Source organism: Cryptosporangium sp. NPDC051539, assembly GCF_044454545.1.
Lineage (GTDB): Bacteria > Actinomycetota > Actinomycetes > Mycobacteriales > Cryptosporangiaceae > Cryptosporangium.
This window is the reverse complement of sequence record NZ_JBITDV010000003.1, coordinates 303,738-360,213: the sequence shown is the minus strand read 5'-3', so window position 1 is coordinate 360,213 and position 56,476 is coordinate 303,738. Positions and strand designations below refer to the sequence as shown.

At 71.7% G+C, this 56,476-nt stretch carries 49 protein-coding genes (1 of these 49 running past the window's edge); 13 read left to right on the top strand and 36 right to left on the bottom strand.

All coding sequences use genetic code 11. From position 1 onward, the window contains the following. Positions 1-472, bottom strand: partial view of an agmatinase gene (gene speB / locus ACIBZJ_RS11915; protein WP_395928402.1) — the beginning only. Its footprint begins 566 nt before the window's first position; only the first 472 of its 1,038 coding nucleotides appear in the window; it begins with the start codon at positions 470-472; the stop codon falls past the left edge of the window. A 134-nt stretch (positions 473-606) separates the two neighbouring features. On the opposite strand from speB, the gene ACIBZJ_RS11910 reads away from it, so the two are divergent. Next, positions 607-1,302, top strand: coding sequence for a TetR/AcrR family transcriptional regulator (locus ACIBZJ_RS11910; RefSeq protein WP_395928399.1), 696 nt, complete (start codon positions 607-609; stop codon positions 1,300-1,302). A gap of 267 nt (positions 1,303-1,569) precedes the next feature. Next, entirely contained in the window at positions 1,570-1,923 is a 354-nt protein-coding gene (locus ACIBZJ_RS11905) for a DUF1304 domain-containing protein (protein WP_395929097.1), read from the top strand. Between the two features lie 11 nt (positions 1,924-1,934). Here ACIBZJ_RS11905 and ACIBZJ_RS11900 read toward each other — a convergent pair whose 3' ends face one another. Together ACIBZJ_RS11900 and ACIBZJ_RS11895 are read right to left on the bottom strand one after the other, a co-directional pair. After that, positions 1,935-3,503 (bottom strand): acyl-CoA synthetase, encoded by a 1,569-nt coding sequence (locus tag ACIBZJ_RS11900; protein WP_395928397.1) that lies wholly within the window; start codon positions 3,501-3,503, stop codon positions 1,935-1,937. 76 nt (positions 3,504-3,579) lie between these two features. After that, positions 3,580-4,008 carry a DUF1810 domain-containing protein gene (locus ACIBZJ_RS11895; RefSeq protein WP_395928395.1) on the bottom strand — a complete coding sequence of 143 codons (429 nt, stop codon included), beginning with the start codon at positions 4,006-4,008 and terminating at the stop codon, positions 3,580-3,582. Between the two features lie 35 nt (positions 4,009-4,043). Here ACIBZJ_RS11895 and ACIBZJ_RS11890 point away from each other — a divergent pair, with 35 nt between their 5' ends. After that, positions 4,044-4,835: a GNAT family N-acetyltransferase gene (locus ACIBZJ_RS11890; protein ID WP_395928393.1), complete on the top strand. Its 792-nt coding sequence runs from the start codon at positions 4,044-4,046 to the stop codon at positions 4,833-4,835. Here the strand turns inward: ACIBZJ_RS11890 and ACIBZJ_RS11885 are convergent. Continuing rightward, the gene (locus ACIBZJ_RS11885) at positions 4,832-5,323 is read right to left on the bottom strand and encodes a hypothetical protein (protein WP_395928391.1); all 492 of its coding nucleotides are present in this window, start codon (positions 5,321-5,323) and stop codon (positions 4,832-4,834) included. The genes ACIBZJ_RS11890 and ACIBZJ_RS11885 overlap by 4 nt on opposite strands. A 99-nt stretch (positions 5,324-5,422) precedes the next feature. On the opposite strand from ACIBZJ_RS11885, the gene ACIBZJ_RS11880 reads away from it, so the two are divergent. Then, positions 5,423-6,505 carry an MBL fold metallo-hydrolase gene (locus ACIBZJ_RS11880; RefSeq protein ID WP_395928389.1) on the top strand — a complete coding sequence of 361 codons (1,083 nt, stop codon included), beginning with the start codon at positions 5,423-5,425 and terminating at the stop codon, positions 6,503-6,505. On the opposite strand, the gene ACIBZJ_RS11875 is transcribed toward ACIBZJ_RS11880, so the two are convergent. From ACIBZJ_RS11875 to ACIBZJ_RS11860, 4 genes are read right to left on the bottom strand one after another with little or no spacing between them, the layout of a single operon-like run. Beyond that, a complete protein-coding gene (locus tag ACIBZJ_RS11875; protein ID WP_395928387.1) occupies positions 6,502-7,629 on the bottom strand; it encodes a hypothetical protein in 1,128 nt (375 codons plus the stop codon). The genes ACIBZJ_RS11880 and ACIBZJ_RS11875 overlap by 4 nt on opposite strands. Before the next feature lie 39 nt (positions 7,630-7,668). Beyond that, a complete protein-coding gene (locus ACIBZJ_RS11870; protein WP_395928385.1) occupies positions 7,669-8,328 on the bottom strand; it encodes a transcriptional regulator in 660 nt (219 codons plus the stop codon). Further along, positions 8,321-9,295, bottom strand: coding sequence for a threonine/serine dehydratase (locus ACIBZJ_RS11865; protein WP_395928383.1), 975 nt, complete (start codon positions 9,293-9,295; stop codon positions 8,321-8,323). The genes ACIBZJ_RS11870 and ACIBZJ_RS11865 overlap by 8 nt, the downstream gene beginning before the upstream one ends. A gap of 48 nt (positions 9,296-9,343) precedes the next feature. Then, a complete protein-coding gene (locus ACIBZJ_RS11860; RefSeq protein ID WP_395928381.1) occupies positions 9,344-10,411 on the bottom strand; it encodes a GGDEF domain-containing protein in 1,068 nt (355 codons plus the stop codon). Between the two features lie 229 nt (positions 10,412-10,640). Between ACIBZJ_RS11860 and ACIBZJ_RS11855 the strand changes: the two genes are divergently transcribed. Further along, a complete protein-coding gene (locus ACIBZJ_RS11855) occupies positions 10,641-11,558 on the top strand; it encodes a hypothetical protein (protein WP_395928379.1) in 918 nt (305 codons plus the stop codon). Positions 11,559-11,562: 4 nt separating this feature from the next. Here ACIBZJ_RS11855 and ACIBZJ_RS11850 read toward each other — a convergent pair whose 3' ends face one another. After that, complete coding sequence (locus tag ACIBZJ_RS11850; protein WP_395928377.1) at positions 11,563-12,078, bottom strand: DoxX family protein; 516 nt, start codon at positions 12,076-12,078, stop codon at positions 11,563-11,565. 268 nt (positions 12,079-12,346) lie between these two features. On the opposite strand from ACIBZJ_RS11850, the gene ACIBZJ_RS11845 reads away from it, so the two are divergent. Further along, the gene (locus ACIBZJ_RS11845) at positions 12,347-12,970 is read left to right on the top strand and encodes a TetR/AcrR family transcriptional regulator (RefSeq protein ID WP_395928375.1); all 624 of its coding nucleotides are present in this window, start codon (positions 12,347-12,349) and stop codon (positions 12,968-12,970) included. Between the two features lie 18 nt (positions 12,971-12,988). Here ACIBZJ_RS11845 and ACIBZJ_RS11840 read toward each other — a convergent pair whose 3' ends face one another. From ACIBZJ_RS11840 to ACIBZJ_RS11825, 4 genes are all read right to left on the bottom strand, one after another. Then, the gene (locus ACIBZJ_RS11840) at positions 12,989-18,127 is read right to left on the bottom strand and encodes a caspase family protein (RefSeq protein ID WP_395928374.1); all 5,139 of its coding nucleotides are present in this window, start codon (positions 18,125-18,127) and stop codon (positions 12,989-12,991) included. After that, positions 18,117-18,467 (bottom strand): hypothetical protein, encoded by a 351-nt coding sequence (locus ACIBZJ_RS11835; protein ID WP_395928372.1) that lies wholly within the window; start codon positions 18,465-18,467, stop codon positions 18,117-18,119. Before ACIBZJ_RS11835 ends, ACIBZJ_RS11840 begins: the two co-directional genes overlap by 11 nt. 191 nt (positions 18,468-18,658) lie before the next feature. Beyond that, entirely contained in the window at positions 18,659-18,877 is a 219-nt protein-coding gene (locus ACIBZJ_RS11830) for a DUF397 domain-containing protein (RefSeq protein ID WP_395928370.1), read from the bottom strand. Next, positions 18,858-19,886, bottom strand: a complete 1,029-nt coding sequence (locus tag ACIBZJ_RS11825; protein ID WP_395928367.1) for a DUF5753 domain-containing protein — start codon at positions 19,884-19,886, stop codon at positions 18,858-18,860. The genes ACIBZJ_RS11830 and ACIBZJ_RS11825 overlap by 20 nt, the downstream gene beginning before the upstream one ends. Before the next feature lie 249 nt (positions 19,887-20,135). Between ACIBZJ_RS11825 and ACIBZJ_RS11820 the strand changes: the two genes are divergently transcribed. Continuing rightward, on the top strand, positions 20,136-20,348 hold the full coding sequence (locus tag ACIBZJ_RS11820; protein ID WP_395928365.1) for a hypothetical protein: 213 nt from the start codon (positions 20,136-20,138) through the stop codon (positions 20,346-20,348). Between the two features lie 10 nt (positions 20,349-20,358). Here the strand turns inward: ACIBZJ_RS11820 and ACIBZJ_RS11815 are convergent, their stop codons facing one another. The 12 genes from ACIBZJ_RS11815 to ACIBZJ_RS11760 all read right to left on the bottom strand — a co-directional run bounded on the left by ACIBZJ_RS11815 (position 20,359) and on the right by ACIBZJ_RS11760 (position 31,621). After that, the gene (locus tag ACIBZJ_RS11815) at positions 20,359-21,201 is read right to left on the bottom strand and encodes a hypothetical protein (protein WP_395928363.1); all 843 of its coding nucleotides are present in this window, start codon (positions 21,199-21,201) and stop codon (positions 20,359-20,361) included. 61 nt (positions 21,202-21,262) lie between these two features. Then, positions 21,263-21,826: a hypothetical protein gene (locus tag ACIBZJ_RS11810; protein ID WP_395928360.1), complete on the bottom strand. Its 564-nt coding sequence runs from the start codon at positions 21,824-21,826 to the stop codon at positions 21,263-21,265. Positions 21,827-21,839: 13 nt separating this feature from the next. Next, positions 21,840-23,750 carry a ferrous iron transporter B gene (locus ACIBZJ_RS11805; RefSeq protein WP_395928357.1) on the bottom strand — a complete coding sequence of 637 codons (1,911 nt, stop codon included), beginning with the start codon at positions 23,748-23,750 and terminating at the stop codon, positions 21,840-21,842. Beyond that, entirely contained in the window at positions 23,747-23,971 is a 225-nt protein-coding gene (locus ACIBZJ_RS11800; protein ID WP_395928355.1) for a ferrous iron transport protein A, read from the bottom strand. The genes ACIBZJ_RS11805 and ACIBZJ_RS11800 overlap by 4 nt, the downstream gene beginning before the upstream one ends. Continuing rightward, positions 23,968-24,621: a metal-dependent transcriptional regulator gene (locus tag ACIBZJ_RS11795; protein WP_395928353.1), complete on the bottom strand. Its 654-nt coding sequence runs from the start codon at positions 24,619-24,621 to the stop codon at positions 23,968-23,970. The genes ACIBZJ_RS11800 and ACIBZJ_RS11795 overlap by 4 nt, the downstream gene beginning before the upstream one ends. 88 nt (positions 24,622-24,709) lie before the next feature. Beyond that, positions 24,710-24,919: a hypothetical protein gene (locus ACIBZJ_RS11790; protein WP_395928351.1), complete on the bottom strand. Its 210-nt coding sequence runs from the start codon at positions 24,917-24,919 to the stop codon at positions 24,710-24,712. Between the two features lies 1 nt (position 24,920). Then, positions 24,921-26,570 carry a chaperonin GroEL gene (gene groL / locus ACIBZJ_RS11785; RefSeq protein ID WP_395928349.1) on the bottom strand — a complete coding sequence of 550 codons (1,650 nt, stop codon included), beginning with the start codon at positions 26,568-26,570 and terminating at the stop codon, positions 24,921-24,923. Positions 26,571-26,681: 111 nt separating this feature from the next. Next, entirely contained in the window at positions 26,682-27,368 is a 687-nt protein-coding gene (locus ACIBZJ_RS11780) for an iron-sulfur cluster assembly protein (protein WP_395928347.1), read from the bottom strand. 71 nt (positions 27,369-27,439) lie between these two features. Beyond that, on the bottom strand, positions 27,440-27,775 hold the full coding sequence (gene mimD, locus ACIBZJ_RS11775) for a propane 2-monooxygenase effector subunit MimD (RefSeq protein WP_395929095.1): 336 nt from the start codon (positions 27,773-27,775) through the stop codon (positions 27,440-27,442). A gap of 5 nt (positions 27,776-27,780) precedes the next feature. Next, positions 27,781-28,884, bottom strand: a complete 1,104-nt coding sequence (locus ACIBZJ_RS11770; protein WP_395928345.1) for an aromatic/alkene monooxygenase hydroxylase subunit beta — start codon at positions 28,882-28,884, stop codon at positions 27,781-27,783. Positions 28,885-28,896: 12 nt separating this feature from the next. Further along, on the bottom strand, positions 28,897-29,931 hold the full coding sequence (locus ACIBZJ_RS11765) for a 2Fe-2S iron-sulfur cluster-binding protein (protein ID WP_395928343.1): 1,035 nt from the start codon (positions 29,929-29,931) through the stop codon (positions 28,897-28,899). A 55-nt stretch (positions 29,932-29,986) separates the two neighbouring features. Further along, the gene (locus ACIBZJ_RS11760) at positions 29,987-31,621 is read right to left on the bottom strand and encodes a methane monooxygenase (protein ID WP_395928341.1); all 1,635 of its coding nucleotides are present in this window, start codon (positions 31,619-31,621) and stop codon (positions 29,987-29,989) included. Positions 31,622-31,804: 183 nt separating this feature from the next. On the opposite strand from ACIBZJ_RS11760, the gene ACIBZJ_RS11755 reads away from it, so the two are divergent. From ACIBZJ_RS11755 to ACIBZJ_RS11745, 3 genes are read left to right on the top strand one after another with little or no spacing between them, the layout of a single operon-like run. Then, complete coding sequence (locus ACIBZJ_RS11755) at positions 31,805-33,547, top strand: sigma-54-dependent Fis family transcriptional regulator (protein ID WP_395928339.1); 1,743 nt, start codon at positions 31,805-31,807, stop codon at positions 33,545-33,547. 4 nt (positions 33,548-33,551) lie between these two features. Beyond that, positions 33,552-33,695, top strand: coding sequence for a hypothetical protein (locus ACIBZJ_RS11750; RefSeq protein ID WP_395928337.1), 144 nt, complete (start codon positions 33,552-33,554; stop codon positions 33,693-33,695). Positions 33,696-33,718: 23 nt separating this feature from the next. Further along, positions 33,719-36,979: an AfsR/SARP family transcriptional regulator gene (locus ACIBZJ_RS11745; protein ID WP_395928335.1), complete on the top strand. Its 3,261-nt coding sequence runs from the start codon at positions 33,719-33,721 to the stop codon at positions 36,977-36,979. On the opposite strand, the gene ACIBZJ_RS11740 is transcribed toward ACIBZJ_RS11745, so the two are convergent. Both ACIBZJ_RS11740 and ACIBZJ_RS11735 read right to left on the bottom strand, forming a co-directional pair. Continuing rightward, positions 36,921-37,706 carry an ABC transporter permease gene (locus tag ACIBZJ_RS11740; protein ID WP_395928333.1) on the bottom strand — a complete coding sequence of 262 codons (786 nt, stop codon included), beginning with the start codon at positions 37,704-37,706 and terminating at the stop codon, positions 36,921-36,923. The two genes, ACIBZJ_RS11745 and ACIBZJ_RS11740, sit on opposite strands and share 59 nt — an antisense overlap. Next, on the bottom strand, positions 37,703-38,653 hold the full coding sequence (locus ACIBZJ_RS11735) for an ATP-binding cassette domain-containing protein (RefSeq protein WP_395928331.1): 951 nt from the start codon (positions 38,651-38,653) through the stop codon (positions 37,703-37,705). Before ACIBZJ_RS11735 ends, ACIBZJ_RS11740 begins: the two co-directional genes overlap by 4 nt. Before the next feature lie 262 nt (positions 38,654-38,915). Between ACIBZJ_RS11735 and ACIBZJ_RS11730 the strand changes: the two genes are divergently transcribed. Next, positions 38,916-40,214, top strand: a complete 1,299-nt coding sequence (locus ACIBZJ_RS11730; RefSeq protein ID WP_395928329.1) for a hypothetical protein — start codon at positions 38,916-38,918, stop codon at positions 40,212-40,214. Here ACIBZJ_RS11730 and ACIBZJ_RS11725 read toward each other — a convergent pair whose 3' ends face one another. The 5 genes from ACIBZJ_RS11725 to ACIBZJ_RS11705 are packed head-to-tail and all read right to left on the bottom strand — an operon-like array spanning position 40,215 to position 47,355. Continuing rightward, positions 40,215-43,022, bottom strand: a complete 2,808-nt coding sequence (locus tag ACIBZJ_RS11725; RefSeq protein WP_395928327.1) for a DUF5682 family protein — start codon at positions 43,020-43,022, stop codon at positions 40,215-40,217. Then, positions 43,019-44,128, bottom strand: a complete 1,110-nt coding sequence (locus ACIBZJ_RS11720) for an AAA family ATPase (RefSeq protein WP_395928325.1) — start codon at positions 44,126-44,128, stop codon at positions 43,019-43,021. The genes ACIBZJ_RS11725 and ACIBZJ_RS11720 overlap by 4 nt, the downstream gene beginning before the upstream one ends. Before the next feature lie 13 nt (positions 44,129-44,141). Continuing rightward, complete coding sequence (locus ACIBZJ_RS11715; protein WP_395928323.1) at positions 44,142-45,464, bottom strand: VWA domain-containing protein; 1,323 nt, start codon at positions 45,462-45,464, stop codon at positions 44,142-44,144. Beyond that, the gene (locus tag ACIBZJ_RS11710) at positions 45,461-46,864 is read right to left on the bottom strand and encodes a hypothetical protein (RefSeq protein WP_395928321.1); all 1,404 of its coding nucleotides are present in this window, start codon (positions 46,862-46,864) and stop codon (positions 45,461-45,463) included. Before ACIBZJ_RS11710 ends, ACIBZJ_RS11715 begins: the two co-directional genes overlap by 4 nt. Next, positions 46,864-47,355: a hypothetical protein gene (locus ACIBZJ_RS11705; protein WP_395928319.1), complete on the bottom strand. Its 492-nt coding sequence runs from the start codon at positions 47,353-47,355 to the stop codon at positions 46,864-46,866. Before ACIBZJ_RS11705 ends, ACIBZJ_RS11710 begins: the two co-directional genes overlap by 1 nt. A gap of 107 nt (positions 47,356-47,462) precedes the next feature. Here ACIBZJ_RS11705 and ACIBZJ_RS11700 point away from each other — a divergent pair, with 107 nt between their 5' ends. Next, on the top strand, positions 47,463-48,008 hold the full coding sequence (locus ACIBZJ_RS11700) for a winged helix-turn-helix domain-containing protein (protein ID WP_395928317.1): 546 nt from the start codon (positions 47,463-47,465) through the stop codon (positions 48,006-48,008). After that, positions 48,001-48,963 carry an MBL fold metallo-hydrolase gene (locus ACIBZJ_RS11695; RefSeq protein WP_395928315.1) on the top strand — a complete coding sequence of 321 codons (963 nt, stop codon included), beginning with the start codon at positions 48,001-48,003 and terminating at the stop codon, positions 48,961-48,963. The genes ACIBZJ_RS11700 and ACIBZJ_RS11695 overlap by 8 nt, the downstream gene beginning before the upstream one ends. Here the strand turns inward: ACIBZJ_RS11695 and ACIBZJ_RS11690 are convergent. From ACIBZJ_RS11690 to ACIBZJ_RS11675, 4 genes are all read right to left on the bottom strand, one after another. Then, positions 48,891-49,955 carry an FAD-dependent oxidoreductase gene (locus ACIBZJ_RS11690; protein WP_395928313.1) on the bottom strand — a complete coding sequence of 355 codons (1,065 nt, stop codon included), beginning with the start codon at positions 49,953-49,955 and terminating at the stop codon, positions 48,891-48,893. The genes ACIBZJ_RS11695 and ACIBZJ_RS11690 overlap by 73 nt on opposite strands. Beyond that, positions 49,952-53,149 carry a LodA/GoxA family CTQ-dependent oxidase gene (locus tag ACIBZJ_RS11685; protein WP_395928311.1) on the bottom strand — a complete coding sequence of 1,066 codons (3,198 nt, stop codon included), beginning with the start codon at positions 53,147-53,149 and terminating at the stop codon, positions 49,952-49,954. Before ACIBZJ_RS11685 ends, ACIBZJ_RS11690 begins: the two co-directional genes overlap by 4 nt. A 52-nt stretch (positions 53,150-53,201) precedes the next feature. Next, the gene (locus tag ACIBZJ_RS11680) at positions 53,202-54,779 is read right to left on the bottom strand and encodes a High-affinity nickel-transporter (RefSeq protein WP_395928309.1); all 1,578 of its coding nucleotides are present in this window, start codon (positions 54,777-54,779) and stop codon (positions 53,202-53,204) included. Between the two features lie 9 nt (positions 54,780-54,788). After that, positions 54,789-56,476: tetratricopeptide repeat protein (locus ACIBZJ_RS11675; protein WP_395928307.1), on the bottom strand; the 1,688-nt coding region annotated here is incomplete at its 5' end.

Here is a 56,476-nt window from a genome sequence, read left to right as displayed (position 1 = left end):
CGTCACCGGTGTCGGCGTGGGCGTCGAAGTGCAGTACGGCGACCTTCCCGAACCCGTGGTGATGGGCCACCCCGGTGACGTCCGGCAGCGCGATCGTGTGGTCGCCGCCGAGGACGACCGGTACCGCGCCGCTGGTCGCGATCGTCGCCACGGCGTTCTCGATCGCTTTCAGGCTGCCGTCGATGTCACCGGCGTACGTCTCGACGTCTCCGGCGTCCAGAACCCGGAGATCGCGGAGCGGATCGACCCGGAGGGCCAGCGACGGGCGGGAACCGTCGTGGGGGTTGTAGTCGGTCGTGCGGATGGCCTGCGGTCCGAAGCGGGCGCCGGGGCGGTGGCTGACACCACCGTCGAACGGCGCGCCGAGCACGACGACGTCGGCGTCCGCATAGGTCTCGGGGTCGTCGAGCGTGCATTTCTCGATCCCGAGGAACGTGACGTCGGGTCCGAACATCGATCCGTAGCGGGGCACTGGCGTTTCCTTCCGCAAGTAACGCGGCGGGGTTCTGACTTTAAAATCAGTACGACTCGACCGAGACTACGACGCGGAGGCCGCCGGAGGGAAGAGGGGAAACCGCAGGTTTACGTGCGTGAGAAGCTCGACTCGTGAGCACGAGTGACGCGCGGGAGCGGATTCTCCAGTCTTCGCTGGAGCTCATCGCCCGTGACGGGTTCGACGGCGTACGGCTGGCCGACATCGCGAAACACGCGGGCGTCTCGACCGCGTTGCTGCACTACCACTTCGCGTCCCGCGCGCTGCTCCTCACCGAGGCGCTGGCCCACTCGCTGAGCGCCGCGGAACGCCGTCTGGAGCACCGCACCGCCGATGCCCGCCGGACCGGCGCCGATCAGCGGTTCGCCGACCTGATCGACTTCGGACTGCCGCTGAGAACCGAGGACGTGCTCGAGTGGCGCCTCTGGGCGGAACTCGAGCACCGGGCGTCCGGCTCGCCGGAACTGGCCCGGAGCCTCGCCACGCTCAACGACCGTCTACTGCGGCCGCTCGTCGCCGTCGTCGTCGCGGGTCTCGAGGACGGCACGTTCACCGACGGCGATCCGGACGACGTGGCGACGGTCGCGCTCGCGCTGCTGGGCGGGCTCGCGACCAGGCTGTCGGCGGGCGATCCGGGGCTCACCGTCGTCCGGGCCCGTGAGCTCGCCGGGCGCCAGCTCGCGCTGGCCGTGGGGTACCGCGGCGAACTCCCGTTCCAGCCGCTGCCCCCGGCCGGGCCCGCGCTGCCCCCGGCCGCGGCGCCGATCGTCCGCCGCCGCCGGGCGCCCAAGCCGTCCGCCCGGCCGTAAGCAGCCCGGCCCCAGCAACCCGGCCGCGAACACGGCCGGCCCCGTGCCGAACGGCGCCCGGCGGCGCCACACCGGCGGCACCACGGTCCCGGCGTTCAGCCCGCACCGGAGCCTCGCTCCCGCGGGGGATCCCCGCTCCTCACCCCCGCGAGCGAGAACCGTACGCTCCCCCGCTATGAGCGATATTCCGGACCGAGCGTGCCGTTCGTTCTCCTCGACGGCCGGTCACGTGCCGTCCGCCCGGCGAACCGCTCCGGAATAAGCGTCATGGGGCTGGTCGCGAAGATCCTGGTCGGCGTGGTCGCCGCCGTCCACGTCTACATCGTGGTGCTCGAGATGTTCCTCTGGCGCGGACCACGCGGGCAGCGCACGTTCGGCACGACGCCGGAGTTCGCGGCCGAGAGCGCGACGCTGGCCGCGAACCAGGGCCTCTACAACGGCTTCCTGGCCGCCGGGCTGGTCTGGAGCCTGATCGCCGACGACTTCTCGTTCGCGGTGTTCTTCCTGCTCTGCGTCATCGTCGCCGGAATCTACGGCGCGGCCACCGTGAGCCGCCGCATCCTCTACGTGCAGGCGCTCCCGGCGGCCGCGGCCCTGATCGTCACGCTCCTGGCGCGGTAGCCGGCGTCAGGCTAGGGCCGGCCCAGGTGGCCGTAGCGGCTGCGGAGCTCCCGCTTCAGGATCTTGCCGCTCGGGTTCTTCGGCAGCGCGTCGACCACCACGACGTACTTCGGGGTCTTGAACCCGGCCAGCACGGTCCGGCCGAACGCGATGATCTCGTCCGGGTCGAGGCCCGGTTCCTTCGGAACCACCACCGCGGTCACCGCCTCCACCCAGTACGGGTGGTCGATCCCGAACACCGCGACCTCGGCGATCGCCGCGTGCTGGTACAGCGCTTCCTCGACCTCACGACTGGCGACGTTCTCGCCGCCGGTCTTGATCATGTCCTTCTTCCGGTCGACGACGCTCAGGTAGCCGTTCTCGTCGAACACCCCGAGGTCGCCGGAGTGGAACCAGCCGTTGCGGAACGCGTCGGCGGTCTTCTCCTCGTCCCGGTAGTAACCGAGCGTGGCGTGCGGGCTGCGGTGCACGATCTCGCCGACCGTGCCCGCCGGTACGGGCTGATCCAGGTCGTCCACCACGATCGTCTCGACGTTGATCGCCGGACGCCCGGCCGAACCGGCGTGCGGGAGCTGCTCGTCCGGCCGGAGGATCGTCGCCAGCGGGGCCATCTCGGTCTGGCCGTAGAAGTTCCAGAACCGGACGTCCGGCAGCCTCCGGGACAGCTCCTGCAGGATCTCGACCGGCATCGGCGAGGCGCCGTAGTAGCCCTTGCGCAGCGTCGACAGGTCGGTCGAGTCGAATTCGGGGCAGCGCAGCAGCGCGATCCACACCGTCGGCGGTGCGAAGAACTTGGTCGCGCCGTGCTCCTCGATCGCCCGCAGGATCGCGGCCGGCGCGGGCGCGGGCAGGAGGACGCTCGTCGCGCCGGTGTAGACGTCGACGTTGAGGAAGCAGTCGAGCTGGGCGCAGTGGTAGAGCGGCAGCGAGTGCACCTCGACGTCGTCGAACGTCATCTCGCCGTCGATCGCGCAGGACGCGTACTGCCAGAGCAGCGCGCGGCTGGTGAGGATCGCACCCTTGGGGCGGGACTCGGTGCCGCTGGTGTACATCAGCCGGGTCGGGTCGTCGTCCGCGACCAGCACGTCAGCCGGTAGGGGCCCGTCGAACGACGTCAGCTCGGTGAAATCGCGCCAGCCCGGCTGGGCCTCGCCGGTACCGAGCGGGATGGAGAAGCGCAGGAGGTCGGCTCCGGCGATGGCCTTGTGCGCCGTCACGGTCAGGCCGTCTTCGGCGACGAACGCGGTCGCGCCGCTGTGGTCGAGCACGTACGCGATCTCGTCCGGATTGAGCATGAAGTTGATCGGCACCAGGACGACGCCCCGCCGGGCGGTCGCGTACTGCAGCACGGCGAACTGCCAGCAGTTGTGGGAGAGCAGCGCCACCCGGTCGCCCTTCGTCAGCCCGGCGGCGTCGAGAGCGGCGGCGGTGCGGTCGACGACGGCGTCGAGCTCGGCGAACGTCAGGCGGGTGTCGCCGTCGATGATCGCGGTCTTGCTCCCGAACCGGCGCGCGGAGCGGCGGGGGAGATCGCCGAGCGTGTGCTGACGAGCCTGGGCGACGATGTGCGGCGTACTCATCGGTGAGCGTCCTCCCCTGGGCGGTGCGGTGCCTGGCGATTCTCACCCGCCGGCAGGACCGCTGACCAGCGCGGTCTCAGCCGAGGAGGGCGACGGTCCGCTCGTCGGGCCGGCCGCCGAAGTATCTGTCCAGAATCGTCGGGAATGCGGGATCGGTCGGAGCGGCGCTCGCGAACAGCGTCATCGACGAGCGGAGCTTCATCGCGTCGATCGGGCCGAGGATCGTCGTGATGCTGCGGCCTTCGACGCCGAGCAGGGCATCGATCGCGGCGTCGAGCCGCTCCCGCAGCACGGGATGGGCGAGGTAGGCGCGGGCCTCGTCGAGCGAGCCGATCGCGTACTGGCGGGCCATCGCGCTGCTGCCCAGGCCGTCGATCTGCGGGAACACGAACCACATCCAGTGGCCCACCTTCTGGCCCGCGCGCAACTCGCGCAACACCGGCGCGTAGCCGTCGCCGCTGTCCTGGGCGCTGACGAATCGCGCGAGCCGGTAGGGATCGTCCATGCCCGCTAGCGTACGTAGCCGTGCAGGTACGCGCGGTGAGGCCGGAGGACCTGCCGGGGATCCGGGCGATCTCCCTCGCCACCGACCAGCCGGAGACCGAGTCCGGCGCGGAAGCGGCGTACGTCGAGTTGGTCCGGGAGACCGGCCGGGCGGTCGTGGCCGTCGACGGCGCCGAGGTACTGGGGTGGGCCGGTGAGGTGCCGACGCCGTCCGGCACGCTGCTCAGCGACCTGTTCGTCGACCCGGCCGTGCACGCCCGCGGAGTGGGCACCGCACTCCTGAAGGGGCTCTGGCCCCACGCCGCGGGTGGCCGGTACACGTTCAGCTCGAAGCATCCCGCCGCGCTGCCGCTCTACGCCCGCGCCGGACTCGTCCCATCCTGGCCACTGCTGTACCTGAGCGGCCCGATCGGACGGCTACCGCTCGGCGTCCTGCGCGTCGAGAAGGTGGACGCCCGCACCGCGGCCGCGGCGGCGGCCCGCCTCACCGGGTGGAGCCGGCCGCGGACCGCGCTCTTCGACTACTGGGCCCGCGATGCCTCGGCGCTGATCGTCCGGGACGGGACCCGGCTGGTGGCGGCCGGAGCCGGGTCGCCCACCGTGCTAACGCACCTGACCTGCCCCGACCGCGGCTTCGCGGCCGGCGCGCTGTTCGCGGCCGTCGCCGCGCTCGGCGGCGACTGGCTCGCGTGCTGCCTCCCGGGCCCGCATCCCGCCGTGCGCACGCTGCTCGCCGCCGGCTTCCGCATCGACGACTTCGACCTGCACGTGCGGACGCCGGACGTGACGGTCCCGGTGAGCTGGGCCTACGCCCCGGGCCTGGGCTAGAGCTTCTCGGGGGTCGGGTCGCCGTCGGAGGATCCGGCCGGCACCGCGGCGGGCTCGTCGGCCACGGCCTTCTCCGGCGCCGCCGTGGTCGCCGGTACGGGTTCGACCGCGGTGGCCGGTGCCGTGGTGGCTGCTGGTGCCGCGGGCGTGGCTGCTGGTGCCGCGGGGTCGTCCGCGGTGGCCTTGCGGTCGCGGTCCAGGCGCTCGACCTCGTCCACCGCCTCCTTGAGGCCGGCTCCGGTCTGTTCGCGGTAGGCCTTGATCGCGGCGACCTTCTCACCCCGGTCGAGCTTGGCTTCGACCTCCGGGTACTCCGGATCCGGTACTTCGAGCCCGAGATGGTCGATCAGCGCGTCGAGCTTGCGTTCCACGACCGCGATCTGCCGCGCGATGCGGAGTTCACGACGGTCTCGTCCGGCCGAGGACACGGTGATCAAGCCGATGCCGACGACCGCGATGCCTAAAGCGACGAGCAGGGCGTAGTCCATGGTGTCATTCAACCCGGTCGAGGCGAACAACGAACCAGGTCAGCCCCCGGTGACCGAGATCTCGTTGCCGTAAGACATACAGTATGTTCCGGTGGATCAGTGACGGACACAACCACTTCGGCCACCGACACGTTCACGGTGACCGGAACCGTGCAGAAACAGGCCTGGGCCGACCGGGTGCTACCGCCGGTCGAACAGGTACGCCCCGGTCTCTGGTCGGTGCCGACGCCGTTCCCCGACAACCCGCTGCGGTACGTCCTCGCGTACCTGATCGAGACGAACGCCGGCCTGGCGCTGATCGACACCGGCTGGCACAGCGACCAGGCCTGGAACGGCCTGGTCGAGGGCATCCGGCAGACCGGTCACGAGCTCGCCGACATCGACGCGGTCCTGATCACGCACTTCCACGGTGACCACTTCGGGCTCGCGTCCCGCGTCCGGGAGGCTTCCGGCGCCCGGGTGGCGATGCACACGCTGGACGCCAAGGCGATCCAGGAGTTCGGCTCGATCCGTTCGTTCCTGAGCCAGGACCGCGAGTGGCTGCTCCGCCGCGGGGTCCCGGACGACCAGCTCGCCGAGATGTTGCTGCCGCCCTCCGACGGCGGCGACGAACCCGGCTGGGACTTCGGCTCGGTCGACGTGCTGCTCGAGGACGGCGACCTGCCGCTGGGCCCCGGCTCCCCGCTCCGCGTTCTCTGGACGCCCGGCCACACGCCGGGACACATCTGTTTCGTCCACACCGACCACGACGTGCTGCTCACCGGCGACCACGTGCTGCCCCGGATCAGCCCGAACATCAGCCCGTCCCCGCTGAGCGACGCCGACACGCTCGGCGAGTTCCTCGGCTCGCTGGAGAGGGTCGGAAAGCTCGACGTCGCCGAGGTGCTGCCCGCGCACGAGTACCGGTTCGCCGGGCTGCCGGCCCGGGTGCGTCAGCTGCTGCGCCACCACGAGCTGCGGCTGGCCGAGATCCTGGACGCGCTGGCCGCGGCCGACGGGCTCTCCACCGCGCAGGTCGCCGAGCAGTTGACCTGGTCCCGGCCGTGGGAGCAGAACCGCGGGTTCATCCGCCGCTCGGCGGTCGGCGAGACCTACGCCCACCTGCTGCACCTCGAGCGACGTGGGGCCCTCACCCGGGGCACCGGCACGACCGACTCCTGGCGTTCGGTCGCGACCCGCTAGGACGGCAGTTGGATGGGCGTCCACGTCTCGCCGTCGAGGCTGTAGTAGAAGCGCCCGTCCTGCATCCCGGTGCCGATCAGGCGGTTACCGGCGGCCTCGAGCTTCCAGAGCGCCGGTGCCTCCTCGACGGCGTACGGCGCGACCGGCTCCCGGCCGCGGGTCGCGGCCGCGTCGAACACCCGGACACCACCGTTGGAGTCGACGATCACCAGCCGGTTGCCGATCGCGGCGGCGTCCCGGCTGCCGCGCAGCGTCGAGCCGCGCAGCGACACCAGCCGCCAGGACGTGCCGCCGTCGGTGGTCAGCGAGATCGCGGTCGGGCGCAGCAGGCTGTCGTCGTCGACGCCGAACACCAGCAGGTACGCGGTGCGCCGGTCGACGGCGGCGACCTGGATGAACGTCCGTGGCGGCGGGGGCATCGCCGGCCGCAGCGTCCGCCAGCCGCCGTCCTCCCAGACCCGTAGCTGCGCGTTGCCGCCGACCACCCAGACCGAGCCGTCGCGCGCCGGAGACCACGAGATCGGCTGCCAGTCGAGCTGCTTCGCGAACGCGGTGGGCTGACCGGTCCGCGGGGCGTACCAGCCCATCGTGCGGGGCGTCGCCGCCGCGGTCTGACCCGACACCCGGGTGCCCGCGGTGATCCGGAGCGGGACGCCGACCGGCGGCTCCGCCGGCTCGGCCAGCACGTCCACGGCGAGCCCGCGGTGCCAGCTGCGGCCGCCGTCGGTGCTCAGCCAGCGCTGCCGCCCGGCCTCGACGACGACCGTTTCCGGCCCGGCCGGGATCAGCTGGACGCCGGTGCCGCGCCCGAGCTGCTCGTCCGGCACCGGCCCTTCCTGCCAGGTCTGCCCGCCGTCGGTCGTCCGCCAGAATTTGGGGTGGCAGTCGGCACCCTCGCACCGCGGGGTGAGGGCCCAGCCGTTGCGGTCGTCGGCGAACGTGACCAGGTTGGACGTCGAGCTCCACGGGATCGCCTGCGGCCGGGGATCGTCCGGGGGACGTTCCCGCTCCGGGCCGAACAGCGCGGCCGCGGCCGTCACGGCCGCCGCGGCGACGGCGATCCCGGCCACCAGCGCCCAGCGACGGCGGGGCGGGGGCGGCGGTTCCGGCGCGGCGGGCTCCACGTATCGATTGTCACCCGCCCGGCCGGACGTGGTCCGTCGTCAGTCGTTCAAGTAGTTGTAGATCGTGTAACGGCTCACTCCGAGGGCGCGGGCCGCGATCTCGACGGATTCCTTGATCAGGAAGAACCCACGGCTCTCCAGGTCCTTGACGACCCGGGTCTTGTCCGCCTTGGACATCTGTGCGACGTCGGCCCCGGCGATCGCCCGGCCGAGCAGGTCGTTCGTCAGGCCTTCGACGCTCTCGTAGAACGTCTCCGTCTTGTCGTGGCCGCTGGTGAACGGGGTGTCGACCAGCTCCGCCAGTACGTCGATCGCCGCGGACAGGCGGCTGATGTCCCGGTTCAGGCAGAGCGCGGCGACCGGCCGGTCGGCGTCCCCCCGCAGGAAGATCGTGGACGACCGGCAGACGATGCCGCCGGGCAGCTCGGTGCGGTAGCCCACGATGCTCTCCGGAGGATCGTCCTGCATCAGCAGCCGGAGACCGAGGTCGGTCGCGGGCGCGCCGACCGAGCGGCCGGAGAGGCCACCGGCGATCACCACGACCGAGTTCGGCAGCTTCGACAGGTCGTGGAGCACGATTTCCACCCCGGGCCCGACCGCCGCCGCCAGCGGCTCGACGAGGGGCCGGTAGGCCTCGACGACCCGGGCCGCCTCGGCGGCGAACGCGTCCGTCGCCCACGACGCCGCCGGCTCAGACAATTCCGACGCCGAACCGGTCGGCCCAGCTCAGGACGTCGGCGACGGACGCGTTGCCGCCGCACACGACCAGACCCAGGCGGCACTCGGGCCCGACCCGATGGATCACCCGCCGCGCGGCCGGCAGCAGGCATCCCGCGGCCGGTTCGGTCCACACCTTGGCGGCGTCCGCGAGCTCGAACACCCCCCGCACGGCCTCCGCGTCGCTGACCACGAGGACGTCGTCCACCAGCGCCTTCACGTGGGCGTAGGTGAGCGGCGCCACCGACGGCGGTGACAGCGTCGAGACGATCGACGTCGGCACCATCGGCACCGGGCCACCGGCCGCGAGCGCCTGCGCCATCGTGTCCGACCCCGCGGTCTCGACGCCCCAGATCCGGACCCCGGGCCACAGCGCTTTCAGCGCGACCGCGATGCCGCTGATCAGCCCGCCGCCACCGATGCTCACCACCACGTCGGTGAGCGGATCGGAGTCCTGGGCCAGCTCGAGCCCGACCGTGCCCTGGCCGGCCACCACGATCGGGTCGTCGAACGGGTGGAGCAGCGTGCGGCCCTCGGCCTGCAGCCGGGCGCTGAGCGCGAACGCCTCGGTGACGTCGTTGGTGAGCTGCACGGTCGCGCCGTGCCGCTCGGCCAGCTCCACCGCCCGGCGGGGAGCGGTCCGCGGCATCACGACCGTCGCCTTGACGCCGAGCGCATCGGCCATCGTCGCGACCGCGATGCCGTGGTTGCCGCCGCTGACCGCGACCACCCCGGCGTCCCGCTCGGGGCCGGTGAGCGAGCGAAGTTTCGCGGTGGCGCCCCGGGACTTGAACGAGCCGGTCCGCTGCAGCAGTTCGAGCTTGGCGGTCACCGGGACGCCCAGCAGCTCGGACAGGCCCGGGCTGGGCACGGTGGGTGTGCGGACGACATCGGTGGCGATCCGGCGGGCGGCGTCTTCCACCGCGGCGAGATCGAGTAACGGAGTCACATCAACAAACTGTAGAGCATGTTCAACAGGATGTAGAAGCAGCGACTCTCACCTGCCGACACGGTGCGCCGCTTTCTCGGCGTACATCCGGGCGTCGGCCTCGGCGGCCAGCGCGTCGACGTCCCACGGCCCGGACGTCCGGGCCATGCCGACGCTCGCCCCGACCCGTAGCGGGCCGGCGCCGGTCTGCACCGGCAGCCCGATCGCCGCCCGGATCCGCTCCGCGACCACGTCCGGATCACTGGTCGCGGCCAGAGCGATCACGAACTCGTCGCCGCCCATCCGGACGACCAGGTCGTCCGGCCCGGCGCAGGCCCGCAGCCGGTCGGCGACCGCGCGCAGGACCGCGTCACCGGCCGCGTGCCCGTGGGTGTCGTTGACCGCCTTGAAGCCGTCCAGGTCGATCGCGAGCAGCGCGCCGGGCTGCCGCTGGGCGATCGCCGGGCCGTAGAGCACGCTCCGGTTGGCCAGCCCGGTCAGCGCGTCGTGCGTGGCCTGGTGCTGGAGCGCGGCGTGGGCGGCGTCCAGTGCCGCGAGGTGCCGGTCGACCGCCAGGGCCTGGCTCCCGACCGTCCAGGCGGCCAGCCCGCCGATGATCACCGCGAACAGCAGCCCGGTCAGCGCGGCCTGACTCGCCGGGGCGGCTACCCCGGCCGGCTCGTGGCGCACCAGCGCCAGCGCGATCGCGCCGAACCCGGTCAGACCGCCCGCCCAGGTGAGCAGCGCGCCGATCCGCGCGAACCGCACACCGGTCATCAGGACCGGCAGCACCAGCAGGCAGTAGGCGGCCGCCCGGCTGGGCACCGGGACCACCAGGACGGCGGCCAGGCAGGTCAGGACCTCCACCGCGAGCCGGGCCCCGGCCGCCGCGCGGTACCAGGAGGTCCCGACGCCCCGGAAGGCCAGCAGCCCCAGCACGAGGGTCACCAGCGTGAGCGGTCCGAAGATCGCCAGCGTCGCCGAGGCGTTCTCGAGCCACACCGGCGGCAGGTACGGCCGGAGCGGCCAGACCAGCATCGTCGCGACGAGGCTGACCCCGGCGACCGCGATCCCGGTGATCTCGGTCGCCCGACGGCGCCGGCGCAGTGCGGAGGCCGCGCTGACGGGCACGGTCATGCCCTGTACGTCGGCAGGGGAGGCGTCCACCTGCGTGATGCGCCCGGACGGCGGCTGACGAGCAACCGCGGGAGACGACGGATGAGTGAGCCGGCAGCTCGGTCCGGGCGATCGAGGAGCCGGAAGGCCGAGTGGGCCGGAAGGCCGAGAGGGACGGTAGGGCCGGCCACACTTCGATCGGGTGGAGCGCCGCAGTGACCACAGGGCGTCCGGGCGGGACCGTGGTCCCATGCGTCGTCTCGGAATTGTTGTTGCCGCGCTGCTGGCTGCGTTCGTGCTGTTGCCGGGGCCGCTGGCGGGTCTCGCGTCGGGCCGTGGTTACGGCGAAGCCGACCTCGCTCGCGGTTTCCGGGCGGCGTTCGCGCCCTGGTACGCGTCGGGTGGGCGGGCGTTGTCACCGTCGCTGGAGCCGCTCGTGGAGTTCTGGCGCTGGTACCACGTGGCGAAGTTCGCGTTCGCTTTGTTGCTACTGGTGGTGCTCGTCGTACTGGGCGTGCGGTTGTGGGGCGCGGTCGTGCGGCGGGGCTCCGGCCTTCTCGCCGCAGCGGGCGTCGGGGTGACCGGGCTCGGGATGCTCGCGCTGGCGGCGGTGATGGCGAACCTGCAGGGGATCGTCGCGCCGTTCGGATCGCTCTTCCCGCTGCTGGTCGACGGTGCTCCCGCTCCGGAACTGGCCGGGGCCCTGGGGCAGATCCGGGAGCGGCTGGCGGCCGGGGAGCGGACGCCGGCGTCACTCGGCCGGCTGATCGACGACTACGTGCTGTACCACGTGGCGATGATCGTGGTCGCGTCCGTCGTCACGCTGGTGCTGCTCGCCGCCGGCCTCGTGCTGCTGCGCCGCGCCCGGGCCGAGGCTGGGGCTGGGGCCCGAGCCGGGGCTGGGGACGGGGCTGGGGACGGGGCTGGGGACGGGGCTGGGGCCGGGGCTGGGGCCGGGGCTGGGGCCGGAGCTGGGGCCGGAGCCGGAGCCGGAGCCGGGGCTGGGGCCGGGGACGGGGCCGGGCGGCGGGCTCGGTGGGTGTTCGGGGGTTTCGCCGTGCTCGCGGTGGTGCTCGCGCTCGGAGCGGGCCTGGTCGTGGTGGCCAACACCACGACGGTGCTGGACCCGCTGCCGAAGTTCCTGGCGTTGTTCGAGGGCGGCTGGTGAGGGCTTACGGGGCGTCGGCCGGGGCCTTGGTCCGATGGGGACGCCAGGTGGCGGCCAGCAGCAGCGCGGTGCCGCCGAGTCCGACGAAGACCGCGATCAGCAGCCCGGGGAGCTCGTTGATCTCGATGTCGAGCGCGTGGTCGAGCGAGGCCTTGCCCGGCCCGATCGTGGCCAGCGCGACCGAGATGATCGCGATCATCACCACGTACTCGTAGCCGTCACGGAACACGAAGAACCCGTTGGGCCGGTGGGCGACGATCGCGGCGACGGCCATCACGCCGATCACGGCCGCGCAGGCCAGCGGCGTCAACAGGCCGACGATGAGGCCGACGCCGGCGGCGAGTTCGGTCACGACGCTCGCCCAGGCCTGCATGACGCCGGGCCGCAGGCCGAGCCCCTCGAACCAGCCCGCGGTGCCGGCGATCTTGCCGCCTCCACGCCAGTGGTTCCAGCCGTGCATGAGCAGGGTGACGCCGAGGCTGAGCCGGATGAGCAGCAATCCGACGTCGATCCACTCCATGGTGCCCCTTATTCGCTCGTGAGAAATATTGATTATCATCAGTCAGCTGGGTGCCGGAACCTCCGGCGGAAACTGCGCTGTGCGTCACCCGACCGGCACGTGCACGCGGTGGCCGTTCTGCACCTGGTAGACAGCGCGCCGGCCGGGTGTGCGGAACCGCTGGAGGGCCGCGGCGGAGCCGAGCGCGCCTGTTGCCCGGGCAGTGCGCTGCCGACCCTTCCCGCGAGCCTTCCGGTAGGCTTTTCCGGTCGGAGCGAGGAGGTCCGGAATGCCGTCCGCAGCGGGCAAGGCGGAGAAGGCGGCGCGTCCACGCCGGCCCCGCGGCTCGATCAACCCGTCCGACATCGTCGCGGGAGCGTTCGACTTCTTCCGGGGCGTTCCGGCGGAGCAGTGGAGCATCCCGCAGCTCGCCGCGCACCTCGACGTCGGGGTCACCAGCATCTACTGGTACTTCCGCACGAAACGTGAGCTGATCGCGGCGATGACCGAGGCCGCGCTGTCGTCGTTCCACGAGCGGATGCCGCCGCTGCACGGAGACGACGGGGAACAGCAGCTCAAGAACTTCTTCCTCGACTTCCACCGGCTGCTCGCCGGCGACGACCTGGCCTGCGATCTGATCGTCCGCCAGATCGGGGTGCCGGACGGGACGTCCACGGCGTCCTGGCCGCGGGCGCAGGAACTGCTCGCCGCCCTGGGCCGGGCCGGGGTGCCGGAGCCGCTCGCGCAGCACGCGCTCTTCACGCTGACGGTCTACACCCAGGGCTTCCTGCTGATGGAGCGCAAGGGTGCCGCCCCGGGCGATCCGTCCACCGAAGTCGAGTTCGGAATCACCACCATCCTCCGAGGTCTCCGCCCGCTCCTGGCCCCGGCCGAAGACCGCGGCGTCGCCTGAAACACAGCGAGTACCGGGTCATCCCTCCGCGTCGTCGGCCTCGGGTTCGACCACGAATCCGTCGGGCAGCCGAAATCCCAGGCTGACGAGACGGGCCGCGACAGACCCCGGGCGCGTACCCGTCGCGGTGGCCACCCGCAGGATGTGCCACGCGGCCACCGGCGTACTCGGATCCAGCCAGGGCCCGTGGTCGCCGTTGGACAGACTGACCAGTTGGACGTCACTCTCGGCGACCTTGCGCCAGGGTCCGGGTGAGACGCGGAATCCCAGCTCGGACAAGCGGCGGGCAACCGTGACCGGCGAGCGGTGCAGGTATCGGCCGGCTGCGTACACGTGCCACTCGGGCACCGGACGCCGGGGATCGAGCCACGGCTGCTCGGCGTCGAAATCACGCGACATCATGCTGATGTCGTCGGCGTCCACCGACGCCGGCCACGCACGGTCGTCCACCGCGAACCCCAGACGCCGGAGCCGCCGGGCGAGTTGCTCCGGCTGATCTCCCGACAATTGAGCCGCGACGAAAACGCCGAGAGCGGCGAATTCGAGACTGCGGTACTGCCCCTGCTCGTCCAGGCCGACCTCGTCGTCGGGTAGTGCGGGGAGCGGCCGGTATCCGAGGCGGAACGACCGCTCGGCCACCTCCGCCGGCGAACGATCGAGTTTGGCGGCCACGTCGCACACGTCCATGAGCCTGAGCTCGTCGGCCCCGCCCGGCCGGAGCCTCGTCTGCTCGCGCAACGCGCGGAGCAGCGCGATGTCGCCGGGCACCATCGATTCGGGAACGTCCGGGAGCGGGACGTCGTACCCCAGGCCGGCCAGCCGGGCGGCCAGCTCGAGCGGTGGCCGGCCGATTCGGTCGGCGGCGCTCAGCAGGTGGAGAACCGATACCGGTTCGCCCGGATCGAGCCACGGCGCGCGACCGTCCAGGTTCCGGCTGATGGTTCGGACGTCGTTCCCGGTGACCGCGGCCAGCTCCGCCGGATCGGGAACCCGATGCCCGAGCGTGGACAGCCGGGACGCGAGGTCGTGGGCCGAACGCCCACACTCGCCGGCGATCGCGACGAGGTGCGGTGCGGGGACCCGACGGTCCGGATCGAGCCACCTCTCCTCGGGCTCGGAACCCCGGGTCTGGAACATCGTCAGGTCGTCGGTGTCGATCGCCGGCCACGGTCCCGCGCCGACCTCACCACCGAGTTGGGTGAGCCGCTCCGCTATCTCTTCGCCGGTCCGGCCGGTCGTGTGGGCGACCGCGAGGACGTGCCAGTGGGGCACGCGCTTCGTGAAGTCGATGAACGGCCGACGGCCGTCGCGGCGGACCGAGAGCAGTGGCAGATCGTCGCGCCGCACCGCGGAAGGCCACCGGTGGCTCGGCGGATCCCGTTCCAGTTCGACGAGCCGACGAACCACTTCGTCGGGAGCACGCCCCAGCGTGCCGGCCACGGCGAGCACGTGCGCGATCGAGATCGGCGCGTGGCGGGTCGCCGAGAGGGACTCCGCGTCGTGGCCCAGCGTCAGCAGGAAGAGATCGTCTTCGGTGCTCGAGTGCGACCAGATGTCGGTCGCGGCGGAGTAGCCCAGTTCCCGGTAGCGGGCCGCCACCGAGGCGGTGCTGCGATTCTGGGTGGCGGCAGCGTGAACGACCTTCCACGGGGGAACCGGGGTGTCCGGTGAGAGCCAGCGGGGCAGGCTCTCCGAGAGGACGAGCGTGATGTCCTGGTCGTCGACCGTCCGAGGCCACGAACCGGGCGGGACGCGCAGCCCGATCGCTTCCAGGCGGCGAGCCACCACCTCCGGATCACGGCGGAGCCGCGCCGCCATGTAGACGACGTAGCCGCGCGGAACCGAACCGGTGTCGGAGATGCCGCCGTCGAGGCCCATCAGCTCCGAACGGGACGGCGTCAGCAGCCCGTCCGACGGGCGGGCGGGCAACTCCTCGGCCGGCCTCCCGCTGATCCGCAGCGGATGGGCCGCCCCGGCGTCGGCCAACGTCCGCAGGCGCCACAGCGCGACCGCTTCCGGTAGCTCGTTCGGCGACACGGACTGCAGGACCGTTCGGTTGTATCCGTAGGGCGCGCTCAGCTTCTCGTACTCGTGGTCCGCGTCGTACACGTCGACGTCCGGCGGGAAACAGCCGGTCAGGCGCACGTCGACGGTGTGCCCCCAGACGCGCCAGCCCGGCCGTCCCCCGGCCGTCACGCTCCGTGCGATGTCGTCGGCCACGCGGGGTCGTTCCTGCACCAGCCGGGCGAGCCACCCGAGCGTGCAGAGGCCGGTCGAATCGTCGACCAGCGGCGCGAGGTTTTCGGAGAGGAGTTCGGTCACTCGATCGTGAGCCGATTCGGCGATCCTGGCGCGGTCGACGGTCAAGCGTGGGGCATCCGGTCCCCGCAGGTCCACGGCGGCTCCGAAGATCGGCGTACCGGCCCACAGCCCGTCGGCGAGGACGCCTCCGAGCCCGTTGATCCACCAGACCCGGTGGTCGCCGGTCGCGACGACGTGGCGGGCTTCCTCGATCGAGCCGTCCCTCAGCGGATCAGGATTTCCCAGCGGCGCGACCTCCGACAGCCGGCCGGGCTGCCAGGTGTGCCGGGTAGCACCGTCGGTGACCGTCACGTCGAATTCGGAGATCCAGAGGATTCGGCGCATGAGGTCGGTGCAGGAGACCTTGGGCCCGTCTTCCCGCAGATGCAGGCGGATCCGGGTGCCGGGCTCGCGGCCCTCGCCGTTGTCGTGGATCCGGGCGATCGCCCCCGGGCCGGCGATGGCCACCCGCAGCTCGTGCGCCGGTGATCCGTCGGGGTTCATCCGGGTCGTGTGGACGGTCATCTCGTCCGCGAGCATGAAGTAGCTCAGCACACCGATTCCGAAGCGGCTGTTCGGGAACAGGTCAATGCCGTGGGCCTTCCACCGCGCCTGCTCCTCGATGAAGCTCGGCAACTCGGTGAACCGCGCTCCGGCGTAGGAGAACACCTGGGTGAGCTCGAGCTCGCCCATGCCGACACCGTTGTCGATGCAGTCGACGTACGGCCTGCCCGCCTCGTCCACGCCCTGCTCGATGCGGATCTCGCCGGCCCACGACGAGGTGCGCCCGCCGGCCTTCCGGAGGTACTCGAGCCGGGCACGCCGGTAGCGGCACGCGTCGAGGGCGTTCTGGTACAGCTCGCGGACGGCGAGAGAACGGTCGCCGTAGAGCTGCTCGCCCATCAGGAGCTCCTGGACGCGGTCCGGGGCGAGCCGGAACTGGAAGCCACGGGCGTCGTACCGCGGAACGCCGTCCGGATCGTGGCCCGCGCGGACGCCGTCGGCGGCCGTGGCGACGGGCAGGTCGACCAGCGGCAGCAGTGCCGCCCGGTCGACGCTGTCGATGTCGATCCGGGCCAGCAGCGCGGCCGTGTGCGCGGTGTGTTCGCGCAGAGCCTGGTCCACGGCCTGGTGACCGCAGGACGCGTGCAGGACCCGGGTCCGGCCCTGCCCGCCGCGCCAGTCGGCCGCGCGGAGCGTCGTCAGTAGCTCGGGCAGGTCGACGGCGTCGCTGATGCCCAGGTGATCGACGACGACCTCCGGCAGCGACATCGGGTCGATCGCGAACCGGTGTGCGGTGATCAGCAGCAGCGTGAGCAGCTCGCCGCGGAGCGTCTGCTCCTGCGGCGACGAGTTGCACACGGTCTCGGTGCCGGTGCGGCCCACCAGCTCGCGGACGTCGAGCCGGTGCGCCAGGATCGTGGCCGCGAGTCGCTCGGGCGCGAACACCTCGTCGAAGAGCGTTCCGCCCGGTGGCGGGACGAGTGGTTTCACCCGCGCCGCGGCATAGCTGTCGTCCTGCCGGATCAGCCAGCGATGGAAGTACCACCAGCGGATCCCGTCGGCGGCTCGCGCGTCCGACACCCGGCCGAGCCGCCGGAGGAGCCGGGGGTAGGCGGCCGCGAAATCGTGCAGCCCGACGGCGTCCGCCTCGAGAGGACGGTCGTCGCTCAGACCGGTGAGCGCTGCCCGTCGCCGGACCGCCTCGGTCGTCCAATGGGTCTGGTGCAGGAAGGGAAACCCGACCAGGAACGCCGCTTCGGCGACCGAGAGCGGCCGACCGGCCGGAGCCTCGCGGGACGGGCGGCCGTTCGCGAGCTTGTCGGGGCTGAGGACCTGCCTGAGAAGCCAGCTGAGGCGGGTCGCGGTGCGGGTCGCGAGCTGCTCGTCGAGCCAGGGATCGGGACCGAGGGCCGCCCGGCCTTTCTCGTGGAGCTCCGCCCACCGGCCGGCCCAGTCTTCGGTGGCGGTGCGCACGGCCTGCGTGAACTCGTCGGGTTCGGTGAGCGACCAGACTTCGTGGGTCCGGACCGCGGTGACCCACGGATGCTCGGAGCGGGGCGCGTCGCTGCGGCCGGGTGGCGCGAACAGCAGCACGTCGGCCGCGCGCCGCAGGTCGCCCCGGATCTGTACCCGCTGGCTCCCGCCGTGGACGCCGTTCAGCTCGTCGACGTGCTCCTGGACGCGGTCGAAGAAGTCCGGCAGCTCCGGCGCCGCGTGGCCGCTGAGCAGCGCGGTCGCCATCGCGCGGGTGAAGACGCTGAACGCCTCGAGATCGTTCTGGACGAAGCGGGCGCGTTCGCCGCTGCCGCACGCGTAGACGTACGTGACGGTCCGGTCGCGCGTCTGCCGGACGTGCTGCTCGGACCAGGCGACGCTCGCCGCAGCCGGCGTCTTCTCGCGCAGGTGGAAGCCCTCCCGGCAGGCGTCGACGACGATGACGACGTCACCGCAGCTGCTGGCCTCGATCTCGGCGTCGAAGTTCAGCTCGAGGCACTGGGCGGCGAAGTCCCTGGCACTGAGCCGGGCGCTCGACGGGACGAGGTAGTCCTTGCCGTTGCGGTGCACACCGTGACCGCTCAGGACGATCAGCAACTGCTGCCGGGGGCGAGCCGCCTCGCAGAACTCCTCGACGGCGTCGCGGATCCGCGCCGGGTCGGTGTGCGCCGGGTCGTGCGGCGGGCGGACCTCGTAGCCGACTCGCGTCAGCGCCGCCCGTAGCTGGTCGAGGTCTTGCGTGATGAACGGGAGCGGCGTGATCTCGTCGGGCCGGTCGTAGGTCGGAACACCGATCAGCAGCGCGGCCCGATCGGCGGGCCGATCGGCGGGCCGATCGGCGGGCCGATCAGCGGGCATTGCCGGGTGGGCGGGCGAAGGTGAGGGTGATCGCGCCTTTCACGGCGGTTTCGGCACCGGTGCCGACGAGCGCGATCTTGCCGCTCGCGGTGATCTCGAACTGGAGCTGGACCTGCTGCAACGGCAGGTCCGGGTTCATCGACGGGAGATCGGAGAAGATCTTCTTCAGCCCGTCGATCGCCGTGGTGAAGCTCTCGTGCAGCGCGGCGACCGGAACAGCGGCCACGACCGGTGCGGCCGCGCGGCTGAACAGGCCCTTGTCTCCGCCCGACGCCGGAGTGTCGTCCATCGTGACGAGGACGTCGATGGTCTCGCCTGACTCGGTTTCCCCCTGGAACATGCGGCGAGCATAGGCCAGTCGGGATCGGCCGGGCAGGGGTCGCGGACGGGCCGGGTGCGGCCGGCCCGAGTGTCCGATGTGCCTCTTGGCCGCGGCGTGCGGCCAAGCGTGTGGGCAGCGTCTATCGTGGACAAGCCGAGGGCGACCGACCCAAGCGCCGGATGGGCCGGCCGCCCTCGTCCTGGTGAGTGCTAGAGGTCGAACTCGCCGGCCTTGCAGCCGTCGAGGAACGCCGTCCAGGCCGGGCGGGTGAACGCGAGCACCGGCCCGCGTCCCCCGTCCTTGGTGTCTCTCACGCCGATCGCCGCTCTCGCGGTGCCGACCTCCACGCAGTTGCCGTTGGTGCCGCTGCGGGTGGACTTCCGCCAGCGGGATCGATGAACGTCCAGTTCAGGGCTTTGCTGAGTCATCCCTTTCCTCCTTGAGTGCTGGTTCCTTCATCGCACCGGCGATCATCGCCGCTGACGCCTCCGGGCTCAGTGCTTGCCTGAGCAAAAGGTCGACAACGGCCTGGTACCGGTCCGTCTCATCTTTTGTCTCCATGTAGAGGGCGTTCGCGGGATTCTCGCCATAAGCGATCTCGCCCGGTGCGTCCCCGAGATGGTCGAACGACAAAAGGACGAAGGGGCCGGTCGCCGCTGCTGCGTGCGGTCCGGCCGAAAATGGGATGACCTGGATCGTGACGTTCGGCCATTCTGCCGCCGTGAGCAGGTGCGCCAGTTGTGCGCGCATCGCGTCCGCATCGGCGATCGGGCGGCGGATGACCGCCTCGTCCAGAATGGCCAGCAGCTCCGCCGGGCGCTCCCGGCGCAGGACTTTCTGACGGTCCATGCGTAACTGGACCCGCTCCCGGACGTCGGCCTCGCCCAGTTCGGCGGCCGGAGCCCCGGCGAGGATGACTTCCCGGGCGTAACCCTCGGTCTGCAGGAGACCGGGCACCACGGTGGACTCGTACGTGACGACCCGGTGCGCGTCCCGCTCGAGGTCGAGGAACATGCCGAACTGGTAGGTCGCGAACCACGACAGACGCTGGGTGACGCCCCGGCTGCCGGCGTCCTGGGCCAGCCGGACGAGCTGGTTCTTCGTATCGTCGTCGACGCGGTAGACCTCGCAGAGTCCGCGGATCTCGTGCGCGCGGAGCTTGCGTTTTCCGCCGGCCAGCCAGCGGGCGACCGTCGATCCGTCGACTCCGACCTCGGCCCCGATCAGGTCGGTGGAACGCCCGTCGGCCTTGTGGAGGCGCTGCAACGTCGAGAGGAGCATGCGCCGCGCAAGCGTGGGGCTGACTTCGTCCACGTGAGACGTCCCTTCGATTCGGGCGACCCAGCAATTCAGCGTCCCGGTGCAGTCTTGCATTTTGGGTCTCTGTATTGAGTAAGAGAACTGGTATTGCGTTGGGGCAGTTTGAATCTTGCCCATTCTGCGATCGCAGTTCATTCTCAGGAAACCGACCCATGATGCGATCACCCGAACGGTGGTCGAGAGGTGGCGGTCCGGGTCTCTCGCGTCGAGCGTTCCGCACGGTGCCGGTCGTGCGTCCCGCCGCGGCGACGAGATACGACGCGACACGAAGCGACGGGAGCGAGCGGCATGGCGGGACGGCGGGGCGAACCGGCTGAGCACACGACGTGGACGAGCTCGACGGCCGGCGGGTGGCACCGTGACTACGTGAGCGACGACGTCGAGACGGCACGGCTCTTGATCGCCGAGCACGTGGCCGACCCGGCCGACCCGGGTTACTGCGGCTCGGCCACGCACGTCTACCCGGTCGAGTGGGCGTGTTACCGCCGCAGCTGGGCGGAGCTCGTTCTGATGGCCGACGCGCGCGGTGAGATCGAGCCCGGCGACGAGGAGCCGACGGAACTACGCGAGCCGGCCTGACGCCGGCCGGTCAGCGTCCGAGGGAAGCGCAGCCGGACTCGTCGGGGAGCAGCGGGCGGAACGTGACCGACCACTTCTGGCCGCCGCTCGTCCACGGGGTCTCGGTGTTCGCTTCCGTGGCGTCCGCCAGAATGCGCTCGGCGACCGCGCCGGTGCTGGTCAGACAATGCAGGTCGGCGGGGCCGACCACCGGGCCGGGCAGGGCCGCGCCGCGCCAGGCGCGCTCGGCCTGCTTCGGGCCTTCGCCGCCCGGGGTGTAGGCGCGGACGATCGTCGCGACCGCCTCCGGCCGGTACGGCCGGTCCTCGCCCGTGCCGGGGACGTCGGTGAGCGTGCTGAACAGGGTTCGCATCCGGGCGCGCGCGGCGCGCTGAGGAGAGCTCAGTTGTTTGTCCCACTCGTCGTTCTGCCCGAGCGCGTAGACCTCGGACGTGACGCGCTTCCCGCCGTCGACCAGCGTGAATCGCGTGGAGGGGACGTCGGCGACGCCGGGGGTCCCGTAGTCGAACGGTTTGCCGACGCCGGCCCGGCGCGTGTCCGTGACCAGCTTCTCGAGCTGGTCGTGGCTGATCGTGCGGACCAGCACGTTGGGCAGCGCGGGGCCGGGGTAGATCGCGATCTGCGGGCCCTCGGTGATCACCCGGCCGTCGGCGTAGATGCTGACGGTGGGGAGCCGGCTGTACGTGTACTGAGGCGGGACGAACCCGCCGGTGTACTCGGCGCGGAGCACGAGTTCGTCGGACGACACGGATACCTCCGGAGATGTCGACGCTTCGACGTCGGCGGTGGCCACCGTGCCGCATCCCGACGCGAGGAGCGCCAGGCCGAGAACTGCTGTCCGAATGCTCCGCATTGTGCTCATGATGCTTGGACGGTAGCGCGGTCCGATCGGTTCCCGGCCGAGGCGCGGCGGCTCAGTCGACTGCCACTATCCGCCACGGCGGCACGAACCCGGCGCCGATCAGGCCGTCCCAGGCCCGGAAAATCTCACCGACTCCGTCCCCGGCCGTCGCCGTCAGCCGGTTCTGCGGGCCGGAGGCGAGCGCGAGCAGCCCGTAGTGGAAGAGCGAGCGGGTCTGGTCCTCGGCCGAGTCCCGGTGGACTTCGAGCTCGCCGACCGCGGCACCGAGGAACCGGTTGACGAGATGCTGCACGCCGGCACGCCCCTGGCCGGCGAACGCGTGGGCGCCGTCCGAGATCGCGTCCCGGGCGGCGGTGATCCCGGGCGTCGGGGTGGGCCACGTCTCCGGGATGGGCCGAGACTCCGGGGTGAGGTCTGTCTCCGGGGTGAGCAGCGCCGAGTTGGCGGCGGCCCGGAGCAGGAAACCGGCGATCACGGTGCCGTGCTCGATCGTGTACGGCGGCGCGGGGCGGTCGGGCCCCATCAGGTGGGCGGCGAGCGAGTCCAGGAAGAGCAGCTCCGTCGCCGGTACCTGGAGCGTCCGGAGTCCTTCTACCGCCTGCTGTTGCCAATCCATCGCATGCGTCCTTTCAGACGAGTCCGGCGACCGTCGCCGTGGTGAAGGTGGCCAGCACGCCCAGCCCCAGGGGCAGCAGCGTCGACGTCGCGGTCCAGCGGACGCTCCTGGTCTCTTTCCAGATCGTGAGGATCGTGGTGCTGCACGGGTTGTGCAGCAGCGACAGCAGCATCAGGTTGATCGCGGTCAGCACGGTCCACCCGCCGACGCCGGCCAGCAACGCGTGCGCCTGGGTGTCCGAGGCGTTGATCAGGAGTCCGGCCGGCCCGGTACCGCTCGACGCGAGGGTCAGCATCAGGATCGCCGGCACCACGATCTCGTTCGCGGGGACGGCCACGAGGTAGGCGACGAGCACGGCGCCGTTGAGCCCCAGCAGGAACCCGAGCGGGTCGAGCCCGTGGACCAGATGGACCGCCACGCTCGCCCCGCCGACGTCGACGTTGCCGATGATCCAGATCACGGCGCCGGCCGGTGCCGCCATCACCACGGCCCGCTTCAGCACCTTCAGCGTCCGGTCGATCAGGCTGACGTAGATCGTGCGCCAGACCTGCGGGCGCCGGTACGGCGGTAGCTCGAGCGAGTAGACCGAGACCTCGCCCCGCAGCACGGTCCGCGACAGCCCCCACGACACGGCCAGTGTCGTCAGCACGCCCAGGACCGCGACCGCGACGACGGTCGCCGCGGCGACGGCGGCAGCCCAGACCGGCGGCGCTGCCGAGCCGATGAAGACCGTGCCCATCAGGATCAACGTCGGCCAGCGGCCGTTGCAGATGCTGAAGTTGTTCGTGACGATCGCGATCAGGCGTTCGCGGGGGCTGTCGATGATCCGGGTCGCGGTGACGCCGGCCGCGTTGCAGCCGTAGCCCATCATCATCGTCAGCGCCTGCTTGCCGTGCGCGCCGGAGCCCTGGAACGGCTTGTCGAGGTTGAAGGCCACCCGCGGCAGGTAGCCGAAGTCTTCGAGCAGCGTGAACAGCGGGAAGAAGATCGCCATCGGCGGGAGCATCACCGCGATCACCCAGGCGGTGCCCAGGTAGACGCCGTCGGCGGTCAGCCCGACCAGCCAGCCGGGCAGGCCGAGGCCGGCCAGCAGACCGTGCACCAGCGGATGGCCGTGCTCGACCAGCAGGGAGAAGAGCAGGTCGGAGGGAACGGCCGCGCCCGCGATCGTCAGCCAGAACACGCCGAAGAACAGCGCGCCCATCGCGGCAAAGCCCCCGACGCGGTGGGTGAGGATCCGGTCGAGCCGCTGGTCGAACGTGCGCAGGGGGGCACGTCCGGACGACCCGGTGGCGGCGCCGGCGATCCGCTCGGCGTCGGCGAAAGTCGCGGCGACCTCCCCGTCCGACAAGTCCTCGGGTGTTGCCGTGCGTCGGTTCTCGGGGTCGCGGGCCACCCGTGCGATGGCGCCGAGCAGTTCGTCGGCTCCCCGGGACGTTCGCGCGACCACCGGGACGACCGGCACGCCCAGTTCACGGACCAGGTGCCGCACGTCGATCACGAGTCCGGCGCGCTCGGCCTCGTCGATCATGTTCACGGCGACGACGACCCGGCCGGTGATCCGGAGGAGTTGCAGTACCAGGTAGAGGTGACGCTCGAGCCGGGTCGCGTCGACGACGACGACCGTGACGTCGGGGGCGGCGTCGAGCAGGAATTCGCGGGCCACCTGCTCCTCGGCGCCCGTGGCCCGGAGCGACGCGACACCGGGCAGGTCGACCACCCGGTACGTGGTCCCGTCGAGCCGGTAGGTGCCCTCGGCCCGGCTCACCGTCGTGCCCGACCAGTTCCCGACCCGCTGGCGGAGCCCGGTCAGACGGTTGAACAGCGTGCTCTTGCCGGAGTTCGGGTTGCCGGCCAGCGCGACGACGACGTCGGCGTGCAGCGGGATCACGTTCAACGCGCAGGAGTCGCAGTCGTGGCTCATGTCGCGCGGACCTGGATGTGCCGGGCCTGCGACCGGCGCAGCGCGATCAGACAGCCACGCACCAGGTACGCGGTCGGGTCGCCGAACGGGCTGTGGAGCTGGGCCGTCACCTCGACGCCGGGCAGCAGACCCAGGTCCATGACCCGGCGCCGATCGGGCCCGGTGCCCTCGACGCTCACGACGACCGCGCGGGACCGGTGGGGCAGCTCGTCGAGAGTCATGCGAACTCCCCTCGGATCGCGTGGACGAGCGGTGCGGTCAATACCAGGTCCCGGTCGCCGGCCCGGACGCGACGGCCCTCCGGGGTCGTCGCGGTGAGGACCTCGAGTTCGGCCCCGAGGCCGACGTGCATCGCGGCCAGTGCCCGCAGGGCGCCCGGGTCCCGGTCGTTGACCCGCAGGACCCGGAACCGGTCACCCGGGCCGGCCGCCGCCAGCGGCAGTTCGGCACCCTCGTCGTGCGTGCCGTACTTCGGCGGGATCGGGTCGCCGTGCGGGTCGTGCCGGGGGTAGCCGAGCTGGGCGTCGATCAGGTCCTCGAGCCGTTCGCTCAGCCCGAACTCGAGCTTCTCGGCCTCGACGTGCACTTCGTCCCACCGCACCCCGAGGACGTCGTGCAGGAACGTCTCCAGGAGCCGGTGACGCCGCACGGCGCCGTGGGCGTGCCGGAGTCCGTGCGGGGTGAGGCGCACGGACTCCGGCTCCACCAGACCGGCGTCCCGGAGCCGGTGCATCATCGCGGTGACCGACGGTGGAGCGACCCCGAGACTCCGCGCCAGATCGGAAACTCCGCCACGATTCTGAAACAACGTCTTGAGATAGCGGTCGACGGTTTTCGTGTGCTCGATCGTGCAGCAGTCGAGTGTCGCCATGAATTCGACGTTAGAGTGCTCTAATACCGGTGCCGGTCTCAATTTGCGACGAAGAATTCCGGACCGGCCAGTGGCCGTCCGGAAATCCTCAGAGCAGCATTCCGGCGACGACCAGAGCGACCGACAGCGCGGCGGCCACCGGCGTCAGGCGGGTGGTCGCGTCGACCCGGCGACGGATCGCCACCGGCATCAGTTCCAGGTCGGCGACCCGCAGACACCCCAGCCGAAGGACGACGACGGCCAGGACGAGGGCACCCTCCCAGATCAGGAAGGTGCCCACGCCCATGGATCCGTTCATCTCAGTAGATGTTCGAGGGCCGAATCATGCCCTCGGCCAGGTCACCGAATCCGGGCGCCACAATGGCTCCCGGGTTGACCAGGATCTCCTCGACGACCGCGGTTTCCGTGGTAATCAGCAGAGCGGCGATCGACGCCGCGCTTTCCAGTGCCGCCCGGGTCACTTTCAGCGGGTCGATGATTCCGGCGGCCAGCAGTTCCTCGAATTCACCGGTGAGCGCGTTGAATCCCTGTCCGGCCGGGAGCAGGGCCACCTCGGCCACCGTCTTGTCGCCGTCGTAGCCGGCGTTGATCGCGATCCAGCGCAGCGGCTCGGGCAGCGCCCGGAAGACGACGTCACGGCCCACGGCGTCGTCACCGGTCAGTTCGAGCCGTGACACCGCGTGCTGGGCCTGGACCAGCGAGGCGCCACCGCCGGGGAGAATGCCCTCCTCCAGCGCGGCCATCGTCGCGGCGAGCGCGTCCTCGACCCGGAGCATCCGCTCCTTCTGCTCCACGCTGGTGGCGCCGCCGACGCTGATCAGCGCGACGTGGCCGGTCAGCCGGGCCAGCCGTTCCTGCAGGCTGTCGCGGTCGCCGTCGATCCGCGCGCGCTCGAGCTGGGTCTTGAGCTGGCCGACCCGGGCCTCGATGAGGTTGGCCTGCCCGTGGCCGCCGACGAGCGTGGTCTCGTTCTCGGTGACCGTGATCCGGTCGCAGCTGCCGAGGTGCTCCCGGGCGACCTCGAACAGCTCGACGCCGGTGTCCTTGGCGATGACGTGCCCGCCCAGGGCGACCGCGAGGTCCTCGAGCTCGGCGACCCGGCGGTGCCCGAAGCCGGGCGCGCGCACGACGACCGACCGCATCGTGTTGTGCATGTTGCCGCCGACCAGCAGCTGCAGCGCAGGCCCGTCGACGTCCTCGGCCAGTACCACCAGCGGCCGGTCGGCGCGCTTGGCGACCTCGATCGTCGGCATGATGTCCTGGACCTGGCTGATCTTCTTGTTCGTCAGCAGGACGAGCGGGTTGTCGAGGACCGCTTCCATCCGCTCGCGGTCGGTGACCATGTAGGCCGAGACGTAGCCGTGGCTGAACTCGATCCCGTCGACGAGCGACAGCGACACGCCGGGGGCGTCCGACTCCTCGGTCGTGATGACGCCCTCCCGCCCGACGCGGGAGACCGCCTCGGCGATCACCGAGCCGATCGCCTCGTCGTCGCTGGCCGCCAGCGTGGCGATGTGCTGCAGCTCCCGCTGTCCCTCGACCGTGGTCGCGAACTGCCGGAGCGCCTCGACGACCACGGGCACGGTCTGTTCGATCCCGCGCCGAACCCGCATCGGGTTCGCGCCCTCGTCCACCGCCTTCAGACCCTCGCGGACCATCGCCTGGGCCAGGACCGTCGCGGTGGTCGTGCCGTCGCCGACGACGCCGTTGGTCTTCATCGCGACTTCCTTGACCAGCTGCGCGCCCATGTTGGCGAACGGGTCCCGGAGTTGGATCTCGCGGGCGATCGTGACGCCGTCGTTGGTGATCGTGGGTGGGCCGGTCAGCTTCTCCAGCACCGCGTTGCGGCCTTTCGGCCCGAGAGTGACCTTGACCGCGTCCGCCAGGGCGTTCACCCCGGCTTCGAGTCGCCGTCGCGCGTCGGTGTTGAACCGCAGTTCTTTCGCCATGTCGGGCTCCTTCGACTCAGGGAACGAGAATTGCCCGGCCGCGGAAGCGGCCGGAATCGAGATCGACGCGTTGCGGCTCGGTGGGGTGGCCGACGACACGGACTGCCTTCATCACGCACTCCTGTCTCGGGCCGGACGGTCCGGCCGGGCGGCCAGCAGCCCCCGGCAGAAGTGCGCGTTGCCTTCGGACGAGATCCGGGCCGCTTTCGCGAACCGCAGCCGCATCGGCACGTCCGCGGCCGGGATCGGCCGGCCCTCCGCGTCGACGACCACCGAGGCGTCCGGCGCGGTGCTCAGGCCGATCGCCTCGCGTCGGCGGAGCAGCGCGGTCTTGTACGGTCCGGCCGGCAACCCGCCGAGCCGGACCAGGTGGACGTCGGCGACCGCGAGGTCGGAGTCGCGCAGCAACGCCGCGACCGCCCGCTCCATCGCCGCGGTGTGGGCCCGCCGCCGGAACGTGCGCCGGAGTTCCTCCCGGTGGTCCTGGGTTTCGACGCCGATCGCGGCCCGGTACCCGCCGTCGGCGGCCAGGCCCGCGTTGATCGTGTCGGAGTCGTGGTGGTCGTCGAGCAGCATCAACACCGTGCCGACGCCCGGGACCCCCCGCACGGCGTCGGCCGCGTCCGACGCCATCAGGTACGCGGAGCCGGGGGAGCAGCACGAGGTCGGCAGCCGCAGGTGAACGGTGACGCCGGCCGGGTCGACGGCCACCGAGCGCACGAAGCCGAGCGTGGTGATCGGCTCGTCCAGCTCCGGGTCGGCCACGGTCGCCAGCGCGGCCATGATCAGCCGCTCCATCTCTCGCCGTCCCTGGAAGACATGCCGATTCCTCACGTCGGGGCCCGGGCCTCGCGGCCCGGGCCGGCGATTCACGCGACGGTCAGGTCGAAACCGATGTACTCGGCGGCGTCCTCGGGGCTGGCGAAGAGCAGCGTCTTGTCGTCGAGGTGCACCATCCGCCCGTAGTGGGTGGAGCTGATCTCCTCGAAGATCGAGCCGTCGAACTCGGTGCCCAGTGCCTCGGTGAGCTCGTCGTAGTTGAACTCGAGCAGCCGCGTGCCGTCGACCCGGATCATCGACGGGTACTGGGTGAGCTCGACGCCCTCCTTGGTGGCCATGACGTTGGCGACCACCCGGCCGACCGGCGTGTTCATCAGCGTCACGCCGCACTTGTTGGAGAACTCGGTCTGCGATCCGAACTGCATGGAGGTCACTGGTCCAGCTCCTTGGGGGCGTCGATCTCGAGGTCGGCGAGCAGAGAGCGGAACTTGCTGGTGGCCGCTTCCAGGCTGTGCGCGAACGTGACGGCCTTGTCCGAGGGCTGCGACCAGATCGGCTGCAGCGCCTTGGCCGCGTCGAGCGCGCGCGGCACCCAGACCGACATCCACTGCCCGAACAGCTCCTTGTTGCTGTCTCCGAACTTCTCGTCCCTGGTCAGCAGCCGGAACAGGTTCCGGGTGTAGGACAGGTCCCGGTCGTAGTCGTGCTCGCCGGTACCGACGATCGTCGGCGTGATGTAGTCACCGTTGCGGGCCGAGATCTGCATGATCAGCTCGGACCGGAACAGCGACCCGACGAGCTGCTCGAACACGATGTTCGAGGCGAAGAGCAGCTGGCACCAGTCCTCGACCGCGGTGAGGCGCTCGACGACCTCCCGGGTCGGCTGCCACTCGGCGGCGTTCTTCCAGACCTCGATGTGCGCCTCGCCGTCGAAGCCGACCCCGGCCTCGGACAGGTCGAGGTTGTAGAGCGCCAGGTCCTGGGCGAACCGCAGCTTGTGGGCGGCGTTCACGGCGACCGCGGTGTTGATCATGTTGGTCGGTCCCGACCGTTGGATCGCGGTATAGACGTGGAGACCCAGCCCGTTCTCCACGTGCATCCAGGCGCCGAGGTTGCGCTGCACGAACGTGATCCAGCTCGGGTTCCATGCCTCGTAGGCCCGGGCCCGCTTCGCGTTCTGCAGGCACAGCTCGACCTGGTGGACGACCGCGGAGTTGTTCCGGTAGATCGTCTGGTTCCACTCCTCGTTGGGGTCGCGGAACACGTGCCAGTTCGACGACTTCGCCGCGGTCCACTCGTGCGGGTAGCCGCCCGGCCCGTTGGCGAATCCGTAGATCCAGCCCTGCGTCAGGTGGCGGTCGGGGTCCGGCTGGACGTCGACGGTCACGTCCTCGTAGATCGACGCCCGGCGCCGCGCCGGCTGGTAGTAGTTGTAGGTCCGGCTCGTGGAACTCGGGAATTCCAAGGCGCCGGCCTCGGAATCCGTGAATTCGATCCCCGGGAAACTGCGTACCTTGGCCTCAGTACTCGCCATGGTTCACTCCCTCTACGGTTGTGCGGGACTCGTGAACTTGTCGTAGAAGATCTGGTCCAGCGGCACCTCGCCGGCCTGGAGGAACAACAGGGCCGCGTCCACCATCGGCGGCGGGCCGCAGAGGTAGGTCTCGCATTTGGCGATGCGGGGCTCCCGCCGGCCGACGACGTCGGTCACCATGCCGAAGTCCAGCTCGACGCCGGGCAGGTGCTCGGCTTCGGTGACCTCCGAGAGGCACGCCACGAACTCGAAGTCGGCCAGCGTGCGTCCCAGCGCCGCGATCTCGTCCAGGTAGAACAGGTCGGCGGCCGTACGGGCGCCGTAGTAGAAGCGCACCGGCCGCCGGCTGCCGGTCTGGCTCAGGTGCCGCAACAGCGACAGGATCGGCGCCATCCCGGCGCCGCCCCCGATGCAGACGACCGGCAGCACGTGGCCGTCCTTCAGCGTGAACGAGCCGTAGGGGCCGGTGAGCTCGACCTCGTCGCCCACCGACAGGCCCTCGTCGAGCAGGGCGGAGAACTTCCCGCCCGGGTACTTCTTGATCAGGAACTCGACCTCTCCGGGCGTCGACATGGTCGTCGCCATCGAGAACGAGCGGTGCTCGTCGGTGCCCGGGATGTGCAGGTCGGCGTATTGACCGGGTTTGAACTCGAAGCCCGGCGCCGAGAGCCGGAGCGACACGATGTCCCTGGTCACCGCCTCGATCGCGGTGATCGTGGTGGTGACGTCCTGGATCGCGATGCCGTTGAGGAGCTCGTCCTCGTCGAAATTGAGCAGTTCGATTTCGCAGTCGCTGTAGGCGTGCGACCGGCACAGCAGCACGTAGCCCTCGGCCGCCTCCGCGTCGTTCAGAGCGAACGTCGAGTACCGGTCCATGTCGATCTCGCCGTCGAGCACGTAGGACTTGCACGCCGAGCACTGCCCTTCGCGACACCCGTGCATCAGGTGGACGCCCTGGCGGAATGCTGCGTCGAGAATGGTCTCGTCCTCGTTGACGTCCATTTCGATGTCGACCGGTTCGAAGCGGATGCGGTGCTTGTCGGCCACTGAGGCTCCTTCGGGAGCGTCGGTGGCGCCGCTGTCGCGGCGCCACCGATGCGGATCAGGACGCTTTGGTGCCGTTGGCCCGGTACGCCGCGACGTGTTCCTCGCGCTCGGCGTCCGACATCTGGTTCAGCAGCACGTTCGGGCTCATGAACTGGTTGCCCCGGACGCTGTCGAGCGTCCAAAACTTGGACGGGTCGTCGAGACGCAGGTGCGGCTGACCGATGAGGGTCTTGCCGTCGTCACGCACGTAGCCGAGGTCCTTCACGATGTCCGCGAGGTCCTTGTCGTGGTGCAGCGTCTCCCACTCCCGGAAGCCGGTCAGCCGGCCCATGTTCGGGGTGTCCCGTCCCTCGTACTCGCCCCGGAAGGCCACCGCGTCGGTCCAGTGGCAGGTCTCCGAGCAGTAGGTCCGCCACTGGCCGTCGACCTTGTCCACGACCATGTCCTCGCGGATCAGCGCGGGAACCATGCACGTCCAGCACCGGTGCGGGTACTGGTAGCCGACCTCTTCGAACGCGATCGGCTTGTTGCGGCCCGGGTAGGCGAGCCGGTTGTAGTTCTCCCACCACTTGCCGTACTTCGAGTACCAGCCGGGGTACTTCTCCTCGAACCAGGCGAAGTCCGTGTCGGTCATGGTGTCGATGCGCCAGTAGTTGACCGGCCAGCCGGTGGCGAAGAAGCGCGCCACCTCGTGCACGTAGCCCTTGTTCACGATCCGGTTCCAGGCCTCTTCGACCAGGTCGTGGGGGATCGTCAGGCCGTACTTCTCCAGCGGGATGAGGTAGCTGCGGTAGTAGTCGTCGTAGATCCACCGACGCCACATCTCCGCGTAGCTCTCCCGGTCCTTGCGCCGATCCTTCGTGCCGTACTCGATGAACGTGCCGATCGCGGCGTCCACCACGCAGTGGTTGTTCCACCAGGCGTAGCGCATGTCGCGCTCGAGCAGCGGGCGGTTGCGCTCGTCGGCCAGCGCCATCAGCAGGATCGAGTACCCGTTGCTGATGTGCCGCGACTCGTCGGACTGCACCGAGTGGAACACCGTCGGCAGGAGGTAGTCGCCGTTGGCGGCCGCCTCGTCCGGCATCGCCACGAACAGGGTGTTCGTGAACGCGGTCTCGGCCACCACCGTCAGGTAGATGTTCGCGGCCGTGATCGCGTCGCCGGTGATGAAGCCCTCGCCGAACTGCCGGCCGATGGTGCCGGCGTAGTTGTTCGCGAACGCCTTCTCGGTCATGTCGAACCCGGCCGGGTCGATGTAGTTGCCCATGTAGAGCTTCTTGAGGTTCATCTGAATCGTCGAGTGACGGACCTCGTCGATCATCTGCACGGCCAGGCCGTTGTGAATCTCCGGGTTCGGGACCGCCTCGATGGCCATCGGCATCGCGCGGGCCGCGGAGATCTCCGGGAACGGGATGATCGACAGGAACAGCTTCTGCCACTCCATCCAGCGTTCCTGGACCTGGCGGAACATGTTGCCGCGGATCGCGCCGTCCATGGCGCCGAAGACGCGGTTGTCCTTTTCCTCCTCCATCGGGAAGTAGGACCGCATGATCTGCTTCAGCGGGTCCTTCTTCGGGGCGTGCTCGAACGTGTAGTCGGTGCCGAACCGGGTCGCCGGAGTGGCGAAGGTCGGCTCCCACGTCAGTTCGCTGATCTTGGCGTGGGCCTTGCTGAGACTCTGTCTGCTCACGGACGCCTCCAGGGCTGTCAGTCGGCCGTTTGCCGACGCGCCGGCCCTCGGCGCGGCGACAGCCCTGATGGAACCGGCAGGTCGCAGGCACCCTTGTCTCAATGTGAGACTTGGCTCACAGACCAGGCACGTTAAGTTCAGATACGCAGCGGGTTAAATCCGGAGCCCGGAAGGACGTGCCGCATGGGCCCAGAGGATCGGGAACTCTTTCTTGCCACGGCGTCCGGCGCGACGACGTCCGTGCGGAATGCGATTCGGGTGTCGTGGGAGCGCTCCCGGGCCGCGTCGGTGGACCTGGATCGGCCCGCACCGGCGTTCTCGCCGCCGGTGAACCGGCCGACGCTGCTGACGCGGGCCGCGGCGCCGGTACTCGACGCGCTGGCGGCCGAACTGAGCAACGAGCCGGTCTGCCTGATCCTGACCGACGCCAAGGGGCTCGTCCTGTGGCGCAGCGAAGGAGACGCGTCGCTGCTGCGGTCGCTCGATTCGGTCAGCCTCGCGCCCGGCTTCACCTACTCCGAGGCCGAGGTGGGTACGAACGGCATCGGCACCGCGCTCGAGGTGGGCGAGGCGATCCTCGTCGACGGGGCGGAGCACTACACCGGCGATCTGACCCGGTTCTCCTGCGCCGGTGCGCTGATCACCCACCCGGTCACCGGCGGGCTGCTCGGCGTCGTCGACATCACGACCCAGTCGGAGCTGTCCAATCAACTGCTGCTGTCGTTCGCCAAGCTGGCGGCGGCGCGCATCCAGGAGCGGATTCTCGACGAGGCCAGCATGCTCGACCGCGCCTTACTGGGGGATTATCACCTGGCTTGTCAGCATTCTGGCGGCGCGGTGATCGCCCTCGGCGAGAAGGTGTTCATGATGAACTCCGTCATGCAGCAGCATTTCGACGCGAGCGATCAGGCGGCGATCATCGACCAGACCCGCGACGCCCGCGGACGGAGACGGCCCTACACGGCACTGGCCGAGCTGCCCAGCGGGTTGACCGCGCGGCTGTCCTACCAGCCCACGTTCGTCGACGAATTGCTCGCGGGCGGCATCGTCCAGATCCGGCAGCACCGCGTACGGTCGGCGCCGCCGTCCCACAAGCGTCAGATCGCGTTCCCCGGTCTCGCCGGGGACAACCCGGTCTGGCGGCGCACCGCGCACCAGGTTCTCGACGCCTGCGCGAGACGCGAGTGGGTGATCGTCGAGGGCGAGGCCGGGGTCGGCAAGCGGGTCATCGTCCGCGCCGCGCACGCCGAGGGGGCCGACGGCAGACGGCTGGTGACGCTCGACGCGAGCGACTCCGTGCCCGGTGACGGCATCGCGGACCAGGCCGCGGCGGTGCTGGACGCGGGGTCCGACCTGGTCATCCTGCATGCGAACCGGCTGTCGGCCGACTCCGTCGCCGAGCTCGCGGAACTGCTCCAGGCCGTGCACGACGACGCCGACCCGCGGCGTCCCTGGCTCGCGCTGACGACCGTCGAGGGTGCGTCGGCCGAGCGCTGGGGGGTGCAGTTGCTGGGGTTCTTCCCCCGTACCGTGCGGGTGCCCCCGCTCCGCCATCACCTCACCGACGTCCCGGCGCTGGTCCGGGCACTGCTGGACCAGACCGGCGCCGGTGACCTGACGCTGTCACCGGCGGCGCTCAACCAGCTCATGCGGCTGCCGTGGGCGGGCAACGTCACCCAGTTGCGTGCGGTGCTCAGCGCCGTGAGCCGGCGCCGCCGATCGGGTGAGGCCGGCCTCGAGGACCTGCCTCCGGTGTGCCGCTCCACCGTCCGCAGACAGTTGACGCCGATCGAGGCGATGGAACGGGACGCGATCGTCGACGCGCTGGCTCTGCACAACGGAGACAAACTGGCTGCTGCGTCCGCTCTGGGGATGTCTCGTGCAACGATCTACCGGAAGATTCGGAACTTCGAACTGTCGGGTTGAGCACATGATGGTCGCGGCCGGCGTGGTGGTCACCCGCTACGACGGGATGGGGCAGGACGCCGACGGGATCTGGACCGCCCCCGGCGGCGCCCGGATCGCGTGGTTCCCCGACCCGGACGGCACCAATTTGTCGCTTCAGCAGTTCTGAGCCGACGGTCTAATCTGGCCTGCGTGACCGTGGAGCTGACCCTGCTGGTGCGGGTCGCGTTCCGCGGCCGGGAGGTCTCCGGGCCGCGCGTGCGCGAACTGCTCGCCGCGCTCGCCGCCGACCTGCCCGCGGGATGCGGCACCGACCGGCTGATCGAGGCGCTCTGGCCCGAAGGCCCGCCCGAGCACCCGGCCAAGGCCCTGCAGGCCCTGGTTTTCCGGGCCCGCGCCCAGGTCGGCCCGGACGTGCTCGTCAGCACCCCCCGCGGCTACCGCCTCGCCCTCACCAACGACCAGGTGGACGCCACGGCAGCGCGGTCGTCGGCCGCGCGGGCCACGCGCGCGGCCGAAGCGGGCAACCCCGCCGCCGCGCTGGCGGAGGCGGAGGCGGGCCGGGCGCTCTGGGCGGCGGAACCGCCGCCGCCGGCGCCGCCGGGGGCGGCGGAGGGCAGTGGCGCGCCCGGCGACTTGTGGGCGGCAGCGGAGGGCGGTGGCGCGCCCGGCGAGGTGCGGGCCGCGGCGGAGGGCGGTGGCGCGCTCGGCGAGGTGCGGGCGGCGGCGGTGCCGGCCTATCGAGCGCTCACGCGGGTACGAGCGTTGTCGCTGGCCCGGCTCGGGCGGCACGCCGACGCCGAGCCGGCGCTGGCCGCGCTGGCCCGAGCGCACCCGCGCGACGAGGAGGTGCTGGCGGAACTGCTGCGCTGCGAGGCGGTCGGGCGCGGCCCGGCGGCGGCGCTGGCCCGGTACGAGTCCTACCGGCGGCACCTGCGCGACGAGCTCGGCGCCGACCCGGGGCTGGCGCTGCAGCGCGTCCAGCGCGAGCTCCTGGCGTCCGGCACCCCGCCGTCGCGGCGCGGCGTCCCGCACGACCCGAACCCGCTGCTCGGCCGGGACGAGGACGTCGCCGCGGTCACCGACCTGATCCACGTGGCCCGGGTGACGTCGATCATCGGGCCCGGAGGGCTCGGCAAGACCCGGCTCGCCCAGGCCGTGGCCCGCCTCGCTCCCCAGCGCGCGGTGCTCTTCGTCCCGCTGGCCGGTCTCACCGCCGACCACGAGGTGGTCGGCGAGGTCGCGTCCGCCCTCGGCCTGGGCGACCGCGGTCCCGGCGGCGACGCACCCTCCGGGGCCGGTGACCTGTTCGGCGGTCTCGTCGACGCGCTCGGATCGACCTCGACCCTGCTCGTCCTCGACAACTGCGAACACGTGGTGACCGGCGTCGCCGACCTGGTCGCGTCGCTGCTCGCCCGCAGCGGCGACGTCCGCGTCCTCACCACCAGCCGTACCCCGCTCGGCCTCTCCGCCGAGACCGTCTACCTCCTGCCCGAGCTCACCCCGGCCGCCAGCGCCGCGCTGTTCCGCCGGCGCGCGCTGGCCGTGCGGCCCGGCGCCGACCTCCCGGACAGCGCGGTGAACGAGGTGTGTCGTCACCTCGACGGCCTCCCGCTCGCGGTCGAGCTCGCCGCGGCCCGGATCCGCGTGCTCTCGGCCGGCGAGATCGCCCGCCGCCTCGACACCCGGCTCGGCCTGCGCAGCGGCGCCCGCGACACCCCCGAGCGGCACCGGACGCTGGGCGCGGTCATCGACTGGAGCTGGCACCTGCTGGAACCGGACGGCCGGACCGCGATGCGCACGCTCTCGGTTTTTCCCGACGGCTTCACCGCCGACGCGGCCGAACACGTCCTCGACGTGGACGACGCGCTCCCGATCCTCGAGCATCTCGTCGACCAGTCGCTGCTCAAGGTCTCCGACACCCCGGCCGGCGTCCGGTTCCGGATGCTGGAGACGGTCCGCGAGTTCGCCGCGCTGCGCAGCGCCGGGGCCGGAGAGACCGGCCGTGCCACCGAGCGCTTCCTGTCCTGGGCCCGGACGGTCGGACGGCGGGAGTTCGGCGAGGTCTTCGGCCCGGACTTCGTCGAGTGCGTGCTGCGGGTCCGCGCCGATCACGACAATCTCGCCGTGGCGCTCCGGCTGGCCGTGGAACGCGAGGACGCCCAGACCGTGGCACTGTGCGTCGCGGTGCTGGGCGGCCTGTGGACGATCGAGTCGAACTTCGCCCGCCTCACCTGGCTGAACGGCGAACCGGCCCGGATCCTCTCGCACTACCGGCCGGAGCCGGAGCTGGTCGAGGCCGTCCGCACCGGTGCACTGATCATCACGCTGACCGCCTTCATCCTGGCCGGCGTCCGGGTCTCGCGCGCGCTCCTCGTGGTGCTCCGGCTCCGACCGGCGGCGCTCGACGGGGAGGTCGGGCTCGTCGCCGCGGCCGACGCGGTCCTGCGCGCCCCCGACCTCGACGCGGTCCGCGCAATCGGCGAATCCGGCCCGCCGATGCTGGCCGCGGTCGCGCACAGCGTCCTCAGCTACGCGGCCGAGGCGGCCGGCGACCCGGACACGGCGTTCGCCGCCGCCCACCGGACGCTCGACGTGCTGGGGGAGACCGGCAACCGCTGGCTGCGGATGGTCGTGCACTCGCGGGTCGGGGAGCTCGAGCTCGCGGCGGGCAACGTCGAGGCCGCCCGCAGGCACATGAGCGCGGTGCTGCCGGTGCTCGACGACCTCGGTGCCTACGCGACCGCGGGCCGGGTGCGCTGGTCGCTGGTGTTCATCGCGGTCCGGGAAGGCGCGCTCGACGACGCCGAGCGGTGGCTGGAGCAGCTCGGGGATTCCGGGACCGACGATCCGGGCGGCCTGCAGATGTTCGACGTCCTGGTGCGGGCGGAGATCCTGCGCGGGCGCGGGCGGACCGAAGACGGGCTGCGGCTCTGGCGGGAGGCCGGGCAACGGCTGCGGCGCGACGAGTCGCAACTCCTGCCGGTCGAGCGGCCCTGGATCGCCGAAGTGGTGGCGGGCACGGTGATCGCCCATGCGATCGACGACCGGCTCGACCTGGTTGCGGACCTGGTCGCCGACCTCCCGCGCCGTCTGTTGCCGATGCTGACCGGCATCGACCCGACGCCGGGCCTGTCGTACTGCGGCGCGCTGCTGCTGGCGATCGCGCTGGCGGATCTGCGCACACCCGGTGCGGACGCGCAGACCGCGGCCCGGATGGTCGCGCTGGCCGAGCGGTTCCGGATCACGACCGGGTTCACCTCGCCGGCGACGCTCGCCCGGGCCCGCGAACTGGCTGGGCCGGTGTACGACCCGGCGAGCGAGTCGTACACCGGCCTCGATCAGGACGCGCTGATCGCCGCCGCGTCGGCGCTGGTCACGGCACGGGCGTTGATTACTTCACCGGTATCCGCCGGAACGCGGCCCGCGACCACAGGAAGCCGGCCAGCATGAGCCCGGCGCACCAGGCCACCGCGACGATCCCGTCCGACCCGGCCGGCGTCCCGAGCAGGAACGCGCGGATGGCGTCGATGATCGGCGAGAACGGCTGATTCGCGGCGAACCACCGGACCCCGCCCGACATCGTGTCGGTCGGCACGAACGCGCTCGACACGAACGGCAGCAGCTGCACCAGGAGCGTGAAACCGGCCGTCCCCTCCGGCGTCGGCGCGGTGAGGCCCACCGCGACCGCCAGCCAGGTGAGCGCGAGCACCAGCAGGACGAGCAGTCCGATCGCCGCGAGCCAGCCGAACACGCCGGCGTCCGGACGGAACCCGAGCGCCACCGAGACCCCGAGCACCAGCCCCAGGCTCACCAGCGTCCGGGCCACCGCGGCCACCACGTGACCGGTGAGCACTGCCGCGCCCGGGACGGCCATCGTCCGGAACCGCAGGATGATCCCCTCGGTCATGTCCTGGTTGACGCTCATCGTCGTCGACTGACAGCCGTAGGCGACCGTCATCAGGAGCACACCGGGGACGATGTAGTCGATGTAGTCGAGGGAGTCAGCACCGGTCGCCAGGCTCTGACCGAGTGCCCGGAAGACGCCGACGAACAACAACAGCATCAGCACCGGGACGCCCACCGAGATCACCACGGTGATCGGGTAGCGCAGGACGTGCCGGAGGCTGCGGCGCACCATCGTGGCCGAGTCGCTCACGGCGTAGGTCAGCGTGCTCACGAGACGGCCTCCTTCTCGGCGGCGGGGTGCCCGGTCAGCGCGAAGAACACGTCGTCCAGATCGGGTGTGTGCAGTGCGAGTTCGCTGACCTCGACCGACGCCCGGTCGAGCCGGTCCAGCAGCGCGCGCAGCGCGGCGACGCTGCCGTCGTTCGGGACGTCGAGCGTGAAGGTGTCCTCGTGGATCGTGGCGCCCGGCAGGCTCGCCGCGGCCACCGCCAGCGAGTCGCGGTCGGCGAACACCAGCCGCACGTGGCCGCCGGGGACGCGGTGCTTGAGCTCGCCGGCGGTGCCGGCCGCGACGATCGTGCCCCGGTCGAGCACGGCGATCCGGTCGGCGAGCTCGTCGGCCTCGTCCAGGTACTGGGTGGTGAGCAGGATCGTGACGCCGCCGGCCACCAGCCGGCGGATGATGTCCCACATCGTGCGCCGGCTGCGGGGGTCGAGGCCGGTGGTCGGCTCGTCGAGGAAGATCACGCGGGGCTCGCCGACCAGCGTCATCGCCAGGTCGAGGCGGCGGCGCATGCCGCCGGAGTACGTGGAGACGGGTTTGCGGGCGGCTTCGGTGAGGTCGAACTCGTCGAGCAGGCTCCTGGCCCTGGCCGGGCCGGTGGTGCGGCCGAGGTGGTGCAGGTCCGCCATCAGCCGGAGGTTCTCCTCGCCGGTGAGCAGGCCGTCGACGGCGGAGAACTGTCCGGTGACGCCGATCGCCCTCCGGACCTGACCGGGCTCCCGGACGACGTCGTGGCCGGCTACCCGGGCGGTGCCGCCGTCGGGCGCGAGCAGCGTGGACAGGATGTGGACGATCGTGGTCTTGCCCGCGCCGTTCGGTCCGAGCAGCGCGAACGTGGTGCCTTGGGTCACCTCCAGGTCGACGCCGTCGAGGACGACGTGGTCCCCGAACGACTTCCGCAGCCCAGCCGTGACGATCGCCGGCGCGCGTGTCATGTCCTTCTCCTTCGTCGTGACCGGGCCGTCCGGCCCGACGAGGAGAGACTGCGCGCTCCTGGTTCCGCCGCGGTTCCGCGCGGGTTCCGGGCGGTTCCGTCGGCTCCGCGTCCACGGAACCGCGCGTCGTTCGTGAGAAAACTCTGGGGAACGTTGCGCCGGGTCGGACGGTGAAACGATCATCGCGTTGAGTGGTCTCGCAGTGGCGCGACTCCACGGGCACGCGGGGGCGGCTCAGGGGTCCGGGCGAGGGGGGCCGCAGGTGAGAAAAACGTGGCGTGCGCCCGCGTCCCGGGCGAACCGCGCGCTCGCGGCGGGCCGGACCGCGGAGGCCGTCGAGCTCTACCGGCACGCCATCGAGCGTGGCCCGGGCCCGGAGGCCTCGACCCGCGAGGTCGCGGCCTTCGCGACGGTCCTGCACGACTTCGGGCGTGCGCTCGACTACCTCGGCGAGACCTCGGCCGCGCTCGACGCACTCCATCAGGCTCACGACCTTCTGGCGGACGCGACGCCGGGCGCGCCGGAGCTGGTCGGGATCCTGCGCCGGCTGGGCGCGATCTCGCTGGAGGCGGGAGACCGCGACGGCGCGCTGTCGGCGTTGGAGCGGGCGGTGGCGCTGGCGCGGGAGGATCCGGGGCTGGCCGCGGCGGCGGAGCTGGAGCTCGGATTCGCGTTGCGGGACGCCGGGCGGCTCACCGAGGCACTGGGCCACCTGGAGAGCGCGCTACGGCTCGACGACAGCGCAGCGGTGCGGGCGCACGGGCTGGTGGGGATCGGGCTCGTGTTCGAGGCGGCGCGGCGGCCGCGGGCGGCGGCCTCGCGGTACCGGGCGGCGTTGCCTCTGTACCAGCGGATGGGGGATCGGCACAACGAGGCGACCGTGCGGTACCGGCTGGCGATCGTGCGCGGGTCCCAGGGTGATCCGGCGGCGGCGCTGGCTTCGCTCGACGCGGCCCTCGATCTGGACCGGGGATTGCGGAGCCCTCGGGCGTCGGCCGACCAGGCGGTGGCACGGGCGGCGCTGGCCGCGTCGCAGGGTGATCGCGGGCAGGCCGTGACGTACCTGCGGTACGCACTCGACCTGTACCGCACCGAGCACCTGCCGTTCCAGGTGGCCCGGACGCTGATCGGGCTGGCCCGGCTGGTCGCACCGGCGGAGTCGGCCGGTTGGGCGGAGCGGGCGAACGACGAGCGGTCGGCGGCCTGGCGCGCGGAGGCGGAGGTCGTGGCGGCGGAGTTGTCGTCGCCGGGAGAGGTGTACGACGTGCGGCTCGGGCTCGGCGACCTGTACCGGGCCGCGGGCGACCGGGAGGCGGCCCGGGCGGCCTGGCTGGCGGCGGCGTCGGTGGCCGGTGCGGTTCCGGTGCTGCGGGGCCCGGGGGATTCGGCGGGTTCGTGGGGGTCGGCAGGCTCGGTGGGGTCGGCGGATTCGGCGGAGGAGCATTCGGCGGTGGGAGTGCGGGCGGCGTTCGAGCGGCTGGCGACGCTGGCCGCCGAGGAAGGGGACGAGTCCGGGAGCGCGGCCTGGCGCTCCCGGGCCGAGGGGGTGGCACCTCCCTGATCAGATCAGCAGCAGCTCGGCGAGTGCGCCGGCGGCCGCCGGGTACCGCGCGAGGAGGGCGGCGGCCTCCGGGGCCGTGGCTCCGGTTGCCGCTGTCTCCCAGGTCCCGTCGACGCCGAGCAGTGCGGCGATCGCGTCGGTCGGCCCGGGATGGGCGGCGAGCAGTTCCGCGACCGGGCCGTGGGCGGTCGGGGTCGTCGTCGCGGCCGGGCGGACGGACTCCCAGGGCGGCGTGAACGTGTCCAGCGCCGGGAGGGTGCCGGGGAACGTGCGGGCGGCTTCGCGGACCAGGGCCGGCACCAGCTCGCCGGCCTGCTCGCGCAGCGTCGTCAGCAGGGTGGGCAGCCAGGGCAGCAGGACCGGATCGGGGAGCTGCCCGAACGCCTTCGACATCAGCTCGACGACGAACGGCGCCAGGTTCGGCACCGGCTCCAGCGCCTGGACGAAACCGCTCAGGTAGTGCGGGAACGCCGGTAGCACGAGCGGGTTCGCGAGCAGCTCGTCGCACCGTTCGCGCAGCTCGGACCGAGTGAGCAGGCCGAGCTGGGTGTGCGCGGCCCAGACGAGCGCCCGCTTGCCCGGCGCCTCCGGGTGCGACTGCTTCACGGCCAGTTCGAGCTGGGCCCGATCGCAGCCGAGCGTCAGCGCCAGGCTTTCCATGCTGAACAGGAAACCGAGCATCGCGGCCACTTGCCGCACGCCGGTCTGCTCGTCGGCGAACGCGGTCGGCAGCAGCGTGCAGTAGTGCGCGTACCCGATCGTCACGAACCGCTCGCACCAGCCGGGGAGCTCCGGCTCGGTCGCGCGGTAGTGCGCGAGCAGCCGCCGGATGCGTCGCAGCACCGCCGGGGCCTCGTCGACCGTGCGCTCGGACGCGAGCAGCTCGACCGCGCGCGCCCCCAGTTCACCGACGAATGCCGGGCTGTCGAGGTAGAGGATCGCGTCCTCCACCGCGGCCAGTGCGGTCGCCGCGGTGGCCTCGGGCGTCCGGACGCCGCGCCGCAGGCGCTGTTCGAGTACCTGCTCGATCGCGACGCCCTCGTAGCCCAGCTCGATCAGCTCGCGCTGGTGGCGCCCGATCGCGAGATCCCAGCTCTCTGACGCGGACGCTTTCCCGCCGAGCCGTCGCTCGCCCATGATCGGCCGCACGGCCTCGCGCGGCAGCAGGTAACGCAGCCGCCAGAGCAGCTTCGAGGCCGGGATCTTCCCCGGCTCGCCGGACAGGTCGAGCAGGGCCCGCTGGACCTGCCGTTTCTCCAGATCGAGGCCGAGCGGACCGAGCCGGTCGTAGACGTCCCTGGCCAGCGGCGGGAGGGCGTCGTACCCCACGCTGCCGATCCGGTCGCCGCCGAGCAGGATCTCGCACAGCTTCCGGACGTCGCGGCGACCGGGTACGGCGTCCTTCTCGATGCAGGTGACCGCGGCGTCCTGGAAGTCGTACGGCGTCGGCCGGGCCCGCCCACGCAGGCCGGCGAGCAGGATCGACGTCTCGAAGATCGCGATCGCGTCCGCGGTGCTCGACAGATACCCGTTCCGGCGGGCCAGCCGGACGATGTCGACGCACCAGCCGAGCAGCTCGGCCTCGTCGCGGTCGTCGAGTCGCGGCGGTCGGGACAGGAAGCCGGAGAGCTTGTCGGCGGGAGCCGGAACCGTCTCCGTGCGCAGGGCGATCTCGGACCGGCCGATCGGCGTCTTCGCCGGGCGGGCGCCCTTGCCGCCCAGCGCATAGGGTCTGACGTCGGTTTTCGCCACGGCCTTCTGCCAGGTCGCGGCCGCGATCGAGACCGAACCCGGCGCCAGGCCGAACTGGGCCTCGATCGCCGAGTGGCTCGACGGGATCATCCCGTAGAGCCATTTCGTCGGCGTGCGCTCGCTGATCGTGAAGCCGGTCGGGGGCGCGTCGACGCCGAACTCCTCGACGCGGCTGGCCGCGTGGAACGCGCCGCAGACGTAGAGCGCCCGTGCCGGGTCGGTGCCGGTGCGGGCGAGGTGCTCGCGCATCCGCGTCCACATGTACCGCTCGCGGTCTTCGTCGCGGTCGCGCTTCGTGTCGTCGGACGGGCGCAGACGGCGGAACAGGCTGCCGACCAGGACCATGACCTGGCGGTAGGTGTCGTAGTCGGCGTCTGCCAGCGGCTGCTCGACGTACTGGTCCCACCATTCCGACCAGTGGCGGACCTTGCCGTGGTGCAGCAGGTGTTCCTCCAGTTCGGCGAAGCCGGGGCGGAGGTCGCCGATCTCCAGGCCGATGGCGTCGCCGTGCAGCCCTTCGTCATCGGCCGGTGCGTTGTGGTTCTGCTTCGGGAGCCACTGGAAGACGTGGTCGGTCGAGCGGTCGACGAGTACGAGCTCGACCCCGGGGCTTCCCAGCGCGTAGGAGATCGCCTGGTACTCGGCGGACGCCGCGGTGAGCGGCGCGACGACGCTCAGCGGCGCCCAGGCCTCGGGATGACCGTGCACCTCGGAGGCGAACGCCTGGAGGGCGACCGGCAGCGTGCAGTTGCGGAGCTCGTCGAGGAGCGGGCGGAGGTCTTCGCAGAGCTCGAGGTAGAGGACCGACGGCTGCTTCTGCCGTAGCCGCCGGGCCATCGCGAGCGCGGACGCGGGGGAGTGGTGGCAGACCGGGAACACCTCGAGCGGCTCCCGGAGTGCCCGGTCGACGTCGTCCACCAGGCCGGTGAGGATGTCGCGCAGGCCGCGCGAGTCGCCCGCGAACTCCTCGGCCGCGCCGGTGAGCTGATCCCGCAGCGGCGCGAACACCGCGCCGGCCTCGTTGCGTGCGCCGTGCGGTTCGGGGAGCGCGGTCACGAGAGGGTGGCGATCGCTTCGCGGCCGCCTTCGAGGAAGCCGGTCCAGTCGCCCGGCTTCTCCTTGCTGCGCTGCTCGACCGTGCCGTGCCAGTACCTGTTCAGGATCGCCAGGTCTTCCGGCGTGCGCCGGGCCAGCGATCCGACCAGCGATCCGGCCAGCGTCTCGGCCCGCAGGGACCGGTCGCCGAAGAACTGGCTGTGCAGGATCGCGTCTTCGAGCACGCCGATCTGCTCCGCGGTCGACAGCGACGATTCCAGCTTCTCGTCGTCGCTGGTCGCGGACGCCGCGGCCGCGCGCAGGTCGGCGAAGCTCTGCAGCAGGATGTCGAGCAGCGTCGGCGGGACGTCCAGCTCGATCTCGTGCCGCCGCAGCAGCTCGACCGTGCGGAACCGGACGATCTCGGCCTCGCTCTTCTTGTTCGTCACGACCGGGATCCGGACGAAGTTGAACCGCCTCTTCAGCGCCGACGACAGGTCGTTGACGCCCCGGTCGCGACTGTTCGCGGTCGCGATGATCGAGAAACCCGGCTGTGCGAAGACCGTCTCGTCCTTCAGCTCCGGAATCGACACGTACTTCTCGGACAGGATCGAGATCAACGCGTCCTGCACGTCGCTCGTCGTCCGGGTGAGCTCCTCGAACCGCCCGACGACCCCGCGCTGCATGGCGGTCATGATCGGCGACGGAATCAACGACTCCGGCGATTGCCCCTTGGCGATCACCATCGACACGTTCCACGAGTACTTGATGTGGTCTTCGGTGGTGCCCGCGGTGCCTTGCACGACGAGCGTCGAGTTGCGGCTGATCGCGGCGGACAGCAGTTCGGCGAGCCAGCTCTTGCCGGTGCCCGGGTCGCCGATCAGCAGCAGCCCGCGGTCGGACGCCAGCGTCACGATGCTGCGCTCGACGAAGCTCCGGTCGCCGAACCACTTCTGCGCCACCGGCCGGTCGAGCCCGTCGGCCCGCTCGGAGCCGAGCACGAACAGCCGCACCATCTTCGGCGACAGCCGCCACGAGAACGGCTTCGGGCCGGTGTCGATCGATTCCAGCCAGTCGAGCTCTTCCGCGTACTTGACCTCGGCGGGCGCGCGGAGCATGTCGTTCATCGGTTCGTGCCTCTCAGGTCAGGAAGTTCTTGAGCTCGAGCACGAGCTTGTCGATCCGGCCGGACAGCACCGGGGTGCCGAGTGCCTTCAGACGATCGCGGAACCAGGGATTCACCGATTGGCTGCCGGAACTGGTCACCGAGCCCACCGGGATGAACTTCACCCCCGAGCGGTGCACCGCCTCGATGCCCTCGAACAGCGGCTGGGACTGGTTGAACTCGTAGAAGTCGGAGATCCACACCATCGCGGTGTTCTGCGGGTCGGCGATCTTCGGCCGGGCCATCGCCATCGCGACCGGCCCGTCGTTGCCGCCGCCGAGGTTCGTCCGCAGCAGCACCTCGAACGGGTCGTGCACCCAGGGCGTCAGGTCGAGCGCCCGGGTGTCGAACGCGATCAGGTGCACGTCGACCTTCGGGAGTCCGGCGAAGATCGACGCCAGGATCGTGCAGTTCACCATCGAGTCGACCATCGAGCCGGATTGGTCGACGACGACGATCAGGCGTGCGGGCGTGGTGCGGCGGGCGGTCTGCCGGTAATACAGCCGCTCGACGTAGAGCCGCTCGTCGTCCGGGTTCCAGTTGGTGAGGTTCTTCCAGATCGTGCGATTGACGTCGAGGTTGCGGAAGACGCGCTTCGGCGGGATCGAACGGTCGATCGCGCCGACGGTCGTTTGCTCGACCTGGGTGCGCAGGACCTCGGCGACCTGGTCGACGTACCGGCGGATCAGCGACTTCGCATTCGCCAGCGCGACGCCGGAGAGGTTGGACTTGTCGCGGAGAAGCTGTTCGATCAGCGACATGCTCGGGGAGAGCTTCGCCGCGAGTTTCGGGTCGGCGAGGACCTCGCGCAGGGCCATCCGCTTGACCAGATCGCCTTCCAGACCGGCCAGCACCGGCCCGAGGCCGTTCTCGTCCTGGCCGCCCTTGAGCCGGCCGGGCTCGAAGCCGAGCGAGCGCTCGAACCAGCCGGCGTCCTGCTGCCAGGCGGAGAGCTGCCCGGCGGTGACGTTGCCGGACCCGGTGGCGAAGACGTTGAGCAGCACCTTGGACACGAGCGCCGCCCGCCGGACCTCGGCCGAGGTGTCGCGGGCGTCGTCGCCGGACGGGATCATCAATCCGTCGAACTCGGCGCCCAGCTCCGGAAACCGCTGGACCACGGTGTCCATCGAGACCCCGGGATCGAGCAGCGCGGCCGGTAGCCCGATGTCGTCGACCACGGCGACGGAGGCCGACTCCAGCGTCGGCTGTTCCGAAGGGTCGAACAGGCGGGCCAGCAGGCGCCAGTACAACACCTGCCGCCGGGCCGCGTCGCCGCCGCCGGCCTGTGGCGTGGTCATTTGCGGAGCAGGCGGCTCGCCCGTTCGCGGAGTACCGCGACGGTGTCGCCGGCTGCTTTCACCGCCTTGGCCACCTTCGGGTCGGTGGGCCCCGAGGCCCACTCGCCGCTGAGCACCGGCACCGGTTTCCGCTTCACGGTCGCCTGCACGGCCAGCGGCTGCAGCGTCCACTCCCCGGCGTCCCAGCGGAGCAGGCCGAGGCACGCGGTGGAGCCGGTCACCAGCGCGGGGGTCAACGGCCCGAGCGCCGGGAGCCGGTCGAGGTCGAACGCCAGCCGGGTCCCGCCCAGATCGAGCGACGAGTCGTCGGTGCCGTACCCCTCCACGAGTACCGGTTCGGCGATCGCCACCGGATGACGATCGAGCGGCGGCGCCGGCGCGGCCACCGCGTCGGCCAGCCCGAGCCGGGCCGAGACGAACGGATCGGCCGGCTCACCGGCGTGGGCTCGATCGTCGGCCCAGAGAAGGTCGCCGTTCTCCCGGAGCACCAGGTCGGTGACGGTGACCGCCCGCGACTCGGTGAGCGCCGCGATCAACACCGGACAGCCCTCGAACAGCCGCCAGACCGCGGGCCCGACGATCGTGTCGACCTTCGCGGCGGCCACGCCCGTGCGCACCAGCCGCGGCGCCGCCTCACCCCGCACCTCCAGCAGCGCATGCACCCGGAGCTGCACCGCGGTCGCGTGCTCGTGGATCTCGACGCCCAGCGGCAGGAGCCGGCCGGACACCGGCGAGCCCTCGCCGGCCGCCCATCCGGCCGAGCACAGCAGCACGGCCCGGCTCCACAAATCGGCCCACCGTCGTTCGGGCAGATCTTCCACGGTCGCGATCGGGGCCGACGCGCGCAACTCAGCGGTCAGCCCGTCGATCAGCACGGCGAGCCGGCGCAGCCGCGGCTCGGCCAGGATCGCCTCGAGCATCTGCCCGCCGGACGAGATCACGTCGTGGTCGACGCCCCGCCAGCCGGTGATCGCCAGCTCCCGCAGCCAGGACCGGCAGCCGTCGAGCAGGTTGCGGGGTGCGCTCGCGCCCGGGCTGCCGCCGGCCGGCGCCGGGGCGGGCGCGGAGGCGGGCCGGGCGCGGCCGAGCGCGGTGTCGGCGCGATCGAGCAGTGCGTCGTGCACCGCACCGAGGATCGCGCTGCGCGCGCCGGCGAGCGTCGCCAGATCGTCGTCCGACACCGAGCCGGCCGTCACCTTGGCCGCGGCCTCCGCGGCCGGCCCACCGAGCGGCGTGGACGCGACGCCCACCGCCAGCGCGGTCACCGCGTCGGCGGCATCCTCGGAGAGCCGCCCGAGACCCGACACCAGACACGCGTCGAACCCGGCCACCAGATCGAGCGCCTCCGGCGTGCCAGCCGGGGGAGGCCCGGTGAGCACGGCCAGTTGCGCCGGAAGCATCAGCGCACCGCCCCGTAGGCCGGGAACCACGCCAGCTCGGGCAGCGGCTCGGCCGTGCCGGGCAGCTCGAGGTACGCGAGGTGGCGCAGGAACCGGCTGAACACCCCGGCCCCGGCCGACGGCTCGTGGTGGCTGAGCGACCGCCCGAGCTCGAGCGGCCCCGGCACGTCGAGCGGATCGACCCCCAGGTAGCGGGCGATGCGCTCGTACCCGTACTGGACCGTGGCCTCGTCGATGAGCAGGCGCAGGTGGTTGCAGGGCGAGCCACGCAGCCCCCCGCACGGCCGGTTGTTGTTCGTGCTGCAGTGATACGTCAGCGTGCCCGCGACGATCGACGACACGTACACCCGCTCGACGTCCGAACCGCTGGACACGACGCCCTGGAGGCGACCGTCGGCCGGTTCGACGAACGGGACCTTGGCCAGCTTCCGGGACCGGACCGGTGGCACGACACGCGCCGTGCTCCGACCCGCGCGAGGGGGTGGGTTCATGCCGCCGTTCCTATCAACCCGGTGCGACAGTTCGCGGAGCGGCTGGGTTCCGGATAAGTCAAAGAACTCTTTGACTTCTGGGCAATCTCCAAAGTAAGCTTTGGCATATGGAGCTCAGCGACCCGACCGCCATCCGGGCCCTCTCGCACCCCCTCCGGCTCGACCTGCTCGACGTGCTCGCGACCCGGGGTCCGGTCACCGCCGCACAGTGCGGCCGGATCCTCGGCGTCCCGCAGGCAAACTGCTCGTTCCACTTGCGACAGCTGGCGAAGTACGGCTTCGCCGAGGACGCCGGCCCGGGCGCCGACAAGCGCGCCCGTCAGTGGCGGCTGTCCGACCCGAAGACGACGATCCGCGTCGACGCCGACCGTGACCCGGTGGTCCGGCAGGAGCTCGAATCACTGGTCATCGAGCGGGAGGCCCGTGCCGCACTCGATTTCGCCCGCCGCACCGATCCGGAGAGCGCATCCTGGCGGAAGCACGCCGGTCCGGTCAGCGCGATCGCCGCCGTCACCCCCGGCGAAGCGGCGGAACTACGACGCCAGTGGCTGGAGCTGCTCCAGCCGTACCTCGGCCGGGCCCCGCAGGCCTCCGACACCCAGCACACCCGATTCTTCTTCGCAGCGACCCCGATGGGCGGTACTGATGACTGACATCGACTTCGTGCAGGGATCTCCGGTCGCCGGCTCCCTCGACGTCGAGTGGGCCCACGGCGGCACCACGGAGGCGCCGATCCAGGTGCACGCGTACGACGAGCACACGTTCGTGCTGCGGCAGAGCAAGACCGTGCACTACGAGGCGCCGTTCCTGTTCCTGCTGTTCGGCAACGAACGGGCGTTACTGCTCGACACCGGTGCCACCGCCGACCCGGAGCTCTTTCCGCTCCGCGCGACCGTCGACGGTCTGATCGACAGCTGGCTCGCCGCGAACCCGCGGGCGAACTACGGCCTCGTCGTCGCCCACACCCACGGGCACGGCGACCACGTCGCCGCCGACGACCAGTTCCGCGACCGTCCCGGTACGACGGTCGTCTCGGCCGACCTCGACGAGGTCCGCTCGTACTTCGGCTTCGCCGACTGGCCCGAGCCGGCGGTTCCGTTCGACCTCGGCGGTCGCGTGCTCACGCTGCTCGGCTCACCCGGTCACCACCGGGCCTCGGTCACGGTCCACGACCCGTGGACCGGCATCCTGTTCACCGGTGACACCGTGCTGCCGGGCCGCCTCTACATCGAAGACACGGACGCCTACCTCGCCACCGTCGAACGTCTGGTCCTGTTCGCGGACGCCACGCGAGTCACGCACGTCGTCGGCTGCCACATCGAGATGACGCGACGCCCCGGCCGCGACTTCCCGCTCGGCGCCACCTACCAGCCCGGCGAACGCCCGCTGGCCCTCACTCCCGCCGACCTGATCGCGATCCGCGACGCGGTAGCGGCCCACGCCACCCGCCGAGGCGTCTTCCCGTATCCGAGCTTCATCGTCTACAACCGCCCCGCCGCCCCCCGAATGCTCCGCCTGGTAGCCCGGGGCCTGCTTCACAAGGCCGCCCGGACGCTCCGGCGGCGGTTCCAGAAGGGTGCTTCCGGCCAGCGGGCTTCGGCGGCGTAGAAGTCCAGCCGGCGGCGCAGGTAGTGGGTGCACTCCCGATCGAGCGCGGCCTCGTACGCCGCGAGCGGGCCGGCGTCGCCGTCCAGCAGGGCGAGGACGGCGCCGGCGGCCGTCTCGGCGCCGCGAAGAGCCTTGGCGACGCCGTCGCCGGTGATCGGGTCCACCGCGAACGCCGCGTCCCCGACCGCGATCCACGGCGCCGCCACCTCTCGCCGATGCAGCCGCTGACTACGAGCCGGCACCACCCGCAGGGTGCCCACCTCGGCCGTCAGGCGGGCCGCGGTGCGGGAGCCGAGGCGCGCCAGCCAGCGGTCGCGCACGGTGAGCCGCCGGTCGCGTGACAGGTCCGCGTCCGTCAGCAGCATCGTCACCAGCCGGGACGCGCCGGCCGGGGCCGAATACCACCAGCCTTCCGGCACGGTCTCGACCAGGCCGAATCCCCCCGGCGCCGGGTCGGGCGCGAAACCGGTCACCGCGACCAGGCGGTCGAACGCGATCCGCTCCGCGTCCCGGCGGCGCCCCAGCCTCGCGGCCCGCCCGGTCGCGTCGACGAGGACCCGCGCCGACACCGGCTCCCCGGTCGAGAGCCGCACCACCCACCCCGGTTCGACCTCCCGGCACACGACCCCGAGCCGCAGCGACGCCCCCGCCGCCGCGGCCGCCGCCGCCAGCATGCGGTCGAACGCGGCTCGGTCCACGTACCACCCCGGCCCGTGCGGATCGACCATCGTCGAACTCGACGACTCGCCGCGCCCGCCCCACGAGCTCCGCACCCCGTACGACTCCTGCGGCGCCAGATTCGCGAACGACTCCCGCACGCCCAGCGCCGCCAGCAGCGGCGTCACCGACGGCGAGAGCGACTCACCGACCCGGGGCGTCCCGAACCGCGACCGCTCGACCAGCACGACCCGGCACCCGGCGAGCGCCAGCCGCCGCGCGGTCGCCGACCCGGCCGGCCCGGCCCCGACGATCGCGACGTCGAACTCGCTCACCCCAGCTCCCGCCAGACCGCCGCGGTCAGCGTCTTCTCGCGCACGATGTCCTCGCCGCCCGGCGTGACTCCCCGGCCCCTGATCCGGACCCGGTACGCGCCGACCTGGTCCGCCGCGAACTCCCCGGTGAACCGCCCGCCGTCCTGCTCGGCCAGCGCGACCCGGAACGACTCGGTGTCGGGCCGGGTCACCTCCGCCCACACCGACCCCCAGCCGGCCAGCGGGATCCCGGCCCGGGCGAGCGTCGCGTCGAGGTCGACCCGCGAGCCCGGACCGAATTCCTTCTGCGCCGCGTGCGCGCTGAACGTCAGGTTCGAGTAGGCGTGCACGATGAGGCTGAACGGCACCGACCGGAACTCCTCCGCGGCCAGCGGTACCGCGTCCACCGCACCCTTCGCGTCCACCATCCCCTCCGCGGCCAGGACGGCCCGGCGCGCGAGCCAGGGATACCGGGAGTCCGGCACCGCCGGAGCCCGGCGCGGCGACGGACCCGCGTACCGCAGCGACTGATCCGTCCCGTCCGGGGTGTCGCTCCGCGCATCGCGCGGCGAACCGAGCCGCAGCACCACGTTCCAGGTGCCCGCGTGGTCGAACCGGCTGTCCTCCCACTCGAACGGCAGCGCGATCCGGTAGTAGCTCAGCCCGTCCGCCCGCACGTACCGCATGCCCGGCTCCGCCTCCGCGCGCCACGGCTCGATGAGCTGCCCGCTCGGCGTCTCCAGCCGGAAGTCCACCGCGTCCGGCTCCGGCGTCAGCAGCACGACGTCCAGACCGGAGTCTTCCGACACCACCGGGAACGGGAACCGTTCGATCTCGCCTTCCGGAAGCTTCGCATCCGGGTCGAGGACCACCTCGGCGCTGCTGATCCCCGCGAGGACCTGCAGGAAGTACTTGTGCAACAGGAACCGGTTGTCGGCCGCGATCGCCCCGGTGATCAGCGCGTACGCCCCGGTGTTGCCGGAGAGCGTCTGCAGCGCGGCCACGTCGACGTTCTGCGGCTGACCGAACCCGATCGCGTACGTCGACGCGGTCAGCCCGCCGACGACGTCGCGGAGGAACCGTTCCTCGTTCTCCTTCCCGTCGGTCAGCACGACCAGCGCCGTCCGGTCGAACGGCACCCCGGCGAGCAGCGCTCTGGCCTCGGCGATCCCGTCGCCGATCGAGGTGTTCCCGTCCGGGTCGAAGTCCCCGCCGTTGATCAGATCCTTCACCCGGCCACGGTCGACGTCGGACAGCCCGCCGGTTCCGACCGGCACCACCGGGCCGACGACCTGGGCGTCCTCGTTGAACCGCACCAGCCCGACGCCGTCGTTCTCCATCATCACGTCGACGAAGGCGGACGCGGCCTGGCGCAGCGAGACGTGCTTCGGCACACCGTCGCCGCGGTCCTCGGACATGCTGCCGCTGCGGTCGAGCACCAGCGCGGTCGCGGTCGTGCGACGGGCCACGGTGTCGCCGGTGACCGTCACCGTCCAGCTCTGTGACGTCCCCGCCTGACGAAGGGTGAGCCGCTGGGGCGGGAGCACATCGCCCGGCAGGCTCGTGCGGTAGATGACCCAGAGGCGAGCCGTCGCGACGCCGGACGGGCCGGTCGGGCCGACCGTCACCGACGGGGTGAACGCCACCAGCTGCGGATGGGTGGGCGCGCCGCCGGGCGCGTACTCCAGGGTCACCGGCGCGGTCGGGGCCGTCACCTCGAACGTGATCGCGAGCGCGGCTTCCCGCGCCATGCCCATCAGGCCCTGCGGAACGTGCTCGAAGTCCAGCAGCGGGGTGAGGAGGTTGACCGACGTGAGGTCACACCGGTCGACCTCGACGTGCTGATTGCCCTGCCGGACGATGAAGCCGAGTTTGTTCCAGTTGTCGACCATCTCCTTCATGCTGGTCACGACGCCGGACGTGAACGACTGGCCGAGCAGGCCGCCGCGGATCACCGAGTTCGGGCGGGGCACCGGCCACCACTCGGTGCCGCAGGCGTAGAAGTCGGACTGCCACGGCAGCGCCATCACGTGGGTCAGGCCGCCGGGCTTCAGCCTGGTGTGGTCGAGGCGGTACGGCTCGGCGTAGTTGGTCGCGTCGACGATCGCCCGCGGGTCCTGGGGGCGGCCACCGGCCTCGATGCCGGGGAAGAACGAGCCGCCGACGCAGGCGTCGAGCGCGGCCCGGTCGAGGCCGTCCGGGGTGAGGTCGGCCTGCGGCGCGGGGACGCCGGTCCAGTCGTTCGTGTAGTCGCCGTTCTTCCAGCGCTCCAGGTGCGCGTACTGGACGCTGGTGAGCCGGCCGTCGTTGGTGGTGCTCTCGTTGAGGTCGGGCATGTTGCCGCCGCCGCCACCCGGCCTCTTCAGCCGGTTGAAGATCCGGGTGCGCAGCGCGTCCGCGGTGACCAGGTCGGGCCAGGAATGCGCGCCCGGAACGTCCTCGACCCAGCGGGTGTCGCGGGCGCGCTGCAGTACCGGGTACACGTCACGTGCGTACGAAGTGGACGTCGGCGCGGGTAACCGTCCGGCGTCGACGAGCGCGCCGGTGATCCGGTCCCACAGCGTGACGACGCTGTCCTGGTGCGGAGCGAACTTCGGCGGTGCGACCAGCACCCACGCCCCGGCCACCGGCGGCGTCGAGTTGTCGGCGCGGAGCGTGATCTCGGCCGTCACCGGGCCGTCGGCCGCGTCGTCGTACCAGTCGTCGCTGGCCCAGAAGTTGCCGTCGAGCGCGGTACCGGCCGGGGACGCCGAGTGCCCGGAGCCGCCGAGCACGACCAGGTGGTTCTCGGGGGTGCTGCGGGCCTCACCGAGCGGGACCGTGGTGACCGGAGCTCCGGCGAACCTGATCACGCCGGTGTCGAAGAGCGCGCGCTGGTTCGGGCCGGTGAGCGTGCGTGGCCCGGGGTCGATCGTCAGGTCCTGGGCCGGCTCGGAGTTGCCGCGCCCGGGGTGGGCAGCCTTGGTGTTGGCGACGTGGACCGTCCAGCGGATCGTGGCTTCGGCCTCGGTGATCTCGGTGGCGGTGCCGTCGTCGTGGTGCGCGAAGATGCGGAACCGCGCACCCTGGCGCTTGACCCGGCACTGGTCGTCCTTGAACCCGCCGGGCGGCTCGGGGTACTCGCCGATCCGCTCGGGGCCCAGGAAGAACTCGTCCGGGCTGTTGCCGAGACGTGCGATTCCGATGGCCGGGTGGATCTTGTAGACGGTCGTCACTGGTTGCCCCCTGGAAGTCCGTCGCGTCCTGAGGGATTGTGACGGACCCTGGTCAGACCGTGATCAGTGCGCGCCCGGTAAGTCCGAGGCCGACCAGGAGCACCATTCCGGCGGTCGCCAGCGGTGCGGCGGCCGACCAGCGGGCGGTGAGGGCCGGGAGGAACTTCGGGGTGAGGCGCCAGCGGATCCAGCGGTCCTGCAGGACGATGAGCGCGAGGCCGGCGGCGGTGAGGGCGCCGGCCATGCCGATGCCGTAGCCGAGCACCAGCAGGACGCCGAACGCGGTGCGGCCGAGGCCGATCGCGCCGAGCAGGATCACCAGGGCGGACGGGCTGGGGACCAGTCCACCGGCGATTCCGATGCCGACGAGACCGAGCTTGCTCGACCGGGTCGGCGCGTGCGAGTGCGTGTGCCCGAAGATCCCGTGCGAGTGCCCGTGTCCGTGCTCGTGGTGCTCGTGGTGCTCGTGATCGTGCTGGTCGTGTCCGTGGTCGTGGGCCGTTCCTGCTCCCGGGGCGGCGGCGTGGACGAGTTCGCGGTCTTCGGCGTGAGCGTGGTGGTGCTCGTGGGCTTTCCCGGCCCGGCGGGCGCGGGCCTCCAGCAGCATCATCAGGCCGACCCCGGCGACCAGCACACCGCTCACCACCCCGAGGTAGGCCAGCACCGTCTCGCCGACCAGCCCGGCGACCGTCGTCAGCAGCAGACCGAGCACCAGCACCCCACCGGTGTGCGTGAGCGTCACGGTCCCGCCCACGACCAGCGCGTCCCGCCGACGTCCGCGGCGTCCGGCCAGGTACGCCGCCATCACGGTCTTCCCGTGGCCCGGCAGCGCCGCGTGCCCGGCCCCCAGCGCCAACGCCAGCAGCACCGCCAGCACCCCGACCGCGGGGGTCAGCTCGTGCCGCCCGGCCAGCGACCGCAGCGTCTCGTCCGCGGCCGCGGTCCAGCGCGCGAACACCGACCCGTCGCTCACGACCGGCGCCGCCACCGACGACGAGTCCGACGCACCGGGCCGTACCCGGAACGACGCCGACCGCACGTCCAAGGGCGAGCTCAGCAAGTCCTTCGGGTAGTTGCGCAGCCCGTCGCTCACGTCGTCGGCCGGCAGCGACGACCCGGTCAGCCCGACGCCGTGCCCCACCGCCGTGAGTTCACGCCAGCCCACCCGGTCGGTCCGGTACGAGTTCGACACGTCCACCGACGTCGACGAGCCGAGCGACGCCGGCCCGGTCAACGCGCAGGTCAGACGACTCGTCTGCAACCCCGCCGAGCCCGGCACGTACGCGTACGCCGCCGACGAGACCGTCCACGCGACCCGGGTACCGCCCACCTTCACCGCGAACGCCGATCCCAGCGCGTCGCAGGAGGTCCGCGCGTAGGCCGCCTGCTCGGCCGCCGACTGCGTCCCGTCGTGATCGCGGTCCACCACCGTGCGGTCCTGCAGCGTCGGAAGCTCGGCCGCGTCCACGGTGGCTGCCACGTCGACCCGCTCCGGATAGAGCGCGATCTTCTCGAGCTGGTTCACCGAGAAGTTCCCGAGCGGGTGCGCGTCTGCCGGGTCGGCCGACCACACGACGATCAGGCCGAGGGCGATCACCACGATCGACAGCCTGCTGATCAGCGTCGTCACGATGGCCTTTCAGAGGTAGGCGAGGGCACGACGTGCGGCGGGCGCGTCGACCGGTGAGAAGTGAGGGTTGAGCTTCAGCGCGGCCGTCAGGTCGCGCCGCGCTTCGGCCGGTCGGCCGAGCGCGGCTTCGATGACTCCCCTGTGGTACAGAAAACGCGCACTCTGGACGCCGAGCGCGACGGCGCGATCGGCGTAGCGGAGGGCCTCGGCGTCGCGTCCGTTGGCGTGCAGGGTCTCCGCCATCGCGTCGGCGACGTCGGAGAACTGGCGGCGTTTCCACTCGCGCTGAGCGGCGGCCAGAGCGTCGGCGGGCTGGTTGCGGGCGAGCGCGAGCGCGACCGTGGACAGGTCGTCGGTGCCACCGTTCGCGGCGAAAAGCCGGCTGGCGGCCTCGGCGAGCGAGAGCTGCTGGGCGGCGTCGGCGGTGCGTCCGGCGGCGGTGAGGTACTCGGCGTACTCGATCAGGTAGGTGGGGGTGGGGGAGCGCTCGGTCAGCGTCTTGTACTCGGCGATCGCCTCGTTCAGGTTGCCGTTGGCGGCGGCGACCTTGGCCTGTCCCTGGTGGAGTGCGAGGTAGTCGGGGTCGGCCTCGAGGCCGGACCGGTATTCGCGGGTGGCGGCCGCGAGGTTGCCGTACTTCCAGGCGAGTTCGCCGAGCTGGTAGCGGCAGAACGCGACGTCGGCCGGGTCGACCGCGCTGTGCAGGGCCTGACGCATGAGCTTCTCGGCCTCTTGGTCCTGGCCGTGCTGCTCGAGGTCGTACGACCCGCGGGTGAGTGCGGCCAGCGCCGGGCGGAGGTCCAGCATGCCCTGGATCGCGTCGGTGGCCGCGTCGGAGTGGCCGAGCTGGGTCTCCGCGTCGGCCAGCACACCGAAGGCGTCGGCCGAGTACGGATTCTGGGCCAGGGCCTCGCGGGCCCGCGTGCGGGCGGTCGCGAAGTCGTGCCGCGCGTTGGCGAGGGCGCCCAGCCCGGTGAGCGCGGCGGCGTTCGGGCTGGGGCGGACCGCGAGGGACTGCTTCAGCGCGCCCTCGGCCTTGGGGTACCAGCTGGGGTCGGCGGTGATGCGGGCCTTCTCGATGTAGGCGCCGCCCAGCGAGGCCCAGGTGACGTAGTCCTTCGGAAGCCGCCGCAGCCGCTCCTGAGCCTTGCCGATCGACGCGTCGAGCGCGGCGGCGGCGTCGGGCCGCGCGGGGACGGCGACCTCCGGCTCGGCGGGGGTGGTCGGCTGCCCGAAGGCGCCGCCGACGACGAGCACCGCGATGGCGAGCACCACGACGATCGCCGAGGCGACCGCCCACCGCCGGAACCCGGCCCTGGGCCGCGACGCGGCGCTGGGGCCGAACGGCTGCGAAGCCACCGGGTCGTCCGCGTAGTTGGCGTGGATCGCATGATCGGCGTGGTTCGTGTCGTCCGTGTGGGTCTCGTGGGTCGCGTGGTCCGCCACCGATCTGCCGCGCACCCCGAGCGAGTCCGCCGGGGAGGGAGCCGCCGCATTCGCGCGGTCCGGGTCCACCGCGTCCGGTTGCGCGGGGAGCGTCTCGTCCACCGCGTCTGTGCGTGCCGCGTGCGGCTGCGCCGCGTCCACCGCGTCCGGGTCTGCCGCGTCCGGGTCTGCCGCGTCCGGGTCTGCCGCGTCCGGGTCTGCCGCGTCCGGGTCTGCCGCGTCCGGGTCTGCCGCGTCCGGGTCTGCCGCGG

Excerpts from the sequence above, each read along its gene's own strand:
- ACIBZJ_RS11905 (WP_395929097.1), top strand. The coding sequence starts at position 1,570 with ATGGGGCTGGTCGCGAAGATCCTGGTCGGCGTGGTCGCCGCCGTCCAC.
- ACIBZJ_RS11900 (WP_395928397.1), bottom strand. The coding sequence starts at position 3,503 with ATGAGTACGCCGCACATCGTCGCCCAGGCTCGTCAGCACACGCTCGGC.
- ACIBZJ_RS11895 (WP_395928395.1), bottom strand. The coding sequence starts at position 4,008 with ATGGACGATCCCTACCGGCTCGCGCGATTCGTCAGCGCCCAGGACAGC.
- ACIBZJ_RS11885 (WP_395928391.1), bottom strand. The coding sequence starts at position 5,323 with ATGGACTACGCCCTGCTCGTCGCTTTAGGCATCGCGGTCGTCGGCATC.
- ACIBZJ_RS11860 (WP_395928381.1), bottom strand. The coding sequence starts at position 10,411 with ATGACCGTGCCCGTCAGCGCGGCCTCCGCACTGCGCCGGCGCCGTCGG.
- ACIBZJ_RS11855 (WP_395928379.1), top strand. The coding sequence starts at position 10,641 with ATGCGTCGTCTCGGAATTGTTGTTGCCGCGCTGCTGGCTGCGTTCGTG.
- ACIBZJ_RS11850 (WP_395928377.1), bottom strand. The coding sequence starts at position 12,078 with ATGGAGTGGATCGACGTCGGATTGCTGCTCATCCGGCTCAGCCTCGGC.
- ACIBZJ_RS11845 (WP_395928375.1), top strand. The coding sequence starts at position 12,347 with ATGCCGTCCGCAGCGGGCAAGGCGGAGAAGGCGGCGCGTCCACGCCGG.
- ACIBZJ_RS11840 (WP_395928374.1), bottom strand. The coding sequence starts at position 18,127 with ATGCCCGCTGATCGGCCCGCCGATCGGCCCGCCGATCGGCCCGCCGAT.
- ACIBZJ_RS11835 (WP_395928372.1), bottom strand. The coding sequence starts at position 18,467 with ATGTTCCAGGGGGAAACCGAGTCAGGCGAGACCATCGACGTCCTCGTC.
- ACIBZJ_RS11830 (WP_395928370.1), bottom strand. The coding sequence starts at position 18,877 with ATGACTCAGCAAAGCCCTGAACTGGACGTTCATCGATCCCGCTGGCGG.
- ACIBZJ_RS11825 (WP_395928367.1), bottom strand. The coding sequence starts at position 19,886 with ATGGGCAAGATTCAAACTGCCCCAACGCAATACCAGTTCTCTTACTCA.
- ACIBZJ_RS11815 (WP_395928363.1), bottom strand. The coding sequence starts at position 21,201 with ATGCGGAGCATTCGGACAGCAGTTCTCGGCCTGGCGCTCCTCGCGTCG.
- ACIBZJ_RS11810 (WP_395928360.1), bottom strand. The coding sequence starts at position 21,826 with ATGGATTGGCAACAGCAGGCGGTAGAAGGACTCCGGACGCTCCAGGTA.
- ACIBZJ_RS11805 (WP_395928357.1), bottom strand. The coding sequence starts at position 23,750 with ATGAGCCACGACTGCGACTCCTGCGCGTTGAACGTGATCCCGCTGCAC.
- ACIBZJ_RS11800 (WP_395928355.1), bottom strand. The coding sequence starts at position 23,971 with ATGACTCTCGACGAGCTGCCCCACCGGTCCCGCGCGGTCGTCGTGAGC.
- ACIBZJ_RS11795 (WP_395928353.1), bottom strand. The coding sequence starts at position 24,621 with ATGGCGACACTCGACTGCTGCACGATCGAGCACACGAAAACCGTCGAC.
- ACIBZJ_RS11790 (WP_395928351.1), bottom strand. The coding sequence starts at position 24,919 with ATGAACGGATCCATGGGCGTGGGCACCTTCCTGATCTGGGAGGGTGCC.
- groL (WP_395928349.1), bottom strand. The coding sequence starts at position 26,570 with ATGGCGAAAGAACTGCGGTTCAACACCGACGCGCGACGGCGACTCGAA.
- ACIBZJ_RS11780 (WP_395928347.1), bottom strand. The coding sequence starts at position 27,368 with ATGGAGCGGCTGATCATGGCCGCGCTGGCGACCGTGGCCGACCCGGAG.
- mimD (WP_395929095.1), bottom strand. The coding sequence starts at position 27,775 with ATGCAGTTCGGATCGCAGACCGAGTTCTCCAACAAGTGCGGCGTGACG.
- ACIBZJ_RS11770 (WP_395928345.1), bottom strand. The coding sequence starts at position 28,884 with ATGGCGAGTACTGAGGCCAAGGTACGCAGTTTCCCGGGGATCGAATTC.
- ACIBZJ_RS11755 (WP_395928339.1), top strand. The coding sequence starts at position 31,805 with ATGGGCCCAGAGGATCGGGAACTCTTTCTTGCCACGGCGTCCGGCGCG.
- ACIBZJ_RS11750 (WP_395928337.1), top strand. The coding sequence starts at position 33,552 with ATGATGGTCGCGGCCGGCGTGGTGGTCACCCGCTACGACGGGATGGGG.
- ACIBZJ_RS11735 (WP_395928331.1), bottom strand. The coding sequence starts at position 38,653 with ATGACACGCGCGCCGGCGATCGTCACGGCTGGGCTGCGGAAGTCGTTC.
- ACIBZJ_RS11720 (WP_395928325.1), bottom strand. The coding sequence starts at position 44,128 with ATGAACGACATGCTCCGCGCGCCCGCCGAGGTCAAGTACGCGGAAGAG.
- ACIBZJ_RS11715 (WP_395928323.1), bottom strand. The coding sequence starts at position 45,464 with ATGACCACGCCACAGGCCGGCGGCGGCGACGCGGCCCGGCGGCAGGTG.
- ACIBZJ_RS11710 (WP_395928321.1), bottom strand. The coding sequence starts at position 46,864 with ATGCTTCCGGCGCAACTGGCCGTGCTCACCGGGCCTCCCCCGGCTGGC.
- ACIBZJ_RS11705 (WP_395928319.1), bottom strand. The coding sequence starts at position 47,355 with ATGAACCCACCCCCTCGCGCGGGTCGGAGCACGGCGCGTGTCGTGCCA.
- ACIBZJ_RS11700 (WP_395928317.1), top strand. The coding sequence starts at position 47,463 with ATGGAGCTCAGCGACCCGACCGCCATCCGGGCCCTCTCGCACCCCCTC.
- ACIBZJ_RS11695 (WP_395928315.1), top strand. The coding sequence starts at position 48,001 with ATGACTGACATCGACTTCGTGCAGGGATCTCCGGTCGCCGGCTCCCTC.